This is a genomic window from Streptomyces sp. NPDC052109 (assembly GCF_040680195.1).
In the GTDB taxonomy this organism is placed as follows: Bacteria; Actinomycetota; Actinomycetes; order Streptomycetales; family Streptomycetaceae; genus Streptomyces.
Genome location: NZ_JBFAWF010000010.1, coordinates 1 through 56637 on the forward strand (window position 1 = coordinate 1; position 56637 = coordinate 56637).

The window sequence follows — 56637 nt, forward strand, 5'->3', positions numbered from 1 at the left end:
CCGCGGCCTCTTCGTCCGCACGGTCGTACCGATCGATGCCCTGTTCCGTCTTCCCACCCCCGCCAACCGCCGCTACCGGCACGCGCTCGCCCGCCAGCACGCGATCATCGACTCCGCGATCGCACAGCGCCGCCGGGGCAACGACCGCGAACCACTTGGTGAAGAAGGACCGCCCCACCCCCTTGAGGGCGAATTGCCGGTAGGCCTCGCTCAGGTCGCCGTCTCGGACCGCTTCGCGCGTGGTCCGGAGGACAGTGGGCATGCGCGCGTCGGACAGAGCCGATTCCGTGTACCGCGGCCCACGTCCGTTCGTGGTGCCCGAGCCCCAGATCATGACGGCCACGAACAGGTCACGCAGACTGTCGGGATCACGGTCACCCACGCGGTCACGGAGATGGGCCAGGTCGTCCCGGCTGATGAGCCGGTCACCGCTCGACCCGCTCGCACATCCAACGCCGATATCGAGTACGTGCGCCGCTCCGTGCGACTCCAACCGCGAGCGCCACGTTTCTGGACGGAAGCGCACGGGCCTCTGTTCGCAATCGCCGTAGCGGATAACGAGCTTGCGAAGCTGCTCCATCATGCTCCCCCTGGCCATGACGGCGGCGTGCCGTGAGCCACAGCGTATGGAAGTAGACGCCGAGAGGACACGCCTATCTGCGAGACGGACGGACCAGCCCCCAACTCGTAAACGAGCGGCGCATTGCCGAGCCGTTACCTGGTCAAGCCCAGCGACTGCATGCCACGACGCGCCCACGACATGGAATGACAGCGGCTGAGCGTGGCAACGAGCCCTCTGCCTGCCGGCGCCGCTGTGAGTGATCGCAAGATCTGCTCGCGCTCGTGATGGCACGGCGCGAGGAGGAGGGGATTCATGGGGCTCGTCAGATGGGGAGTCGCGGCAGTGGCGACAGGGATGAGCGTTCTGACCATGCTGCCTGGCACAGCCCAAGCCGCGCCCACGACGTCCGCCAGCGTCAAGCCGACCTGTTCCTTTGGTGAGATCACCGGTTCCGGGAACGGGTCCGGTGAACCGACCTCCACCAAGGCCGGGGCAGAACCTGGTCACCTACACCACCGTGCGTAACGCCAAGTCGGCGCCGCTGTCGGGAGTGTTCTTCGACTACGAGATGGTGGCGCCCAGCAACCACAAGGGCACGGCGCCAACCGTCTGGTGCAAGTTCAACGGCGGGTCGTGGCATCACTTGATCATGACCTGGTACCCGGCGACCAAGGCGTCTACCGCGCAATGGGTTGGCGGTGATGCTGTCCTCGGCAACCTTCCCGGCAACGCCATCCGCAAGATGGAGATGACCGTCGACTGCCCCTCCGGTGCCACGCGGGGTTTCTACCCCGGGACTCTCATGGCCGGAGCGAAGACGTGTGGCTCTCAGTTGCTGGGAGCGATCCAGGTAACAACCGCGTACGAACCACGGTAGCCACCGTCACGAGTACGTCGGCGGGCACGGCAGCCGTGACAGGGCGCATCGAGGGTGCCGGCCGTCAGCCGAGCGCGCCGAGGCTGGGCCGTTCCTGGGTCGTCCGAGGTCGCTCGACAGTGGCCAATGATGACCGACGTCGACTACCAGGCGCACGTGCCCATTGCTCCTGAACAGCGAAAACACAGTGCCCGCCGTTGGGTCCGGGGGAACGTGATCTCCACAGGTGGGAACCGCTCGCTGCGCTCGCGCGCGAAGGCGTTCGGGAGCTCCCGCCCGCCGCGTGCTTCGGGCCGACTCGGACCTGGCGTGCCCGACGGGTCGGCACGGTCCCTGCACTCTCCCGGCTACGTTCGCGCGGGAGCGCCCCGCGGCGCGTGACTGCGGGGCGCCTTGTGGGGTTCAGTCGATCTTCTCCCCGTTGTGCGTACCGCCCTTGCAGATGTTGTCCACCAGATCGGGCGTTCCGCCGCCCTGCCTGCACTGGGAAGGGGTGACGTAGGATGAGGCACCCTGTGCGGTGGCGGCGGTGGCGGTGGCGGCGCCTGTGAGGCCGAGTCCGGCGAGGGCTGCCGTGGCGATGACGCCGGCGAGGATTCGTCGAATGCGCATGTGGTTCCCCTTTCACGGATTGCCTCGACTGGGGCACTAGCCAGCCTGATCTTCACCCATGTGGGTGGCACGTCATGTTGCGCCATTCGGGTGACAGTGGTGTCGGGTGCGGGGTCGGGGACGCGACCCGTCGCACCGGCCCTGGAAGCATCGAGCGGTTCGGTATCTCGCCCTGCTCCCTCCGACCGTCGACCTCACCAAGGGGTGCATCACCGCGCAGTGGCGGCCGCCTCCGCCGGCTGACGCCGTTCACGTGATCGGTGGCTGGGTCGTCTCCGGGCCGTCCGAGTCGCTCGACGGCAGCCGAGGACGACCAACCGGCGGGCGGCCCGTGGGATCGGACTGGGCAGCGGCGTCGGCGATGTCGAGTGCCTCGGTCGGCATCGCTCGGACACCCGCATCACCGGCACTTCCTCCTTGAGCTCAGTCGGCCGCGCCCAGGTCCTCCGGCATGATCCGGCGCATGGCGCTGAGGGCGGGTTCTGCCGCCTTCAGGTCGAGGAGGGCCTGCTCGGCGCTTTCCCCCTCGCGGGCCAGGCCGCGATCAATGCGCTTGGCAGTGGCGTCGACCGCCGCCCGGACGACGTTCAGCTCGCGGGATGCCCGGAGCACCACTTCGGGGACGATCATCTGCGCCTCGGCGTAGCGATCCCGGTGGTCCCGCCGCGCCTCCTCGACCTGCGCGCGTTCGTCGTCGGTGTAGGCACCGTCTCGCAGGCGGTGAAGGGCGTCCTTCAGCACGGTGTGGAAATGCCGGGAGGCGCGGTTCACGCAGGTGTACGCGGCGCGCCGTTCGCCGAAGACCCGTCTTGTCTCCTCGGTCTTTCTCTCCTGTGCTCGCCGACGCTTCGTCGTCCAGGTCGTGACCACGGCGGCCAGCAGCGCACCGAGTACGCCGACGACGGCAGTGACCGTGGCGGCTGTCGTGGCGTGACCCTAGCGGCCGGCACACGCGAAGGCGTGAGAAGGGCCGGTGTGAACCGGGTCCACACCGGCCCTTCCCCGGGAACGGTCGCGCAGGAACGGTCGGACAAGAACGGTCGAACAGGAACTGTCAGAACGGCAGGAACTGCTGCAAGAGCTGCTCAGCCCCTCAGCCGCACTGGCAGGGGCCGCCGGACTGGCACCCGCAGCCGCAGCCCGAGCCGCAGCCGCACGCACCGATCAGCGGAAGGCTCCGGATCTCGGCGGGCTGGACGGTTTCGCGCTCCTGGGTGGGGTCGGGAGTGGTGCTGGGGGATTCGGCCATGGGTCCCTCCTTGACGCTGGGGCAGGGATGCCCTCGCCCATCTCATGCCCGTTTCCCTGGGCGCATCAACGGCGCACGGATGCGCCCACGCGCCCTCAAGAGCCGCCCCGGAAGCCCCCGAGACCACGGATGCCCTGGGTTGCGTCCGCAAGCCCTCGGTCCGCCGGTGTCGGGTCCGACCCGGAGGGGTCAGGCGCCCTCGACCCCCGTGACCGGCTGGATCTCGTCCGCGTGCTCGCCCGTGACCAGGTAGACGACGCGCTTGGCGACGGCCACGGCGTGGTCGGCGTACCGCTCGTAGTAGCGGCCGAGCAGGGTGACGTCCACCGCCGTCTCGATGCCGTGCTTCCAGCGCTCGTCGATCAGGTGCTGGAACAGCGTGCGGTGCAGCAGGTCCATCTCGTCGTCGTCCTGCTCCAGCTGCAGCGCGAGGTCGATGTCCTTGGTGATGATCACCTCGGCCGCCTTCGCCATCAGGCGCTGCGCGAGCTGGCCCATCTCCAGGATCGTGGCGTGCAGGTCCTGCGGGACCGCGCGCGAGGGGAAGCGCAGCCGGGCCAGCTTCGCCACGTGCTGGGCGAGGTCGCCGGAGCGCTCCAGGTCCGCGGACATGCGCAGGGAGGTGACGACGATACGGAGGTCGGTCGCCACCGGCTGCTGCCGCGCCAGCAGGGCTATCGCGCGCGCCTCCAGGTCGTGCTGGAGTTCGTCGACCTTCTGGTCCGCCTCGATCACGCTCTCCGCGAGCTTCAGGTCGGCGTCCAGGATGGCGGTCGTGGCGCGCCCGATCGCCGACCCGACCAGGCGGGTCATCTCCACCAGACCGTCACCGATCGAGTCAAGTTCCTCGTGGTACGCGTCCCGCATCAGGGTTACCTCTCCTACGTACGTGTTTTTGTGGGTTCCGGGGGCTGTGGCACCAAACGACACCAAACGACACCATCGCCCCGTGGCGAAACAGGCGGTGCGAACCCCACGCTCCCACGCTGTGGCTCGTACGCGTCCGTTTCTGCCACCCCAAATGAACCAATACTGGCTCCAAGGTGAACTCTGGGCGACGAGTGTTCGAGGTCCCACCTCGACGGCTGTAGTCATGTCGTACGCCCTGCTTAACCTGGAGGCATGGACGTGAACGCGGCGGTCGCCGCAGCGGCAGCGATCGCCGGAGTGCTCACCGGCGTCATCGCCATGCTGGCGTTCCGTTGGAGCGAACGCGACCAGAAGCGACCGACCAGGACTTCTTTGCACACCGATCCCGTACTCCCGCCCGGCGTGGACACCGTGTTGTCCGTGCTCCGCTCCTCGGCCGTCGTCCTCGACGAGGCCGATGCCGTCGTCAAGGCCAGCTCGGCGGCCTACGCCCTCGGGCTGGTCCGCGGCGGCAAGCTCGCCGTGGAGCCCATGCTCCAGATGGCCAGGGACACCAGACGAGACGGCGAGATACGCCAGGTCGAGCTGGACCTGCCCCGGCGCGGCACCGGACGCGGCGAGGCCCTCGCCGTCTCCGCGCGCGTGGCCCCGCTCGGCTCCCGCCTGGTCCTGCTGCTGGTCGAGGACCTGACCGAGGCGCGGAGAATCGAGGCCGTACGACGCGACTTCGTGGCCAATGTGAGCCATGAGCTGAAGACGCCCGTCGGCGCCCTCTCCCTGCTCTCCGAGGCGGTCATGGACGCCTCGGACGACCCCGAGGCCGTGCAGCGCTTCGCGGGCCGCATGCAGATCGAGGCGACCCGGCTGACCAACCTGGTCCAGGAACTGATCGACCTCTCCCGGGTGCAGAACGACGACCCGCTGGAGGACGCCGAGCCCGTCCGCGTGGACGAGCTGGTCGCGGAGGCCGTCGACCGCTGTCGTCACCAGGCCGGCACCAAGCAGATCACCATGGCTGCCGGTGGCACGGCCGACCTGCACGTCTGGGGCAACCGGGGCCAGCTGGCCGCCGCCCTCGGCAACCTGGTCGAGAACGCCGTCAACTACTCCCCGGCCCGCACCCGTGTCGGCATAGCCGCCCGCCGGGTCAACGCACCCGGCGGCGACATGATCGAGCTCGCCGTGACGGACCAGGGCATCGGCATCTCCGACAAGGACAAGGAGCGCATCTTCGAGCGCTTCTACCGCGTCGACCCGGCCCGCTCGCGGGCCACCGGAGGCACCGGTCTGGGTCTCGCGATCGTCAAGCACGTGGTCGCCTCGCACGGCGGGGAGGTCACGGTCTGGAGCGCCGAAGGCCAGGGCTCCACTTTCACCCTCAGGCTGCCGGAGGCGGGTGCGGCCCGCGACCGCGCATCGCAGCACCCCGACCCCGACCTCGACGACGAGGCCGGCGGCCGCACTGAGTCATCCCCGTACGAACCGCTTCCCGCCCCGGAGGTCCTTCCGTGACCCGAGTGCTCGTCGTCGAGGACGAGGAGTCCTTCTCCGACGCCCTGTCGTACATGCTCCGCAAGGAGGGCTTCGAGGTCGCCGTGGCGGCCACGGGCCCCGACGGACTCGACGAGTTCGAGCGCAACGGCGCCGACCTCGTCCTCCTCGACCTGATGCTGCCGGGCCTGCCCGGCACGGAGGTGTGCCGCCAGCTGCGCGGCCGCTCCAACGTCCCCGTGATCATGGTGACGGCCAAGGACAGCGAGATCGACAAGGTGGTCGGCCTCGAAATAGGAGCCGACGACTACGTCACCAAGCCGTTCTCCTCGCGCGAGCTGGTGGCCCGTATCCGTGCCGTCCTGCGCCGCCGCGGCGAGCCGGAGGAGATCGCCCCGGCCGCGCTGGAGGCGGGCCCGGTCCGCATGGACGTCGACCGCCACGTGGTGACGGTCGGCGGCTCCAAGGTGGACCTCCCGCTGAAGGAGTTCGACCTGCTGGAGATGCTCCTGCGCAACGCCGGCCGCGTCCTGACCCGCATGCAGCTGATCGACCGCGTCTGGGGTGCCGACTACGTCGGCGACACCAAGACCCTCGACGTCCACGTCAAGCGCCTGCGCGCCAAGATCGAGCCGGACCCGGGCGCGCCGCGCTACCTGGTGACGGTTCGTGGGCTGGGCTACAAGTTCGAGCCGTAAACCGGCCTCCTCCCGGCCGTCGGACGGAGTCCGGCGCGGCGCCCCGCAGCCCGCGTAGCGGTGTCAGGGGTGCGTCGAGGACGGTGCTCGAGCCGGACCCGGGCGCGCCGCGCCACCTGGCGACGGTCCGCCGGCCGGGCTGTACGTCTGGTCACACCGGCTACGACGAAGGGCGGCACCCCTGGCAGGGGTGCCGCCCTCGTGCGTGCGGCTGCTCAGTGGCCGGCGGCCGACTGCGACGCGGAGTCGCTCGGGGTGGCGCCGACGCCGGCGGTCGCCGTGTCGCTCGCGGTCGCCGACGGGGAGGCCTTGCCGTGCTTGGCCGGCTTGGCGCTGCCGGATGCGGTGGCGCCCGGGGCGCCGGAGACGGACGCCGAGGGGGAGGGGATCTCGCTCGGGCCCCACTTGTCGAAGTAGCTGGTGGCCGGCACCACGAAGGCGCCCAGGCTCACGTCACCGGTCTTGCTGAAGGTGAACGTGACCTTCTGGATGTTGCCGTCCTGGACCGACTCGCGGCCGTTGGGGATCTCGGCGGAGGCGTTGCCCCTGCCGCCGAGGATCAGGGAGCCGTGCGCCGGGACGGTGAGGCTGCCGCCCTTGACGGGGGTCAGGTTCACGGACCCGGTGCCGCCCGCGATGCTGATCGACTGCAGGGTCTCGTCCGAGTTGCCCAGGTTGAACAGAGTCGCGGACACCACGGCCGGGCCCGTCGACTTCAGGTCGGGCTGGGTGATCACCGTGGCGTTCTGGACCTTGATGTTGCCGACCTGGGTCGCCGCGTTGTCCGGCTTGATCTCCAGGGTCTGTGAGTCGTTGCCGGCGCCGCAGGCGGCGAGCGAGGCGATCGAGAAGACGATGGCGGAGGCGGCGAGGGCGCCGCGTCGAAGGCTGCTGCTCACGGCGGCGGCAACTCCTTGAACGCGCGGGCGGCTCCCCTTATAAAGCCACCCTAAGTGTCTGTCAGCGGCCTTAGGTTACCGAGCCGTTCCCGAGCCGCCGCACCCGACCCTCCCCAAGCCCCCGCCTTGCCTCCGGCTGGGGGTACCACGCGTCCTTCGTCACTCCAGCCACACCAGGCTCTCCAGTCACTTTGCCGAGCGCTCGTCCGCCATTCACATAACCGCGCGCAAAATTTCCGTGAAGGAATGCGCGACCACCCCGGATATCGATCACGCGCGACCCTCCCGGCAGCCGTTGATCAATTCCGGAATCGGCCCGGATCGACCCCGAGTCACCGAACGGAGTAGCGGAAGTCGTACGCTTGAAACCGGACAAATCGGGATGTTCGCCCACTTGGAGACGGGGCCGGGAGTGTGTAACGTACGCGTTTCACCCTGCCCGAAGAGCCCCTCCGACCTGCGGATTCCCGCCTCGCGCGGCCTCTCGCAGCACGTTCCTGTCGCAGTTGTCAAGCCCCGAGATATGCCCTGACCTGCGAAAACGCCATTCAGAAGACGCCGTATCCGTGTTACCCTGGATAGCCACGGAAGGGGTACCTGTCACATGACGTTCAAGGTTGGCGACACCGTGGTCTATCCCCATCACGGGGCCGCGCTGATCGAGGCCATCGAAACTCGCCAGATCAAAGGCGTGGACAAGACCTACTTGGTGCTGAAGGTCGCCCAGGGTGACCTGACGGTGCGTGTGCCAGCGGACAATGCTGAGTTCGTGGGCGTGCGTGATGTGGTCGGTCAGGACGGGCTGGACCGGGTCTTCGAGGTGCTGCGCGCGCCGTATGCCGAGGAGCCCACGAACTGGTCCCGTCGTTACAAGGCAAACCTGGAGAAGCTCGCCTCCGGCGATGTCATCAAGGTCGCGGAAGTCGTGCGTGACCTGTGGCGTCGTGAGCGCGAGCGTGGACTGTCCGCCGGTGAGAAGCGCATGCTCGCCAAGGCCCGCCAGATCCTGGTGAGCGAGCTGGCTCTCGCGGAGAACACGAACGAGGACAAGGCCGAGGCCCTGCTCGACGAGGTGCTCGCCTCCTGACGCGCCACGGTGGCGGCCCCTCGCATCCGCCACGCACAGCACGCTCAGCACAGTGAATGCCGCGGTGCCCGATGACACTGACCATGTCGCCGGGCGCTGCGGCATGTTCGTACCCGTGGCGCCGGATCTCCGGGAAAAGCCCTGCTCTTCGCCGTCCCCGGTGTTCTTCGGAAAGCCCCCGAGAAGCAAGCCCCCGATACTTGTCGTGCCGGGCCCGGGCAGATGGCTCGACCAGGGTCACGGAAAGGGTCCGGTCAAGGCGTCGCGCCCGGCACTCCTCCAGGCCATACCCACCTAGGTCGAGCACACAAACCTGACAGGAACCGATGTCTGACGAATCGCGCCCTTCGCCCGCGCAGACCCCCGTCGCCGCCGTGATTCCCGCCGCCGGCCGGGGCGTACGCCTCGGTCCGGGCGCCCCCAAGGCGCTGCGCGCGCTGAACGGCACGCCCATGCTCATCCACGCGGTCCGCGCCCTCGCCGCGTCCCGCCACGTCTCCCTGGTGATCGTCGTCGCCCCGCCCGACGGCGCCGCCGAGGTCAAGTCGCTGCTCGACGCCCACGCACTGCCCGACCGCACCGACTTCCTGGTCGTCCCCGGCGGGGACAGCCGCCAGGAATCGGTGAAGCTCGGCCTGGACGCCCTGCCCCCCGAGTACGGCATCGTCCTGGTCCACGACGCGGCCCGCCCCCTCGTCCCCGTCGACACCGTCGACGCGGTCATCGAGGCCGTCCGCGAGGGCGCCCCCGCCGTCGTCCCCGCGCTGCCGCTCGCCGACACGGTCAAGGAGGTCGAGCCGGCCACCGAGCCCGGCACCCCCGAGCCGGTCGTCGCCACCCCCGAGCGGGCCCGCCTCCGCGCCGTCCAGACGCCCCAGGGCTTCGACCGGGCGACCCTGATCCGCGCCCACGAGGCCGTCACCGCCAACGTCACCGACGACGCCGGCATGGTCGAGCAGCTCGGCCTGCGGGTCGTGACCGTCCCCGGTCACGAGGAGGCCTTCAAGGTCACCCGCCCCCTCGACCTGGTCCTCGCCGAGGCGGTCCTGGCCCGCAGGAGGCTCAACGATGGCTTCTGAGCAGCCCGTGCCGCTGCCCAGGGTGGGCATCGGCACCGACATCCACGCCTTCGAGGAGGGCCGCGAGCTGTGGTGCGCGGGCCTGAAGTGGGAGGGCGAGGGAACGGGCCTGGCGGGCCACTCCGACGCCGACGTCGTCGCCCACGCGGCCTGCAACGCCCTGTTCTCCGCCGCCGGGCTCGGTGACCTGGGCCGGCACTTCGGCACCGGCCGTCCCGAGTGGTCCGGCGCCTCCGGGGTGACCCTGCTCACCGAGGCCGCCCGTATCGTCCGCGAGGCGGGCTTCACCGTCGGCAACATCGCCGTCCAGGTGGTCGGGCCCCGCCCGAAGATCGGCAAGCGCCGGGACGAGGCCCAGAAGATCCTCTCCGAGGCGGCCGGCGCCCCCGTCTCCGTCTCCGGCGCCACGACGGACGGCCTCGGATTCCCGGGCCGGGAGGAGGGGCTGATGGCGATCGCGACGGCCCTGGTGGTCCGTACGGGCTGAGGCCGTCGCGCCTGTGCTCGTGGTGCGGGTGAGCCGAGGGCGTGCGAGGGTACCCACACGACCACCAGTGACCCCTGGACTCCGGAGGGTGCCCATGTCCCCCGTACTGTCCGACCGCCTGAAGTCCGTGCTCGACGGCAAGGTGTTCATCGTCGTCGGCACGCTCCAGCCCGACGGCAGCCCGCAGCTGTCCCCGGTCTGGGTGAAGCGTGACGGCGACGATCTCCTCTTCTCCACCACGATCGACCGCCGCAAGTTCAAGAACCTGGCCCGCGACCCCCGGGTGACGGTGGTCGTCATGAACCCCGAGCAGCCCTACGAGTACGCCGAGATCCGCGGCACCGCCGCGGCCACGACCGAGGGCGGACCGGAACTCATCGACGAACTGAGCGAGAAGTACACCGGCAAGAAATACGGGGACTTCAACCCGGCGGCCGCCCAGGACGCCCAGCGGGTGGTCGTACGGGTCACCCCCCGGAAGGTCGTCGGGGTGCTCTGAGCGCTCGGCATCGGGGAAAGGGGCGTGAGGCACTCCCCCGGGGCCACTACCCTGGAGTGGTGACCATTCGCCTGTACGACACCAGCGCCCGGCAGATCCGTGACTTCACCCCGCTCAAGCCGGGTTGCGTCTCGATCTACCTGTGTGGCGCCACCGTGCAGGCGGCACCGCACATCGGGCACATCCGGTCGGGGCTCAACTTCGACATCATGCGCCGGTGGTTCGAGTACCGCGGCTATGACGTGACGTTCATCAGGAACGTCACGGACATCGACGACAAGATCATCGCCAAGGCGGAGCAGCAGAGCCGCCCGTGGTGGTCCATCGGCTACGAGAACGAGCGTGCCTTCAACGACGGCTACACCGTGCTCGGCTGCCTGCCGCCCACGTACGAGCCGCGCGCCACGGGCCACGTCACCGAGATGGTGGAGATGATGCGCGCCCTCATCGAGCGCGGGCACGCCTACGAGGCCGACGGCAGCGTCTACTTCGACGTCCGCTCCTGGCCGTCCTACCTGGAGCTGTCCCGGCAGGACCTGGAGGAGATGCGGCAGCCCGCCGAGGAGGGCATCAGCGGCAAGCGGGATCCGCGGGACTTCGCGATGTGGAAGGCTGCCAAGCCCGGTGAGCCCGACTGGGAGACGCCGTGGGGCCGGGGGCGTCCGGGCTGGCACCTGGAGTGCTCGGCGATGGCGCACAAGTACCTGGGTTCCGCGTTCGACGTCCACGGCGGCGGCCTGGACCTGATCTTCCCGCACCACGAGAACGAGATCGCCCAGGCCAAGGCGTTCGGCGACGACTTCGCCCGGTACTGGGTGCACAACGCCTGGGTCACCATGAGCGGCGAGAAGATGTCCAAGTCGCTGGGCAACAGCGTCCTCGTGAGCGAGATGGTCAAGCACTGGCGGCCCATCGTGCTGCGCTACTACCTGGGCACCCCGCACTACCGCTCGACCATCGAGTACAGCGAGGACGCCCTGCGCGAGGCGGAGTCGGCGTTCGCGCGGATCGAGGGGTTCGTGCAGCGGGTCACCGAGCTGGCCGGCAAGACCGTCGAGCCGGCCGACCAGGTGCCGCCCGCCTTCGCCGAGGCGATGGACGACGACCTGGGTGTCCCGCAGGCCCTGGCCGTGGTGCACACCACGGTGCGGCAGGGCAACAGCGCGCTGGCCGCCGACGACAAGGACGCGGCCGTGGCCCGGCTCGCGGAGGTGCGGGCCATGCTCGGCGTCCTCGGCCTGGACCCGCTGGACGCGCACTGGGCCGGCGAGGCCGAGAAGGGCGAGGACCTGCACGGCGTGGTCGACAGTCTCGTACGCCTGGTCCTGGACCAGCGCGAGTCGGCCCGTGCCCGCAAGGACTGGGCCACCGCCGACGCCATCCGCGACCAGCTCAACCAGTCCGGACTGGTCATCGAGGACAGCCCGCAGGGCCCCCGCTGGACGCTCGGCCCGCGCTGACCCCTGGCTTGATCGACTGTGCCGCCCGGCCCCCGGGCGGCACACTGCATAAGACGCACAAGACGTACGTACGACGTTCAACGGAGACGAGTTACTCATGGCCGCGAACAACCGCCGCATGTCCGGCAAGAAGGGCGCGCAGGTCGGCAGCGGCGGCAAGCGGCGCCGGGGCCTGGAGGGCAAGGGCCCGACCCCGCCCGCCGAGATGCGCAAGGGCCACGCCAAGCAGCGCGCCGCCGCGGCCAAGTCCCGCCGCGCCCAGGGACGCCCGCAGCAGCGCCGGGGCGGCGGCAGGTCGTCCTCCGAGCTGGTCGTGGGCCGCAACCCGGTCGTCGAGGCCCTCCGCGAAGGAGTCCCCGCCTCGACCCTCTACGTCCAGCAGTTCATCGACAACGACGAGCGCGTCCGCGAGGCCCTCCAGCTCGCCGCCGAGCGCGGCGGCATCAACCTGATGGAGGCCCCGCGCCCCGAGCTGGACCGGATGACGAACGGCCTCAACCACCAGGGCCTCGTCCTCCAGGTCCCGCCGTACGAGTACGCGCACCCCGAGGACCTCACCGACGCCGCCTACGACGAGGGCGCCGACCCGCTGATCGTCGCGCTGGACGGCGTCACCGACCCGCGCAACCTCGGCGCCGTCGTCCGTTCCGTCTCCGCCTTCGGCGGCCATGGCGTGGTCGTGCCCGAGCGGCGCTCGGCCGGCATGACCGCCGGCGCCTGGAAGACCTCCGCCGGTACGGCCGCGCGTACCCCGGTCGCCCGCGCCACCAACCTCACCCGCACCCTGGAGGCCTACAAGAAGGCCGGCATCACGGTCGTGGGTCTGGCGGCGGACGGCGAGGTCGAACTCGGTGACCTTCAGGCCCTGGACGGGCCGGTCGTCATCGTCGTCGGCAGCGAGGGCAAGGGCCTGTCCCGCCTGGTCGGCGAGACCTGCGACTTCAGGGTCCGCATCCCGATGCCGGGCGGCGCGGAGTCCCTCAACGCCGGTGTGGCGGCGGGCATCGTGCTCTACGAGACCGCGCGCCGGCGCGGCTGACGCGCGGCCGCGCCGACGGGGCTGAACACACGTCCGGAACTTCACCCTTCCGGGGTAATTCCGGCGGCCATGTGGCGTTGGGGGCGGCTTTGACGGGGTCCGGACACATCCGCCCGGTCAAAGCAGTGTCCTAACTCCACGTCACTCGGTTAGATGAGTGTGGACACCAGAACACCCCGCACACCCACGGGGGACCGCTCGTCGGGATTCCAGTCCGGGCCCGACGACGCTCCCGCGCTGAGCATGGTGAAGGTGCCGAGCGATCCGGCCCAGGTCATCGTCAATCACGCCAGCTTCCGCGTGCAGCTGGGCGCGTCGGCGAAACGCACCCAATCCCCGCGGATCGCCCGGCATCTGAGTGCCGCCCAGGACACCGCCCGGATGCCCGTCGTGGGCACGGGCGGCCGGGCTGTCGCCGCTGCCGGCCGCCGCCGTCCCGTCGTGTGGAGCGGCAGGTCCGCCCCCGACGACACCGGCGCCCACCGGCTCCTCCAGGCGGTGCGGGGCAGCAGCGTCCGCCACGCCGAGGAGGCCGAGCCCGGCGCCACCCGGGTCATCCCGCGCGTGGGGGCCGGGTACGCCGACGGCTACGACGGCCTGGACCAGACGGTCGAGACCCCGGTCGTGGGCCACCAGCGCACCGCCCCCGACGCCGACGACGGCACCCGCCTCCTGCCGCACATGCGCACCGTGAGCGGCGCCTACGGCGAACCCCCTTACGCGGACCCCGACTTCGACTCGTACGACGGCTACGACGAGTACACCGACCCGGCCGACCCCGACGCCCCGCGCCCCTCCCGCCGCCACGGCGACGACCCGGCCCGGCACGCCTACTACCCCGGCCGCCGGATGAACCTGGGGGTGGTCCTCCTCCCCCTGCGCATCTTCCTGGGCTTCATCTCCATCTACGCCGGCATGGGCAAGCTGTGCGATCCCGTCTACTTCGACGGCGGCAAGCGCGGCTCGATGGTCAAGTGGCTCAACACCCTGCACCCCTGGGACGTGGCCGAGCCGCTGCGCCAGTTCGCCCTGCACCACCCGGTGGGCTCCGGCCTGGTCATCGCCTTCCTCCAGGTGGTCGTCGGCGTCCTGACCATCCTGGGCTGCTGGCAGCGCGTGGCCGCGGTCGTCGGAGCCCTGCTCTCCGCGGCGCTGATCGTCACCGTCAGCTGGAAGACGGTTCCCGCCTACGACGCCCCCGACATCATCTACCTCGCCGCGTGGTCGCCGCTGATCATCGCCGGCGCCCCCGTCTACTCCGTGGACGGCCGGCTCGCCGCCAGCGCGTGGCGCCGCCTCGGTCCCCGCGCCGACATCTGGGACCTGCGCCACTACGTCCTGCGCCGCGGCGCCCTGCTCACGGTGGTCACCGTCGGCCTCACCCTGCTCGTCGGCTCCCTGCTCGGCGGCGCCGTACGCGACTCCAGCCGGGTGGTCGTCCCCGGCCCGGGCGAGGCCCCCCGCAACAACCTCCCCGGCTCCCCGCTCCCGCAGGAGCCCGGCAAGCGGCACGGCACCGCCCCGTCGGCCTCCACCTCGCCCTCGGGCGGTGCCACGGCCGGCGCGAGCCCGTCCGGCGCGGCGACGACCCCGGGCGCGACCCGGTCCGCCGGCGGTACGGCCACGACCCCCAGCCAGAGCCAGGGCACCACGGGCCAGATCCCGCCCCGCCGGTCCTCGCCGTCGGGCGGCGTCCCGAGCACGTCAGCGGGCCCGACCAGCGCCGGCACCTCGACCGGCGGCCCCTCGTCCTCGGGCGGCACCGGCACCGCCGGCGGCTCATCGTCCTCGGGCCAGCCGGGCCTGGTGGGCGGCCTGCTGGGCTGACGTGGCGAGACAGGGAGAGGGCCCCGTACCGGTGGAGGTACGGGGCCCTCTCCGCTGGGGGGACCGAGCCGGGGCCGCGGGCTGTATCGACATGCGGCTCCGCCGGGCGGGGCCACCAGGCGCCACGACCCGCAGAGACGGCTAACGCCCCAACGCCGCGAGCTCCTTGGCCGCTTCCGTCAGGTCCTTGGCGGTGTCGATGGCCCGCCAATACGCCCCCTGCGGAATGGGGAACCCGAACAGCTTCCGTTCCCGGGCCAGCCCGGGAAACGTGGTCCGCTCATGATCCCCCCGCTCCGGCAGCAGCGAGGCGAACTCGGGCGAGAAGACGTACACACCGGCGTTGATCTCGAACGTCGACGGCGGAGCCTCGATGAAGTCGGTGATGTGCCCGAACCCGTCGCTCCGCACCGCGCCCCAGGGGATACGCGGCCGGGCCAGCGCCAGCGTCGCCGTGGCGTCCCGCTCGGTGTGGAAGTCGGCCATGTCCCGCAGGGAGAAGCGGGTCCAGATGTCGCCGTTGGTGGCGTACCAGGGCCGGTCGGGGTGGGGAAGGCGTGCGGCGGCGTACTTGAGGCCGCCGCCGCGGCCGAGGGGTTCGGTCTCCACCACGGTGGTGACGGAGACGGGCAGGTCGGCGGAGTCGAGCCACTTCTGCAGGACGTCGGCGAGGTGGCCGCAGGAGACCACCACGTCGGTCACGCCCTCTTCGGCGAGCCAGGTCAGCTGGTGGCCGATGATCGGGGTACCCGTGCCGGGGATCTCGACCATCGGCTTGGGCCGGTCGTCGGTGTACGGACGCAGCCGGGAGCCCTGGCCACCGGCCAGGACCACGGCCTGGGTGGGGCGCGACGCGGCGTTGGGATGGGTCATGACCGCACTGTACGTGGCGCCCCGTCCGGGCCGGCCGACAGCGGCGCGCTCCTCGACGAGCCGTTACCCGGCGCAGCGGTCACCGATTTCCGGCGCAGCCCCGGTCCCGGCCGTGCGGTGAGCACGCCGTGGCGGCCGTCAGCTGTGTGCGGCGAGCACGCCGGAGGCGAACGCCGTGTCGCACACCGGGCGGGCGTAGGACTGGGCGCGCGGGGCGCCGTAGATGCGCACGGCGGCCTGGCCCAGGGCACGGGCGATGGAGGAGCAGTGCCGGGCCAGCGAGGGGTGTCCGTTGACCGCCTGCTGGAGGTGGGTGAGGACCTCGCCCGGGTTCTTGTCCTGCAGCTCGCCGATCAGCTGGTCGCGGAGCACGTCCTGCGGGGCGTGGGCGACCGTCTTGGTGGAGACCTCCGCCGGGGATACGTCCGAGGCGGCCAGCGCCGAGCTGGAGGGGCTCCCCGTCCAGTTGACCCGGGTGACCGCGAGGGTTCCGGAGAGCACCAGGACGACGGGCAGGACAAGGGCGAGAGTGCGGCCGATCCGGCGGGCAGGGCCGCCCCGATGGCCGCGTCGCGTCTGAGGGTTGGTGGAGTGCTTCACGCGTGTGAGGGTAGCGCGGGGTAATGATTTGGCGACATTTAGTCACCCCTTCGGGGGATGAAGTGGCGCCTCTTTCTGGGTAGGGGGTTGACGCGCCCCGTCCGGAATGATCGCTGTGCCGGGGTATATCCGAAGGAAGGACTCGCACGAAAGGGGCCCCGCGGCACTCCGCGGCGCCCCTTTCGTCAACGTGGGCGCAACGCGCTGCTCAGTCGGAGAGACGCTCACCCGTGGACGTCGAGAACACGTGGGTCTCGCCCGGCCGCGGCACGACGTGCAGCGTGGAGCCCTTCTCCGGCACCTGGCGGCCGTTGACGCGCACGACCAGGTCCTTGACCTCGCCGCCGACCTCGGCGGCGCCGTACACGTAGCCGTCGGCGCCCAGCTCCTCCACGACGTTCACGGAGACGGCGAGACCGGCCGGGGCGTCCGCGCTGTCCTTGGCGAGGGAGGTGGCGGCGCCGCCGCCCAGCTCGACCACGTCGAAGTGCTCGGGCCGGACGCCGACCGTCACGGTGCGGTCACCCTTGTCGGTGGCGGCCTTCAGGGCCTCCCGGTTGACCGGGACGACGCTGTTGCCGAACTTCACGCCGCCGTCGGTGATCGGGACCTCGACCAGGTTCATGGCCGGGGAGCCGATGAAGCCGGCGACGAAGAGGTTCGCGGGCTTGTCGTACATGTTGCGCGGCGAGTCGACCTGCTGGAGCAGGCCGTCCTTGAGGACCGCCACGCGGTCGCCCATCGTCATGGCCTCGACCTGGTCGTGGGTGACGTAGACGGTGGTGATGCCGAGGCGGCGCTGCAGGGACGCGATCTGCGTACGGGTGGAGACGCGGAGCTTGGCGTCCAGGTTGGACAGCGGCTCGTCCATGAGGAAGACCTGCGGCTCACGGACGATCGCGCGGCCCATGGCGACACGCTGGCGCTGACCACCGGAGAGGGCCTTCGGCTTGCGGTCCAGGTACTCGGTGAGGTCGAGGATCTTCGCGGCCTCCTCGACCTTCTGCCGGATCTCCGCCTTGTTGACGCCGGCGATCTTGAGCGCGAAGCCCATGTTGTCGGCGACCGACATGTGCGGGTAGAGGGCGTAGTTCTGGAACACCATGGCGATGTCCCGGTCCTTGGGCGGCAGGTGCGTGACGTCGCGGTCACCGATGCGGATGGCGCCGGCGTTGACGTCCTCCAGGCCCGCGAGCATCCGCAGCGAGGTGGACTTTCCGCAACCCGACGGGCCGACCAGGACGAGGAACTCGCCGTCCTCGATCGCGATGTCGAGACCGTCGACGGCGGGCTTCGTGGAACCCGGGTAGATCCGGGTCGCCTTGTCGAACGTGACAGTGGCCATGGTGAATGGGCCCCCTTCTACCGGCAGGAACGTGCCGGACGATCCGTTGTAGGAAGGTGGTGGTGTAGTCCACACGAGTGAACTGGCTCATGACGGTACCTGCCGTTCACGTGCGCTGTCAGTACCTCAGGGACGGTGAACTTCGCGGAAATTTTCGACGGGAGGCGGCCCGGACCTGGGTACACTGCACGGGCGCGCATGCGCAGGCCTCCTTAGCTCAGCTGGTCAGAGCGCCGCTCTTGTAAAGCGAAGGTCGTCGGTTCGAATCCGACAGGGGGCTCTCTCGCTGAACAGCGAAAACGCCCCGGACGATGATCCGTCCGGGGCGTTTCGACATCCACGGGTGACATCAACCGGGGTGGTCCCTCGCGGTCTAGGCGGCGCCTGAGCAGGCGGTCCATGTGGTGACCCAGGATCTCCATCACGACACGGGGCGCGACGCCGGCCGCGGTGAGGAGCGTGGCGCAGCCGTGCCGGGCGTCGTGCAGACGGATGCGCCGAAGGCCGGCGGCGGCCGTGATGCGAAAGCGTTGCTGGCTCTGCGGCCAGCTCAGACTCCGGGACGGGGCCGGCCGGGGTGGCGGCGCGCGTCAGCGCTGTGCCGTGCGTTGGCGCACGACGCGGAGGGCCGCCAGCGCGAGCAGGGCGGCGAGCACCAGGACCAGCACGCTGGAGGCGACCTGGTAGCCCCAGTAGTCGCCAGGGTCGAGGGAGTTGACGAGGTAGGAGTCCTGCGGCAGGGCGTCGTAGAACTGGAGGCCGAGCAGGCCACCGGGGTGATAACCGTGGACCTTGGAGAACAGCGTGAAGTCGAGCAGCAGCACCGCGCGGGAGCGGACCAGCAGGGCGGCCAGTAGCCAGGTGAGCGCGGGGGCGGCCACGAGGGCCGTCCAGGCGCGCCGCAGGAGGGTGCCGGCCAGGGCTCCGGCCGCGACGCCGAGCAGGACGTAGGCGACGGTGACCGGGCCGATGGTGTAGTACGCGGTCTGCCGGTCGGCGCCATAGGTGAGCAGGTCGAGGCGGAAGGCGACCAGGTGCCACAGCGCGTACAGGCGGTCCTGTGCGACGGGGTCAAGGGAGAGGCCGGTGTGCTCCGGCGTCCAGACCATCACCGGTGAGGGCTTCTCGCCGGTGCGCTTCCAGAGGAGGATGCGCTCCTCGGTCCACACCAGCGCCTTGGGGCGCTTTTCCGCTTCCTAGCGGGACGTGGGCGGGCGAATGCAGGTCACCCGAAGCGGGAACGGCCCGACGCCGAGGGCCACGGGCTTCGAGAGGGAAGACCTGGGGCCACCTGCCAAGGCAGGGCGGTCACCGGACCACGACCTGTGCGGTCCCCGGTCCCAGGCCGGCGAGAGCCAGGGGACCGCACAGCACTCCGATGTACGCGTGTCACCCCGACCGACGCGCATGAACCCACGTGGTCACGGCCTCGCCAACTTCCCCCGTCGGTAGGGCGGTTCTGCGTTCCCCCTGTCCGTCCTGCCGACCCGCCCATTCCTCCGCGTCGTCTCCTTGCCTCGTCGCCGAAGGTCGCAGCGCGCCGACGGCGACTGCGATCGGGCGCCGATCAGGTCTGTCAGCGCAGATCTGCGAGGAGGGTGGTGAGTTCGGATTCCTGCTGCGCCGGTGACATCGGCGGGTTCGGGTGGTCGATGCCGAAGGTCTTCAGGACCTTGTCCATCTGTGCGTCGATGAACGTCCAGCCGGTGTTGTCCAGTGGCTGCAACGAGGACTGGTCGGCATCCCAGAGATCACGCAGCGACTGGGCAGCTGCGTGGGCCCCCGTCGCGTTCCCCGACCGTGCGTCCTTGAGCGAGGTCGACGCGAGTGCCGTCAGTGCGTCGACCTTCGCGGGCGGGAACTTCTTCACGGCCTGGCCAGGGGCGAGTTGAACGGTGGAGGTGGCGTCGGTCTCCGGCGCCGGGCCGACGTGCGGCTGGCTGTGGGCCCAGACCAGCAGGCCCCCGGTGGCGACGGCGAGGAGGCCGAAGCCCGCCAGGCCGATGCGCTCCCTGTGCGGGTTGGCGGTGACCTGCGGGTTGTGCGTGGCCTCGTAGGTCTCGGTCACGTCGGAGCGCGTCACCGTCAGGTAGATGACAGTCGCCAGGATCAGGCCGAGGAAGATCAGGCTGGTGGTGAAGGTGCCCAGCGCAAGGCCGGTCGGGTCGCCCGGGTTCTGAGCGACCTTCGGCGAGGCGAGCCAGTCGCCGATGTTGGCGCCCAGCGGGCGGGTCAGGATGTAGGCGAGCCAGAAGGACAGCACCGGGTTCGCGCCGAACTTCCACAGCAGCGTGATCGCCGCGATGAGGCCGAGCGGCAGCAGGACCGAGACTCCCGGGCTCCAGCCGGTGAGCTCGAGGGTCCAGTCGCCGGTCGCGGTGCCGAGCGCGAAGGTGACGAGAACGGCGAGCCAGTAGAACGACTCACGCGGCAGCGTCGTGACCGAGTGGATCGAGAGGGTGCGCTCGCGCAGCCACCACACGCCGAAGACCACTGCGAGCAGGACCGAGAACACGGCGGAGCTGATCCACAGCGGCACGTTGAGCTGGTCGGTCAGGATGTCGGTGTACAGCGTGCCCGTGACGCTGACAACGACCACGGTGAGCCAGTACGGGAACGGGACGTACCGCTTCAGCCGCAGCTGGACGCCCAGAACCACGACGAACACCGCGGTGAAGATCCAGGCCGTGTTCACCAGGCCGACGCCCAGCTTCATGTTGATCCAGTCGGCGAAACTCTCACCGACGGTCGTGCACAGGATCTTGATCACCCAGAACCAGATGGTGACCTCGGGAACCTTGTTCAGCATCAGCCGCCCACTGCGGCGCGTGCGGTCTTCGCTTGTCGTCGTCATGCGACGAGGTTGGCTCGACCAACCTGTACACATCCTGACTACGTGGTCGCCTGGGGCGTGGGGAATGTCACCTCGACGTGACCGCGGCCATCCGCACATCCGTCTGGTTCACGGCGGCTCAGGCCACAGGTACCGCTGCCCGCTCCGGTTCGGTGACGTCCTTGCGGGTGACGGAGAGATAGACGACCAGGGTGAGGATGACGGCGAGGAACAGGGCGCTGGTCACTACGATGCCGAGGCCCAGGCCGCCGTCGCCGGTGGGCTGGGAGAGGTAGTCGCCGGCGGAGGCGCCGAGGGGGCGGGTGAGGATGTAGGCGATCCAGAAGCTCCACACAGCGTTCAGGTCGAGGGAGAACCGGGAGAGCGCGATCGCGGCGAGGGCGGCGGCGAAGAGCACGGTGCTCACCCAGTAGCCGAGGTCTATCTTCTCGGCGACCAGGTCGCCGGCGGAGGTGCCGAGGGCGAAGGTGAACAGCACGGCCAGCCAGTAGAAGGCTTCGCGGCGGGTGGTGTCGATGTGGCGGATCGACAGGGTGCGTTCGGTGCGGTACCAGAGGGCGAAGACGATCACCAGGGCGATCGCGAAGACCGCGGTGGTGGTATCCAGCGCCGCACCCATGTTGCCGGTGAGGTTGTCGCCGACCAGGGTGCCGACGACGCTGATCAGGGCGACGGCGAGCCAGTACACACCCGGCCGGTAGCCCTTGGTGCGGAACTGCACAACCAGCACGGCGGCCAGCAGCGCGGTCATCAGCAGCGAGACACCGGTCAGCCCGAGACCGGCCTTCTCGTTCAGCAGATGGGCGGCGGTCTCGCCGACGGTGGTGCACAGCACCTTGATCACCCAGAAGTGGACGGTGACTTCGGGCACCTTGTTCCAGTGCGGCCGATGCCGGCAAGCGGCCGCCTGGCCGGCCTCAGGAACCACCGGACTCTCAGAGGTCTCGTACGTCACGCTGCCCGACCGTGCCACCAGCCACCTGAACACATCCTGACCACCGCCGTGGATCACCCGTCACGCCCGGTCCGTACACGCCCCATGGCTGCATGCACACGTACACGCATCGTCTCCGCATAAAGGTCCTCCGTCCCGCCCCTGCCCCCGCGACGGAAGAAGACCGCCATGCACACCCCGACAACCGGCCCAGCGATCACTGACCGCGCGACCGCTTGGCTGCGTCGCCGTCTGGGCCGGGCCGTCGTCCTGTCCTACGTCGCCACCCTGATCTTTCCGGGCCCCGGCCTGTGGCTGCGCCACACCCACGATCTGCAGCTCGGGCCGCTGATCCGACTGCCGGTGTCCACCGCACCGTGTCTGCTGTGGCTGGTGCTGCTCTCTGCCGGGCTCCAGGGACCACCGGCAGCGACGCGGTGGGCGCCTTCCTCCTCGACACCGGCGGCACCCATCAGCGGCAGATCGCCGCACAGTTGCGGGCGAAGCTCGGCACCGGCGCCACGATCACCGACCTCACCCAGACCCGCGGCACCGTCGGCACCAGCCTGACCTCCGTCGACCTGGCCGGCCTGACCCGCATCGAGCTGGCCTTCGCCGTCCTGCTGGCCGCCGGCGCCGGCGGACTCGTCCTCGCCCTCGGGCTCGCCGAACGCCGCCGCACCTTCGCCATCGTCACCGTCCTCGGCGCCAGGACGCGCCAGCTGCGCGGCATGGTCCTCACCGAGGCCCTGCTCCTGGCCGTGGTCGGCCTCGCCGGAGGCGCCCTCATCGGCTGGGCCCTGTCGCAGATGCTGGTCAAGGTCCTCACCGGCGTCTTCGACCCGCCGCCCGCCGCCCTGGCCGTGCCCGGCGGCTACCTGACCCTGACCGCGCTGGCCGCCCTGATCGCCGTACTGGCCGCGGCTCTGAACGGGATCCGCCGCGCCCGCCGCCCGGCCGTCGAGGAACTGCGCGACCTGTGAGCCAGCGCACAGGGACGGACGTGTCTACCCTGTCGGCCATGGGCACGCCCGCCGCACCCGACAGCAGCCGCCCGAAGGTCCTCGTGGTCGAGGACGACGAGGTCATCGGCCACCACCTTCACACGGGCCTGCAAAGCAACGGCTACACCGCCACTTGGAGTCGCACCGGCGTCGCCGCCCTCGCCGAGGCGAGCAGGGCATCGTACGACGCCCTGCTCCTGGACCTCGGCCTGCCCGACATGGACGGCCTCGACGTCGCCCGCACTCTGCGCAGCCGCTTCCGGGACCTGCTGATCGTCATCCTCACCGCCCGCACCGACGACATCGACATCATCGCCGGCCTGGACGCCGGCGCCGACGACTACCTGATCAAGCCCTTCAGCCTCACCGTCCTGCTGGCCCGCCTGCGCGCCCACCTGCGCCGTCAGACCCTCAACGCACCCGCCCAGCAGCAGCCGATCCACCTCGGCGACCTCACCATCGACCCCACGGCACGCCGCTGCACCCTGCACGACGCGGAAGTCGCTCTGCGTCCGAAAGAGTTCGAGCTGCTCTCCCTTCTCGCACGGCACGCGGGTGAAGCCGTCTCCCGCGAGACCCTGATGGCCGAGGTCTGGGACGTGAACTGGTTCGGTTCCACCAAGACCCTCGACGTCACCATGGCTGTCCTGCGCCGCCGTCTCACGGAGGCCACCGAAACAGACCCGCGCGTCAGCCATCTGCCCCGCATCGCCACTCTGAGAGGGCATGGCTATCGTCTGGAGATCTGACGCACTGGGCCGGACGGAGCCTGCCAGGCTTCCTCCTGGGAATGGCGAGGCGTTCCCCGCGGACGCGATGCGTGAGCGGACTGTCCGGCACTGGGCGTCACGAGCAGGGTCGAGCACGAAGCCGCGCGGCGCTGATCAGGAAAAACAGCACCACGCGGCAGTCCCCGGCACCACCCGACAGGGATTCGATCCCACTTGTATTCGACCGGGGCGGTCACTCACGGTCGAGGCGGCGCCTGGGCAGGCGATCCATGTACGTCACGTGCCCTGGCCCGGACTCGGCCGTGGGCCGCTACAGCAGGTCGACGGCGTTGACGGAGAGGGCGTTGTCGACCGTGTAGTACGGCCGTACCCGGGCGCGTCCGCGCGGGGTGTCCTCGAACACCGTGACGGGGTACACGTACACCTTCTTGCGGTCCTTGACGTCGCCGAACCAGCCGCCGACGGACACAGGTTCGGCCCGTCCGGAGACGCGGACCGACAGATCCCAAAGGTCCTGCTCGTCGTGGTGGTGCCGAGCGACGTCCGCGCAGATGACGCGGGCGTGCAGCAGCCCGTCCGCGTCGCGGTGCCAGGACGGCTCCAGGAGCGGGGCGTCGGCGCGGCGGCGGTGTCGCAACTCGAACCCCTCGGCGTCGGCGTCGGTCCCGAACAGGCGCACCGCCACGCCGATCTCGCCGCCGTCGACGTCGATGCCCTGCACCTCCGCGTGTACGTCGGCCTCACGGGTGCTCAATGCGATGAACCCGTCCACGGTCGTGTACGGCAGCAGCGCCCGCACGGGAGAGAGCCAAGGCTCCGGCCGGAACTCCATCAGGCTTCGCAGGTCGAGCAGGTCGCTGCGCAGCCGCTTGCGCGGCCCCTTCACCGGGGCGATCCACAGGTCCCACACCGCGTTCCCCAGGGGCAGCGTGCACTCGACGGCAGCCGAGATCCGGCCGCCGTCGCCGTGGACGAGCGGCACGCGCAGCGTCGTACGGTTCTCGCCGCCGCGTCTGATCAGCAGCAGGTCGCCCTCGTCGACCGGTGCGGTGGGCGCCGGCACCACGTGCAGCAAGCCGTCGGCGTCGGTACGGACGGACCCGCTCATCACAGCCGGCCGCTCCGGCGCTGCCGCCTGAGGCTCGGCCACCCGTCCGGCGCGGGTGCGCCGCAGACGGCTCCACAGCGAGGTGCGCCCGGGCGTCGTGGTGGAGCGGCCGGCGCCGAGTTCACGGAACAGCTCCTCGTAGCGCCCTGCGATGGCGGCGGGGTCGAACCGCGCGGCGTTGCGGCGAGCCGCGGCACCCATCGCGGCCCGCGCGCTGTGGTCGTCGATCAACCGCAGGAGGCCCTCGGCGATGGAGTCGACGTCTCCTGGCCGGACCAGCAGGCCGTCCTCGCCGTCGCGGATGATCTCACGCGGGCCGAGTGGGCAGTCGGTGCTCACGACCGGGACACCGCAGCGCATCGCTTCCACGATGGTCATGCCGAAGGACTCGCTGTCCGAGGTGACCGCGGCGATCGAACCCTTGACCCACTCGGCCTCGATCGGCGAGGCGAGTCCCATCAGATGGACCTGGTTGTACAGGCCGAGGTCGTTGATCAGGGCGCGCAGCCTGCCGTGCTGTCCGCCGTCGCCGTAGATCCGAAGCTGCCAGTCGGGGTGCTTGGCGGCGACCTTCGCGAAGGCCTGCACGAGCAGGTCGTACCGCTTGATGGCCGCGAGCCGCCCTGCGGCGACGACCGTCTTGGCGGCAGGGTCGGCGGGGGACACCGACGGCGCCGGGACGCTGTTGGGTATGGAGACGATCGGGAGCCCCGGAACGGCCATGTCGTTGCGGTAGTTGACCGCATCGGCCTCGGAAACGGTGACGAATGCGTTCAGGCGCGCATAGGCCTTCTTCAGGTCTGGAAGCAGGGCATCCGGATGCGAGGCGAGCGTGATGTGTTCCTGGCCGATGCGCAGTGTCCGGTCGCCGCCGAAGCGCGCGGCGTACACATTGAGTCCGGGGCGCGTCCCGATGAGCACGTCCGGGCTGTTCCGGTCGAAGTAGGCGGCGGCCCGCTCGTCCGTCACCGTGCTGTACTCGTGGTAGCGCGTCTCGGCCACGGGGAAGACCCTGGCCGGCACGCGCCGGTCCTTCTCGGGAACCTCACGTGTGTCGATCAGGCCGGTCAGCCTGATCCGCGGGTCCACGGCGAACAGCGGTGCGTCCGTCGTCTGGAAAACCGACACGATCTCCACCTCGTGGCGTTCGGCCAGGGCGGAGGCGAGATTGATCGTTGTCCGATTTGTGCCACCCAAGCCGTACACGTTGTGGATGAGGAACGCGATCTTCACACGGTTCTCCTGCTTGTATGGCACGGGTAGAGCTGCCGCACCGGTCGGACACATGCCGACCGTAAGACAGTCATAGAGTATTCACTCATTTTTCTCACCGTTCACACAGGGTTGGGTCGCCAGTGCACCTCCGCCCCTCCGGAGGCCGTGTCTTGAAAGATCGCCGCTCGGGTGACCTGCAGAAGCCGACACGGGTCTCTGAAACGCCGCCGGCCCGGGGCTTGCCCCGGGCCGGCGGTTTTGTCAGCCGATGGTGGCGATGCCGTCGGTGGTGATGGTCGGGCGGCCCGAGGTGCCCACCACGACGATCTTCAGGGTGTGCTTGGCGGAGCTGGACCAGGTCTTGGTCCAGATCGCCTGGCGGTAGAGGGTGGTTGAGGACTTCAGATCCACCGTGGTGACCTTGGTGCCGTCGACGTAGACGTACGCCTGGCCCGACGTGGAGGCCCGCGAGACGATCCAGGCCACCGAGCGTCCGGTGAAGGTCCAGCTGATCGAGGCCTTGGCGGACGAGGAACTGTACGAGTAGCCGCCCAGGTAGCTGGTGCTGCCCCGGCGTGTCCAGGTGCCGGTCCGGGTGGTGGAGGTCTCCTGGACGATGTTCGGCGTCCGGTGGACGGAGGCGCCGCCGGTGTTGCCGGCCACGTCGTACGCCGTCAGGGCGAACAGGTCCGACGTGCCGGGCTTGGCGCTGGTCGCCCAGGACGTCACCGTCGGGCCGAAGGTGGCCGAGGACGGCGAGGTCCCCACGACCTTGGCGAGCGCCGCGTTGTCGGCGGCCTTCCAGGTCACCGTGACCGGGACCGCGCCGGAGCTCACCGTGCCGGTGCGCAGCTGCGCGCCGGGGGCGGTCGGGAAGGTGGGCGCGGTCGTGTCGCCGACCAGGGTCACCGAGCCGGACAGGGTGGTCGACCCGCGGACGTGGGTGGCGCGCACCTGGACGGTGTGGCTGCCGGCGGCGACCGAGATGGAGGCCGAGCGGGCGGAGCCGGAGGTGTGCGCCACGGCCTTGCCGTCGACCAGGACGTCGAAGCCGGAGATCACCGCGGACGGTGTGGCGGTCGTCCAGCTCACCGTGGCCGCACCCTTGGTGTAGTAGCTCGTCCCGGACCTGGTCGCCCCGCCGGACATCCCGGTGACGGAGACCGCGCCGACCGGGCCGGCCGCGTAGGAGCGGATCGTGCTCAGGGCGTTGTAGAGCTGGTTGCCGGGGCAGTCGGTGGCGAAGCCGTTGCGGTGCCCGGAGATCACGTTGAAGTTGTAGCTGTTGCCCAGGGTGAAGCCGTAACTGTCGGAGGCGCCCTCGGGCAGCGACGCGGTACCGGTGCCCGGGTTCACACCGGTCATGCCGAACTTCCAGGCCGCGATGCGGGCGATGGAGGCCAGCATCGCCTGGCTCGGCGTGGCCCCAGGGAAGGTGCTGGCCGTGGAGTCGCCGCCGCTGAGGTCGGTGTACGTGCCGATGGCGGCCACGCCCATGCTGTTGGTGTTGAACCCGTAGGTCTGGGCGCCCACGACCGGCAGCGCCATCCCGCCGAAGCGGCCCTCGAAGATGGTGCCGCACTTGTCGACGAGGAAGTTGTAACCGAGGTCGCGCCACCCCTGGTTGAGGTGCTCGGCGTAGATGCCGCGCACGATCGCCGGGGAGTCGGCGCAGGAGTAGTTGTTGGTGGTGTCCGTGTGGTGGACGAACATCACCTTCACCGCGGAGCCGTACGTCGGGTAACCCGATTCCCGTGCGCACTCGTCCGCGCCCCAGCCGGCCCGGGTGACCACGGTGGGCGGTGCCACCGTCGAGGTGGTCGCGGCGGGCATCGGGTCCGGCGGGGCCGGCGACGCCGACGCGGAGGGGCTGCCGGAGGCGGTCGTGCAGGACGGGTACGCCACGGACAGCGACGGAAGCTGGCTGGGCCAGGACGTCGGGGACGCGCTCGGCGAGGTGGAGGCGGAGGTCCCGGTGGACGGTGTGCCGGATGCCGTGGCCGTGGCCGTCGGGGTGCCGGAGGACGTCGGGGTGTCCGTGGGCGAGGCGGGGTCCGTCGCGGTCGGGGTGCCCGAGGCGTCGCCGCCTGCCGTGGCCGTCGCGGTGTCGGTGGGGGCGACGCTGTCCGTCGGCGTCGCGGTGTCGGTGGCCGTCGGCGTCGCGGTGTCGGTGGCCGTCGCGTCCATGGCGTATGCCGCGGGACCCATGCCGGAGGCCTGCGTCCCGCCGGCGGCGGGCTTGCCCGGGTCGACCAGGTCCACCCGCAGCCCGGCGGGCAGCGCGGTCTTCCTGCCCGCTCCGGTCGCGCGGACCTGGATTCCGTTCGACGGTCCCGACCACATGGGCGACATCCCGCCGCGCACACCGGGACGGTTCAGCTCGGCGGAGTCGGGGATGTCGTCCGGTTGCTGCATCTTCAGCCACGGTGTCCAGTGGCCGTCGGCGGCGGAACGGGTTCGCACCTCCACCGTGCCGCGCAGCTTGGCGTGCGCGCCGTTCCAGGTGACACCCACCATGCTGAACGGGGCCGTGGACCGGGCCCCCAGCGTCTTGAGCGACGCGGCGGTCCCGGCCAGGGACAGGGAGCGGACATGCGTCCTGATCGGTCCCGGCGCGGCCGACGCTCCGGCGTGCCCTCCCGAACCCGCCATCGCGACGGTCGCCACAGCCACGCCGCCCCCGGCGACGACCGCCCCCAGCGCCAGCCACGTGTGTTTCCTCAGACCGGCTCGACGACGCACGCGTCGAGCCCCGTGTTCAGTTCTCATGCCCCACCCGGAAGCCCCGTCGTAGTTGTCATCACAGCCACTGCAGGGCACAGCCGTCACAGGAGTGCCCTGGAATATCAGCGCACCCGAACGTTCAAGCGTCACCTATGTCGCCGGCCTGGGCTTTCCCCAGGAGATCCGGACAGCGCGACGACGAGGCCCGCCCCGCCGCGGTTGTACGTTTCCTGTGCTTCCGCGAGATCACCGGGAATGTCGATCACGCCTCGGACGATACTGACGTGCGTGAATCGGCTCATGCGAAACATCCGGGGCCTCGGCGGCGTGTGGGCGTACGTCCGCAGTGCTCCCGGCACGTATGTGTGGCTGGCGGTCCTGTTCGTCACCACTGTCGCGTTGCACCAGATGTCGCCGGATTTCGAGCAGCACTTCCTGCGGCAGCGCTCGACCAACATCCACGAGTTGTCGCGCAATCCGGTGCGGGTGCTGGTGGCGAGCGCGATGTGGATCGACAGCGGCCACTGGCTTCCGTACATCCTGCTGTACACGGTGTTCCACGCGCCGGTCGAGCGCTGGCTGGGCACCGCCCGCTGGCTCGCGGTGTGCGCGCTGGCGCATGTGCTGGCCACGCTGATCAGTGAGGGCGCCCTGCTGAAGGCGATCCGGGACGGCATAGCCCCCCACTCGGCGGTCAACACCCTGGACGTGGGGGTGAGTTACGCGCTGGCCGGGGTCATCGCGGTGCTCGCCTACCGGATGGCGCCGCCCTGGCGGTACGCGTACCTGGTGGTGGTGCTCGTGGTGTTCGGGCTGCCGTTGACCGAGGGGCCGACCTTCACGGACCTGGGTCATTTCGTGTCCGTACTGATCGGTCTGGCCTGTTATCCGCTGACCCGGGGCCGCGGAAAAGCATGGAATCCGAAGGAGACACTGGCCGCTCTGAGGGGTTAACGTCCCGGCCATGAGCAGCTCGGCAAGCAGTGTCGTCAACGGCGGGATCTCCTTCTGGTACGCGGACGACGGCCTTCCGGTGGTGCGGGAGCCGCTGTCCGGGGACGCCACGGCCGACGTCGTGATCGTCGGCGGCGGCTACACGGGCCTGTGGACGGCGTACTACCTGAAGAAGGCCGCCCCCTTCCTGCGGATCACCGTGCTGGAGCAGAAGTTCTGCGGGTACGGCGCCTCCGGCCGCAACGGCGGCTGGCTGTACAACGGCATCGCCGGCCGCGACCGGTACGCGAAGCTGCACGGCCACGAGGCCGCCGTACGGCTGCAGAAGGCGATGAACGACACCGTCGCCGAGGTGATCGCGGTCGCCGAGGCCGAGGGCATCGAGGCGGACGTGCACCGGGGCGGCGTCCTCGAAGTGGCCACGACGCCCGCCCAGTTGGCCCGCCTCAAGGCCTTCCACGAGCACGAGCTGGCGTACGGCGAGAAGGACCGGGAGCTGTACGGCGCCCGGGAGACCGCCGAGCGCATCCGGGTCGCGGACGCGGTCGGCTCCGCCTGGACCCCGCACGGCGCCCGGCTGCACCCGGTGAAGCTGGTCAAGGGACTGGCGGACACGGTGGAGGCCCTGGGCGTCACCCTCCACGAGTCGACCCCGGTGACCGAGATCCGCCCCAAGCACGCGGTCACCCCTTACGGCACGGTTCGCGCGCCGTACATCCTGCGCTGCACCGAGGGCTTCACGGCCTCCCTCAAGGGCCAGAAGCGCACCTGGCTCCCCATGAACTCCTCGATGATCGCGACCGAGCCGCTGACCGAGGAGCAGTGGCAGTCGATCGGCTGGGCGGGCCGCGAGACCCTCGGCGACATGGCGCACGCCTACATGTACGCCCAGCGCACCGCCGACGGCCGGATCGCGCTCGGCGGCCGCGGGGTGCCGTACCGCTTCGGCTCGCGCACCGACAACGACGGCCGTACGCAGGCGGCGACCGTGGAGGCCCTGCGCGAGATCCTGACCCGCTTCTTCCCGTCCCTGGCCGGGCTCCGAGTGGAGCACGCCTGGTCGGGCGTCCTGGGCGTGCCGCGCGACTGGTGCGCGACCGTCACCCTGGACCGCTCGACGGGCCTCGGCTGGGCCGGCGGCTACGTCGGCTCCGGTGTCGCCACCACCAACCTGGCCGCCCGCACCCTTCGCGACCTGGTCCGGCAGGACTCCGGCCAGGGCGGCCGCACCGAGCTCACCGACCTGCCCTGGGTGAACCACAAGGTCCGCAAATGGGAGCCGGAACCCTTCCGCTGGCTCGGCGTCCACGGCATGTACGCCACGTACCGCACCGCCGACCAGCGCGAACGCCTCCGCCCCGGCATCGAGTCCTCCCGCCTTGCGAAGGTCGCCGACCGAGTGGCGGGACGGCACTGACGGGCGGCGCCCCGTCCGGTTAGCCTCCCCGCATGATTCGTACCGCGAACCCCGACGACATCCCCGTCATCCATGCCCTGATCCGTGAGCTGGCCGAGTACGAGAAGGCGCCCCAGGAGGCGAAGGCGACCGAGGAGCAGCTCAAGGAGGCGTTGTTCGGGGAGCGGCCCGCGGCGTTCGCGCACATGGCCGTGGACGACGCGACCGGCGAGGCCGTGGGGTTCGCGCTGTGGTTCCTGAACTTCTCGACCTGGCGCGGGGTGCACGGGATCTACCTGGAGGACCTGTACGTCCGGCCGGCCGCGCGCGGCGGTGGGCACGGCCGGGCGCTGCTGACCGAGCTGGCGCGGATCTGCGGGGAGCGCGGGTACGAGCGCCTGGAGTGGTCGGTGCTGAACTGGAACCGCCCCGCGATCGGTTTCTACGAGGCGCTGGGCGCCCGCCCGCAGGACGAGTGGACGGTGTACCGGCTCACCGACGGGGCGCTGGCGGCGCTGGGCTCAGCCCACTGACTCCGCTACCGGTGTCCGCGCCGGTGCCCCGTGGCCGGGCGCCTTGGCGGTGACCATCAGGCCGGCCGTCAGGCCCGCCAGGAGCATCACGCCGGCCGCCCACCAGATGGCGACGGTGTAGCCGTGGACCACCCCGGCCGGGACCACGAGGGCCTTCGGGGCGCCGGTGCGCAGACGGGCGGTGACGTAGGCGGCGGCGCTCGTGGTGGCGATGGTGTTGAGCAGCGCCGTACCGATCGAACCGCCCACCTGCTGCGCGGTGTTCACGGTCGCGGAGGTGACACCGGAGTCGCGCGGGGCGACCCCGGAGGTCGCGGTGGCGAACACCGGCATGAAGGTCAGGCCCATGCCGAGGCCCATCAGCAGCAGCGCGGGCAGGATCTCGCCGGCGTAGGAGGAGCGGGCCGTCATCCGGGTCAGCAGGAGCAGGCCGCCCGCCGCCAGGGCCATGCCCGGCACCATCAGCAGGCGCGGCGGCACGCGGGGCAGCAGGCGTGCGGAGATCTGCGTGGAGCCGGTGGTGATCGCGGCGGTCAGCGGCAGGAAGGCCAGGCCCGCCCTGACCGGCGAGTAGCCGAGGATGACCTGCAGGTAGTAGGTCATGAACAGGAACAGGCCGAACATGCCGATCACCGCGAGCATCATCGTCAGGAAGCAGCCCGCCCGGTCGCGGTCCTTGACGATGTGCAGCGGGAGCAGTGGGCTCGGTGCCCTGGTCTGCCACCGTACGAACCCGCCGAGCAGGAGCGCGCCGCCCGCGAACAGGGCGAGGACCAGCGGATCGGTCCAGCCGCGCGGCTCGGCCTCGCTGAAGCCGTAGACGATCGCCACCAGGCCGCCGCAGCCCAGCAGGACGCCGGGCACGTCGAGGCGGGCCTCGGGGTGGCCCGGGCGGTCGTGCAGGAGGGCGAAGGCCCCGACGACCGCGAGGACGGCGATGGGCACGTTGACGTACAGGCACCAGCGCCAGCTCAGGTACTCGGTGAGCAGGCCGCCGACGACGAACCCGATCGCGGAGCCGCTGCCGGCGAGCGCGCTGTAGATCCCGAAGGCCTTGCCGCGTTCGCGCGGGTCGGTGAAGGTCGTGGTGAGCAGGGAGAGCGCGGACGGCGCGAGGACGGCGGCGAAGACGCCCTGGAGCGCGCGGGCGCCGAAGAGCATCCCGGAACTGGTGGCGGCGCCGCCGATCGCGGAGGCGACGGCGAAGCCGACCAGCCCGACGACGAAGGTGCGCTTGCGTCCGACGAGGTCGGCGATCCGGCCGCCGAGCAGCAGCAGTCCGCCGAAGGCGAGGGTGTAGGCGGTGATCACCCACTGCCGGTTTCCGTCGGACATGTGCAGGGCGTGCTGGGCGGAGGGGAGCGCGATGTTCACGATCGTCGCGTCCAGGACGACCATCAGCTGGGCGAGGGCGATGACGACCAGCCCCCACCAGCGGTGCGGATCCGTCCCCTCCAGGGCCTGTCCGGGGGGCCCGGCTTCACCCGTTCGGCCGGTACTCATCTGGCCAGAACACCATGAATCGGGACGTAGTGCATCCATGTGTGCGTTCCGGCTGTTCCGCGCCGTCCCCAGGGTTGTCGGCAAGCTTTCCGGCGGCCCTGTTCACGGCTCCAGCACCACCTTTCCGATCGTGCCGCGGTTCTCCAGCGCACGGTGCGCCGCGGCGGCCTCCGCGAGCGGGAAGCGGGTGACGGCCGGGCGCAGCCGACCCTGGGCGGCCTCGGCGAGCGCGCGCAGTTCGAGCGCGCGCAGGCCGCCGGCCTTCCGGAGCATCGCCGGGCCGAGCACCGACTCGGAGACACCCTCGACGACGTACCCCTCGCCCTGCCCGATCCCCTCCGCCGACCAGCCGAAGACCAGATGCCTCCCGCCGGGCCCGAGGAGGGCGACGGACTGCCGGGCCGGCTCGCCGCCGACGCCGTCGTAGACGATCGTGGCGGGTCCCTGCCCGGGGGCGCCGAAGTGGGCGCGGACCTTCGCAGGCCAGGCGGTGTCGGTGTAGTCGACGGCGAGATCGGCGCCGTCGGCGCGGACCCGGGCGGTCTTCTCGGCGCCGCCCGCGAGCCCGACCACGGTGGCGCCGGCGTTCTTCGCGTACTGCACGAGCAGTGTGCCGATGCCGCCGGCGGCGGCCGGTACGACGACCACGTCGTCCGGTCCCGGCTCGGCGAACTGCACGATCCCCAGCGCCGTACGCCCCGTGCCGATCATGGCGACGGCCTCGGCGGAGTCCAGGTTCCGCGGGATCTCGTGGATCCGGTCGACCTCGGTGACGGCGAGTTCGGCGTAGCCACCGGGCGCGTTGCCGAGATGGGCCACGACCCGCCTGCCGAGCCACAGTCCGGCCACGCCGTCGCCGAGCGCGTCCACGACCCCCGCGACCTCCCGGCCGGGCACGGTCGGCAGGGCGGCCCGCTCGGGCAGCGGGCCCCGGTGCCCGGCGCGCAGAGCGGCGTCGAGCAGGTGCACCCCGGCCGCGGCGACCGCGATCCGCACCTGCCCGGGACGGGGCACCGGGTCATCGATCCGCTCGTAGGTCAGGTTCTCGGCGGGACCGAAGGCGTACAGACGGACGGCGTGCATGGCGACCCCCTGGAACGACGGTGTGGTGCGCGCCCAGCCTCCGACCTCAAGCACGCTCGAGGTCAAGGGCGGACCTTCCTCGGGTCGGTTCACCTGGCCCGTGACGACGACGGCGGGGCGGGGACGGAACGGGGCATCGCCGGAGTCTTCCCAGGTCAGGACGATTGTCAGTGGCGGGGTGCAGCATGGGGGGCATGGCGAGGAGAGCGACGGGTGGCCGTGCGGCGGCCCGGGCAGGGGCGAAGGGCGCGCGACGGCCGGAGCTGCGGCTGCCGCCCCTGGTGCCGTGGACCGGCGGGGAGTTGGCGCCGGACGGGGACTATGACGGGCTGGACTTCCGGGACGCCGACCTGACCGGGCAGGACGGCGTGGGCGCCCGCTTCATGGACTGCGCGCTGACCGGCTGCGCGGTGGACGGCACGGCGCTGGGGCGGGCCAGAGTGCTGGACTCGGTCCTGACCGGCCTGCGCGGGGTGGGCACGCATCTCGCCGAGTCCACGTTCCGGGACGTCGAGCTGATCGACGCCCGCCTCGGCGGCACCCAGTTGCACGGCGCCGTCCTCGAGCGGGTCGTCGTGCGGGGCGGCAAGATCGACTACCTGAACCTCCGGGAGGCCCGCCTCAAGGACGTCGTCTTCGAGTCCTGCGTCCTGGTCGAGCCGGACTTCGCGGGCGCGGTCCTGGAGCGGGTGGAGTTCGTCGACTGCGCGCTGAGGAAGGCCGACTTCGGCAGCGCGACCCTGCAGGACGTGGACCTGCGCGGGGCCGCCCCGCTGGAGATCGTGCGGGGCCTCGACCGGTTGTCGGGCGCGGTGATCAGCACGGGGCAACTGCTGGACCTGGCACCGGCGTTGGCGGCGGAGCTGGGGATCCGGGTCGAGTAGGCCCTACGGCACGCGCGGAAAGCGGGCCTGGAGCGTCCAGATCGCCGGGTTCTCCGCCAGGTCCTCATGGAGGTCGGTCAGGTCCGCGACCAGGTCGTGCAGGAAGTCGCGGGCCTCCCGGCGCAGTTCGGCGTGGGAGAAGGACAGCGGGGACTCCTCGGCCGGCGTCCAGTCGGCGGTGATGTCCACCCAGCCGAAGCGGCGCTCGAAGAGCATCCGGTCGGTGGACTCGGTGAAGTCAAGCTCCGCCCGCTGCGGCCGGGCGGCGCGGGAGCCCATCGGGTCCCGGTCCAGCCGCTCCACGATGTCGCACAGCGCCCACGCGAAGTCCAGCACCGGTACCCATCCCCAGGCTGTGGACAGCTCCCGGTCCGTCTTCGTGTCCGCGAGATACACGTCACCGCAGAACAGGTCGTGCCGCAGCGCGTGGACGTCCGCGCGGCGGTAGTCGGTCTGCGGGGGGTCCGGGAACCGGTTGGAGAGGGCGTAGCCGATGTCGAGCACGTCAGAGATGGTGTCACGCCTCGGCAGGACCCCCGGCACCGCGGATCACGCGGACCCCGGGCACCTAAGATCACTGGCATGTCCAGATCCGTACGCCGTGTGCCGGCCGTCGCGGCCCTGCTCACCCTCGCCCTCACCGCGTGCGACGGCGGGGTCCACGGCACCCCGGGCGGCTCCGGCGTGCGCGACCCGTACTTCCCGAAGGCCGGCAACGGCGGCTACGACGTCGGGCACTACGACCTCACCCTCGACTACACCCCCGCCACCCGCCACCTCACCGGCACGGCCGTCATCACCGCCCGCGCCACCCAGGACCTGTCCGCCTTCGACCTCGACCTCGCCGGGCTGCACGTCGACTCGGTCACCGTCGAGGGCAGGGCCGCCCTCTTCGAACGGGCCGGCCAGGAACTCACCGTCCGCCCGCACGACGACCTGAGCAAGGGCGAGACCTTCCGCACCACCGTCCGCTACTCGGGCACCCCGAGCACCCTCACCGACCCCGACGGCTCGAAGGAGGGCTGGCTGCCCACCGCCGACGGCGCCCTCGGTCTCGGCGAACCGGTCGGCTCCATGGCCTGGTTCCCCGGCAACCACCACCCCTCCGACAAGGCCTCCTACGACCTCACCGTCACCGTCCCCGAGGGCCTCCAGGCCGTCTCCAACGGCGAGTTGGCGGACCAGTCCACCAAGGGCGGCCGTACGACCTACCACTGGCACACCGCCCAGCCCATGGCGAGCTACCTCGCCACGGTCGCCGTCGGCCACTTCGACATCGCCCGCGGCACCGGCCCGCACGGACTGCCGATCCTCACCGCCGTCGACCCCACCCAGGCGAAGGCGAGCGCGAAGGTGCTCGCGCAGCTCCCCGGGATCATCAAGTGGGAGGAGTACAACTTCGGCCCGTACCCCTTCTCCTCCACCGGGGTGATCGTCGACCGCCCGGGCGACGCCGGCTACGCGCTGGAGACCCAGAACCGGCCCGTCTTCCCCGCCGACCAGTTCGACACCGGCACCCTCGTGCACGAGCTCGCCCACCAGTGGTACGGCGACTCGGTCACCCCGGAGTCCTGGCAGGACATGTGGCTCAACGAGGGCTTCGCCACCTACGCGGAGTGGCTGTGGCGGGAGGACCACGGCGGGAACAGCGCCCAGAAGACCTTCATGGACCTCTACAACGGCGACAACGAGGCCATCTGGGCCTACCCGCCGGCGAAACCCTCCAGCGCCGCCCACATCTCCGACAGCCCCGTCTACCAGCGCGGCGCGATGGTGCTGCAGAAGATCCGGCAGAAGGTCGGCGACGACACCTTCTACGACATCATCCAGGGCTGGGCCGCCACCCGCCGTCACGGCAGCGCGAGCACCGCCGACTTCACCGCGTACGTGGAGAAGAAGGCCCCGCACAAGGACTTCACCGAGATCTGGAAGGACTGGCTGTACGGCGACGGCAAACCGGCCCGTCCGTGACGACGGCCGCCGTCCTGCGGCCACCGCACCGGCCGCTCAGCCCTCCCACGCGTCCAGCAGCCCCGCGAGTCCCGGCGGCCACACCGGCTCGGGCTCCTCGGCCAGCTCGGGCCTGGTCCACCATCGCGAGCCGAGGATGCCGTCGGCGGTGTGCGCGGCGGCGAGATGGGCTCCGCTCGGGGCGCGGTGCGGGCCGCGGGTGACGTAGACGTGCTCGTGCTGGCGGACCGGAACGCCCGTGTGGGTGAAGTCGTGTTCCCAGGTGCACAGCACCGGGCCCGGCTCCAGGTCCGTCCAGCCGGTCTCCTCGGCCAGTTCCCGCAGGGCCCCCTCCCGCGGGGACTCGCCCTCCTCCAGGCCACCGCCGGGCAGCGCCCAGTGGACGCCGACCTCGACGTTGTCGTACCGGAACAGGAGCACCGCCCCCTCCGGGTCCACGACGGCGATCCGGGCCGCCTTCCGTGCGGCGCGCGCCCCGTCGCCCAGCGCCTTGCGCAACACCGCGCAGGGGCGGCCGAGGGCCCGGTCGGGGCGGTGGTCGATCACCTCGTAGCCGAGGGCCGTCCAGAAGGCGAGGGCCTTGGGGTTGTTGGCGAGGACGGCCAGCCGTACGGCGCTGCGGCGGCCCTGAGCGCGGAAACGGTTCTCGACGAGATCGGCCAGGGCACGGCCGTGCCCCTTGCCGTCTTCTTCCCCGTCCACCATCAGCAGCCCGATCCACGGGTCAGGGTCGGCGGGGTCGGGGTGATGGGCGAGCGTGCCGGCGAGTCCGACGAGACGACCGTCCTCCGCGCGGGCGAGCAGCACCTCGGCGCCCGGCACGGCCAGGTCCCCGGCCAGCGCGGCCGCGACCTGCTCGGGACGTACGTCGTCCGGGTCGGGGAAGTCGCCGCTGAGCCGGTGGAACTCGCGGTTGGACGCGTACAGCGCGGTGAGTTCGGCCAGCAGCGGGGCAGGGATGTCCTGGCCGGGGCGGAGGGGCTCGATCATCACAGGGGCAAGCTATCCCGAAGGGCTGTCGGCCACCTCCGGTTTTCCGCGGGGGCTTCCGGCCGCCGGTCCGAACCGGACGGCGGCCGGAGCCCGGCGCGGTGTCCGTCAGACGTTCACCCCGAAGTCCTGGGCGATGCCGACCAGGCCCGAGGCGTAACCCTGGCCCACCGCGCGGAACTTCCACTCCGCGCCGTTGCGGTACAGCTCGCCGAAGACCATGGCCGTCTCGGTGGCGGCGTCCTCGGAGAGGTCGTAGCGGGCGATCTCGGTGCCGCCGGCCTGGTTGACGATGCGGATGTAGGCGTTGCGGACCTGGCCGAAGTTCTGGCCGCGGTTCTCGGCGTCGTAGATGGAGACCGGGAAGACGATCTTGTCGATGTCGGCCGGGAGCGCGGCCAGGTTGACGTTGATCGCCTCGTCGTCGCCCGCGCCCTCGCCGGTGCGGTTGTCACCGGTGTGGACGATGGAGTTGTCCGGGGTCTGCTTGTTGTTGAAGAAGACGAAGTGCGCGTCCGAGTAGACCTTGCCCTGTCCGTTCACCGCGATGGCGGAGGCGTCCAGGTCGAAGTCCGTGCCGGTGGTGGTGCGGACGTCCCAGCCGAGGCCCACGGTGACGGCGGTCAGGCCCGGAGCCTCCTTGGTGAGCGAGACGTTGCCACCCTTGGACAGGCTTACAGCCATGTTGGGAGTCCCTTCCTTGGATATCCCTTGGACATCTGTGTATCTGTGCCGACGAAGCTACCGTCACCGGGAAGAACGTCGAGGGGGGTCCCGACGGTTCCGGATCCCTTTACCTTTTTTACCGACGCGTCTCCCGCCGGGCGGCCCGCCCGGGTCCGGAAATCGAGGTGACGCGGACCGGCCGGGAGCGGGAACATGGAGCACATGTCCGGTCCTTACGTCATCCGTGGCTCCGTCTCGCTTCCCGAGGCCGAGCTGATGTGGCGTTTCTCCAGATCGTCCGGGCCCGGCGGACAGCACGTCAACACGAGTGACTCACAGGTGGAGCTGCGCTTCGACCTCGCCCGCACCGAGGCGCTCCCGCCGGTGTGGAAGGAGCGGGCGCTGCAGCGGCTCGCGGGCCGGCTCGTCGACGGCGTGGTGTCCGTACGGGCCTCCGAGCACCGCTCCCAGTGGCGCAACCGGGAGGCCGCCGCCGTACGCCTCGCCGCGCTCCTCGCGGAGGCCAGCGCGCCCCCGCCCAAACCGCGCAGGCCGTCGCGGATCCCGCGCGGCATCAACGAACGCCGACTGCGGGAGAAGAAACAGCGCGCGGAGACCAAGCGGGGCCGATCGGGCCGGGACTGGTCCTGAGACGTCACATCCGGGGCCCGTTGTTCGTCAGTGAGGCGGAGGACCACCGATGACGACGGAGAGGCCGGGCCCACGATGAGCGACAACGAGCGGCACCACGACGACGACCTTCTCGCCGAGCGGTTCGAGGCGTACCGGGGACATCTGCGGGCCGTCGCCTACCGGATGCTGGGCTCGGTGGCAGAGGCCGAGGACGCGGTGCAGGAGGCCTGGTTCCGGCTGAGCCGGTCCGACACCCAGGACGTGAGCAACCTCGGGGGGTGGCTGACGACCGTCGTCGGCCGGGTCTGCCTCGACATGCTCCGCTCCCGCCGCTCCCGGGGCGAGCAGCCCCTGGACAGCTGGAGCCCGGGCCCCTCCGCCGCACCCGACCCGGCCCAGGACGCCGTCCTCGCCGACTCGGTCGGGGTGGCTCTGCTGGTCGTCCTCGACACGCTCTCGCCGGCCGAGCGGCTGGCGTTCGTGCTGCACGATTTGTTCGGGGTGCCGTTCGAGGAGATCGGCGGTGTCCTCGGGCGCACCCCGGCCTCGGCGCGGCAGCTGGCCAGCCGGGCGCGACGCCGGGTGCGGGGGGCGCAGGCGCCGGAGACCGATCTGGCACGGCAGCGGGAGGTGGTCGACGCCTTCCTGGCGGCCGCGCGGGACGGTGACTTCGACGGGCTGCTGGAGGTGCTCGACCCGGACGTGGTGGCGCGCAGCGAGGCCGGTGTGACCGCCGGCGCGGTGCGGGTCGCCTCCGGTGCGAAGAGCTTCGCGCATCTCGCCCGCGTGGCGCATGCCGCGCTGGTCGACGGGGCGACGGGACTGGTGGTGTACGCCGAGGGCCGCGTCGAGCGCGCCCTGACGTTCACGTTCGTCACCGACCGCATCACGTCCATCGACATCGTGACGGACCCGGCCCGGCTGTCGGAGCTGACCGTCGAGCCCGCGTGACCCGCACCGCGGGCCGGGCTCGGGCGGGGTCAACGGACTCGCTTCACCGGGACGGTCACCACTCCAGCACCCCGACGGTCTGATCCCCGCTCGTCTCCCCGTTCTTCCGGAAGCCCAGGCGGAGATAGAACTCCTCCGGGCCGTCCGGGCCGGGATGCCAGGTGACGTACATGTCCTTGCCGTCCCGGCGGCGGATGAGGTCGGCGACGGAGTCGACGGCATACCGGCCGTAGCCCCGTCCCTGTGCGTCCGCAGCGATGTTGAGGCGCCACAGGCCCGAGCGGCGCACGCTGCCGTCGCCGTACCAGTCGATGTCGAGGAAGGCCATCAGGAAGCCGACCGGGCGGCCGCCGTCGACGATCAGCCGGGGCCAGGCGACGCCGGTGGGGTGGACGTACGCCTCCGCCAGGGACTTCACGACCGGCTCGACCGCGTGTTCCTGGTCGGGGCGGATCCGGATGCCGATCGCGGCGTCGAAGTTCGCGGGGTGACTTCTTCCAGATGAGGACTCATCCGCGCAGAGTAGGAGCGGGCGTTCCCCCCGGGCCACGCGTTTTCCCGGGGCAGGCGGGTTCGGGGCTCAGCCCAACTGCCGGTACCGGCCGCGGAAGTACAGCAGCGGCCCGCCCTCCGCGCTCGGGACCCGCGCGGTCAGGACGCGGCCGATGACGAGCGTGTGGTCGCCGGCACTCACGCGCTGCTCGGTGCGGCACTCCAGCGTGGCCAGCGCGCCGCCCACCAGCGGGGCGCCGGTGGCCTCGCCGCGGACGTAGGGGATGTCGTCGAAGAGCAGCCGGTCGCTGATGCGGCCCTTCATGGCGAAGCGTCCCGCGATGTGCCGCTGGCTCTCGGTGAGCACCGACACCGCCCACAGCGGCTGTTCGTCGAGCAGGTCGTCCATGCGGGAGCCCTCGCGCAGGCTGACGAGGACCAGCGGCGGGTCGAGGGAGACCGACATGAAGGCGGTGGCGGTCATGCCGACGTCCTCCACGCCCGGCGCGTCCGGGTCGTCGGGGTCCAGCGGCGGCTCCTGCGCGGTCACCAGGACCACCCCGGCGGCCAGTCGGGACATCGCGGCCCGGAACTCGTCGTTGCTCACCCCCTCAGCATGCCCGGAAGCTGGGGTGGCGGTGGGGGAGGGAGTCTTCAGCACGCCCGAAACGCTAATCCCCGCCCCGCGCGAGCCGCATCGGGCCTCCGCCCGAGTCGGGTCCTAGGACCAGCGAACGAGCCGGGTGCGGTCCCGGCGCGGCATTTGCGTGCATCATGTGCGCACATCCGTGAAGCAGACGCACAGACGAAACGCAGAAACTCCACTCAATTGTTCATGTTCCCCTGTGACTTGAGTCACAAGGGACAGGAATTGTTGACCCTGTGTACCGAGTGGGCAGCGCGCTGTGATTCAGTGGCGGAGAACCCTTGATTCGCTGCGAGGTCTCGGGGGGAGGGTGAGCATGGAGACCGAGTCGGAGCCGTATGTCCGCCTTGCGGCCTTGCGGCAGTTGCACCAGGTCATGGCCGACATGAACACGGCACGCAGCCTGGCTGACACGCTGCAGACGGTCGCCGACGGCGCCGTGCACGCCCTCGGGTACGAGATGGCGTGCGTGAACCTGGTACGCCCCGACGGCGATCTCGTCGTCGCCGCGTTCTCCGGGAACTCCGCCGCCGAGGCCCTGATCACCGGCCGGGTCGGCTCCCGCGAGTCCTGGGAGCGGCGGCTGAACATGGGCGAGCGCTGGGGCGACCTGGTGTTCATACCGCACACCGAGGGCTGGGTGCTCGACGACGACGACGTCCCCCAGTGGTACACGGACGGACCCGCGCCCCGCTTCGAGGACGAGTGGCACCCCTCGGACCGCCTCTTCGCCCCCATGTACACGCCGGGCCTGCAGGGCGGCTCCTCCGGCGAGCTGCTCGGGGTCGTCTCCGTCGACCGCCCGCGCAACGGCCGCCGCCCGGGCGCCTGGGGCCGCGAGGCCCTGCAGATGTACGCCTTCCAGGCCGCCATCGCGATCAGCAACGCGCGTCTGCGTGCGAACATGCAGCGCGCCCTGGTCCGCCTGGAGCGCGAGCAGCAGGCGCTGCGGGCCAGTGAGGAAAGCTTCAGGCAGGCCTTCGAGTACGCCCCCTCCGGCATGGCCATCGCCGAGATGGGCGGCGACCAGCACGGCCGCATCCTGCGCACCAACGACGCCCTGTGCCGTCTGCTGGGCCGTCCCGCCTCCGCGATGCGCCGCTACTCCTTCTCCGACCTCGTCCACCCCGAGGACATCGGCACGCTGCTGCGGACCTCGGCGGAGGGCGGCCGCGCGGAACTCCGGCTGGGCCGCCGCGACGGCACGTACGTCTGGGTCTCCCTGCGCAACTCCGTGGTGGCGGACGCCGCCGACGGCCCCCGCTTCCTCCTCACCCACGTCGAGGACATAGAGGAGCGCAAGCGGCGCGAGCTGCAGCTCGCCCACCGTGCCTCCCACGACTCCCTCACCGGCCTGCCGAACTCCGCCGAGCTGCGTTCGCGCCTCGCGGCCCGGCTGTGCCGGCGCCCGGCCCACGCCGACGAGCTGGAGTCCCTGGACGCGGCCTACGGCCACCCCGCGTTCGACGCTCCCGCCGGCCACGGCTTCGACTTCCGGCCGGGCGCGGAGACGTACGACGGCTTCGACCACCACGTCCACACGGTCGCTCCCGAGGACGGCCGCGACGACGGCACCAAGGGCCTCGCGGTGCTCTTCTGCGACCTCGACGGCTTCAAGTCGATCAACGACCGCTTCGGGCACAACGCGGGCGACGCGGTCCTGATCGAGGTGGCCCGGCGCCTGACCCGCGGGGTCCGCGACGGCGACACGGTCGCCCGCCTCGGCGGCGACGAGTTCGTGATCCTTGCCGACGGCCTCGGCCGGGCCGACGCCCAGGACCTCGCGGTACGGCTGCGCAACGAGATCATCCAGCCGATCCGCGCCGAGGGCCGGGCCGTCCGGGTGGGCGCGAGCTTCGGCATCGGATGGGCACACTGCGGCATGACGGCGGACGAAGTGTTGAAGTCAGCCGACGAGCGTATGTACGTAGAGAAACGATCTCGTCCCAAACAGCACCGACGCGCCGGATGATTCGCAGGTCAAGGACATGATGCGATCCGAGTCACCCGTTTGGCTCAGTCAGACCGGGTAGGCTCGCCTTTCCAGACCTGTATCGCATCCACCCGCACCCGCTGAGGAGACCAAGGGATGACGCCCGGCGAAAACGGCCCGAGCACGCCCGAGGACGACGACCCGTTCGGCTATCTGTATGCCGACGGCCAGGCCAGAGGGGCTCAGCCGCCGTCCGGCGGTTACGGCTACCCGAACTCGGTCAGCAGGGTGCGTACGGTGGGCGAGCGCCAGTACGGCCAGCAGCCGCCGCAGTACGGCCAGCCGACCGTGGCGCAGCAGCAGGGCGGCTACGGCCAGCCCAACGCCCACTACCAGGCCCCCGAGACCCACCCCGGGGGCGCCCCGCCGAGCAGCCCCCGTTCCGCACCGCCCGCGCCGGGCCGCCGCGGCCCGAACACCAAGGGCCTGCTGATCGGCGCGATCGCGGTGGTCGCCGCGGTGGTCATCGGCATCGGCGTGGCGATGCTCAACGGCAACGACAACAAGAAGACCGACAACCAGGCGGGCAGCACCCCGACCCAGTCCCAGAGCCAGTCCCCGAGCCCGTCGAGCAGCAGCTCGGCGGCCAGTGGCTCGATGCGGTCCGACGCCTCGGCGCTCACGCCGGCCGGCGGTGCGGCGAAGGCCTCGGACGTCAAGGGCGCGAGCTCCTCCGACGGCAGCTACATGACGGGACTGAACGCGCCCGGCGCGTCGCTCACCTGGAACGTCAACGCCCCGGCGGACGGCACGTACACCGTGTTCGTGTACTACAGCGTGGCCGGCCCCGACCAGTCGATGACGGTCACCGTCAACGGCACCCCGTTCGGCAGCAAGCTGGACCTGCAGAACTACCGGCACGCCAAGGACGGCGACTTCGCCAACGGCTGGACCAGGACCTATGTGTGGCCGACCCTGAAGCAGGGCTCCAACACCATCTCCATCTCCTGCGGCTCCGGAGACCAGTGCAACGCCCTGATCAGCAACGTCACGCTGAAGCCGGGGCAGGTCAAGAAGGACAGCTAGGCCGCGCCGACCACCCCGGTCACCGCCACCCGCCCCCGCAGTTCCTCGTACACCGCGGGGTCGAACTCGCCGGCGGCCGGGGCCCGTACGGTCGCCGCCGACAACGCGACGGCGCGCGCCAGGCGGTGCGGCCAGGGGAGTTGCTCGACGAGGCCCGACAACAGGCCAGCCACCGCCGCGTCGCCCGCGCCGGTCGGGTTGCCGTGGATGCGGGCCGGTGGGGTGGCGCGCCAGCGGCCTTCCGGGGTGACGGCGAGCAGGCCCTCGGCGCCGAGGGAGGCGACCACCGTGTGGGCGCCTCGTCTGCGGGCGTCCTGGGTGGCGCGCAGCGGCTCGTGGGAGCCGGTCAGTTCGGCCAGTTCGTCGGCGTTGGGCTTGATGAGGTCGGGGCGGGCGGCCACCCCGCGGCGCAGGGGCTCGCCGCTGGTGTCCAGGAGGACGGGGACGCCGGCCGTGCGCGCCGCGCGAACGAGGTTCGCGTACGCCCCCACCGGCACGCCCGGTGGCAGACTGCCGCACAGGGCCACCGCCGAGGCGGACGGCAGGAGTTCCTCGTAGCGGTCGAGGAAGGCTCCCCACTCGGTCGGCGCTATCTGCGGGCCCGGCTCGTTCAACTGGGTCGTGTCGCCGGAGAGTTCGTCCACCACGGCTATCGTGCGCCGGGTCGCCCCGGCGACCGGGACCAGTGCGTCCGTGAGGCCGGGGGTGCCGGCCAGCCGGTCGCGTACCGCTCGCCCGGTCCCGCCGCCCGCGAACCCCGTGACCGTCACGTCGTGCCCGAGCGCGGCCAGTACCCGGGCGACGTTGACGCCCTTGCCGCCGGGGCGCTCGACGACCTCCGACACCCGGTGCGAGGCGTGCGGCCGCAGCGACCGCACGCGATAGGTGAGGTCGAGAGCGGTGTTCAGTGTGACCGTGAGGATCACCCGGGCCGACCTCCCTCGAAGTCCTGTCGCCTGTCATCGGTTTCCGGGGCCTTGATCATGCCAAAGAGACGGCGGCCGGCCCAGTCACGAGTCGGCCGCCGTCGCGGGAAAAGACGGGCAGATCAGGCCAGTTGGGGCGGTACGACCACCCACTCGCCCTGCCGCATCACACCCTGGAGGCCGAAGTCCGCGTCCAGCAGGACCAGGTCGGCGTCCTTGCCGGGCTCCAGCGAGCCGATGCGGTCGAAGAGGCCGAGGAGACGGGCGGGGTTCACCGACAGCGCCGTCACCGCGTCCTCCACCGACAGCCTGTCGACCGTCACCGCCCGCTTGAACGCACGGTCCAGGGTGAGCGTGGAGCCCGCGATGGAGCCGCCCTCCACCAGCCGCGCCACCCCCTCGCTGACCTCGACCTCCAGCGGGCCGAGCATGTAACGGCCGTCGCCGATGCCGGCCGCGTCCATCGCGTCCGTGATGAACGCGACCCGGTCCGCCCCCGCCCGGTGGAAGGCCAGCTCCAGCGCGGCCGGGTGGAGGTGCGTGCCGTCGTTGATCAGCTCGACCGTGACCCGCTCGTCCTCCAGCAGGGCGGCGATCGGGCCGGGGGAGCGGTGGCCCAGCGGGGGCATCGCGTTGAAGAGGTGGGTGGCGACCGTCGCGCCCGCGTCGATGGCCTCGACCGTCTGCTCGTACGTGGCGTCCGTGTGCCCGATCGCCGCGATCACGCCGTGCTCGGCGAGCAGCCGTACGGAGTCGACACCGCCCGGCAGCTCGGCCGCGAGCGTGACCATCTTCGCCCTGCCGCGCGCCGCGTCGATCAGCTTGCGGACCTCGCCCGGTGCCGGGTCGCGCAGCAGCTTCTCCGAGTGCGCGCCCTTGCGGCACGGCGAGATGAACGGCCCCTCGAAGTGGATGCCGGCGATCTCCCCCTGCTCGGCCAGCTCGCTCAGCAGTCCGGCCTGCCGCGCGAGCAGGTCCATCTCGTCGGTGACCGTGGAGGCGACGAGGGTGGTGGTGCCGTGCGCGCGGTGCGTGCGGACGGCCTTCATGATCTCGTCCGCGGTGCCGGAGAAGGAGGCTCCGCCGCCGCCGTGGTTGTGGATGTCGACGAACCCCGGGACCAGCCAGTGGCCGGTCACGTCGATCACCTGGGCGTTCTCGGCGGCCGTGGCCGCGATCCTCGTACCCTCGACGGACACGCGCCCGTCGTCCACCACACCGCCGGGCAGCACCACCCGCGCACCTGCGAGAACCAAGCTGGGAGCCATCAGGCGGTTACCTCCGAGGGGTCGGTGGGGTCGAGGTCGGGGGAGTCGAGCAGGTCGCGGGCGAGCAGCCCCGCGCCCAGGCAGCCGGCGGTGTCGCCCAGGGCCGCGGGCACGATGGCCGGCAGTTTCTGGAAGGTGACCCGTCGCCGGACGGCGTCCCGCAGGGGCTGGAACAACACTTCCCCCGCCTCGGCGAGACCGCCACCGATGATGAGGGTGCGTGGGTCCAGCAGGGTGAGCGCGGTGACCAGGCCGTCGGCGAGCGCGTCGACCGCCTCCTGCCAGACCCGGACGGCGTTCGGGTCACCGGACGCGACGGCCTTGGCGCAGTCGGCGGCGTCCGCGTCCGGGTCCCCGCAGACGGCCGCCCAGGCCTCGCTGACGGCGGACGCGGAGGCGTACCGCTCCAGGCAGCCGAGCTGCCCGCAGGGGCACGGGGTCCCGCCGGGCCGTACGACGACATGGCCGATCTCGCCCGCGAAGCCGTGCGCGCCCGCCTCCACCCGGCCGTCGATGCCGATGGCGCCCGCGATGCCGGTGCCGAGCGGCACGAACAGGAACCGGTCGGCGCCCTTGCCCGCGCCGATCCGCCCCTCGGCGAGACCGCCGGTGCGCACGTCGTGGCCGAGGGCGACGGGGATGCCGAGCCGCTCGGTGAGCAGCGCGCGCAGCGGTACGTCCCGCCAGCCGAGGTTGGCCGCGTAGGAGGCGATGCCCCGCCGTTCGTCGACGATGCCGGGGACCGCGATGCCGGCGGCGTCGGCGGCCTCGCCGTAGCGCTCCGCGCCGTGCGCCTGCAGCTCGGCGGCGAAGTCGAGGATCGTCCCGACCACCGCGTCCGGCCCGCGCTCGCGTCCGGTGGCGCGGCGGGCGCGGTGGAGCAGTCCGCCGTCGTCGCCGACGAGGGCGGCCTTCATCCCGGTACCGCCCACGTCCAGGGCGATGACATGTCTCACCACGGACCCTAGTGTGACCCGCCCACCCGGGAGAGGTCTAGTCCACTCGCGTGGTGTAGACCTTATCTGTCCATATATTGAACGGTCAGACAGCAGGGTTGGGGCTTTGACGGTGCGTCGGCGTACGGCAGGAACGATCGCGGTGGTGTCCGCACTGGGCATGACGGCGGTTCTCGGCGGCTGCGGGAGCACGGGCTCCTCCGACGTGACGCTCAGACTCGTCGCCGCCGACTACGGCGACTCCTCCGCCAACAGCTCCCAGAAGTACTGGGACAGCCTGGTCAAGGAGTACGAGTCCAAGCATCCCGGCGTGAAGATCGACGTCAGCGTGTACTCCTGGAACGACGTCGACCGCAAGGTCAAGGAGATGGTCGACGCCGGTAAGGCCCCGGACCTGGCGCAGATCGGCGCCTACGCCGACTACGCGGCCGCCGGGAAGCTCTACCCGGCCTCGGACCTGCTCTCCATCCGCACCCAGGCGGACTTCCTCTCCCAGCTCTCCGACGCCGGCCAGTGGAACCACACGCAGTACGGCATCCCCTTCGCCGCCTCCACGCGCGTGCTCTTCTACAACAAGACGCTGTTCGCCCAGGCCGGCATCACTCCGCCCACCACCTGGGACGAGCTGGCCGCCGACGCCAAGGCGCTCAAGGACAAGGGCGTGAAATACCCCTACGCGCTGCCGCTCGGCCCCGAGGAGGCGCAGGCCGAGACCATGCAGTGGCTGCTCAGCGGGACCACCGGCGGCAACGGCGGCAACGGCTACACCGACGACGTCGGCACCTACACCATCGACTCCGCGCAGAACGTGGAGACCTTCACCTGGCTCAAGGACGACCTGGTCGACAAGGGCCTGACCGGTCCCGTCGCGCCGGGCAGGCTCAACCGAGCGACCGCCTTCGCCGCCTTCGCCGACGGCCAGGTCGGCATGCTCAACGGGCACCCCACGCTGATCCAGCAGGCCCAGAAGAAGGGTGTGAAGTTCGGCATGGTGCCGATGCCGGGCCGCACCGGCACGGCCAGGGCCTCCATGGGCGTCACCGACTGGATGATGGCCTTCAAGCAGAACGGGCACCGCGACCAGATCGGTGACTTCCTCGATTTCGTCTACAGCGAGAAGAACGTCCTCGACTTCTCCCGCGAGTACGGCCTGCTGCCGGTCACCGGCTCCGCCTCCAACACCATGAGCGACTCGGACTCCCCTTCCGACGCGGCCCTGCACCCCTTCCTCGACCAGCTGCCCACCTCCGAGCTGTACCCCGTCGGCAAGACCTCCTGGGCGACGGTCAGTGCGGCCGTGAAGCAGGACATCGGCCAGGCCGTCGCGCCCGGCGGCGACCCCGCCGGCGTCCTGACCCGCCTGCAGGCGACGGCGACCGCCGCCGACAGCGGCAACGGGAGCTGAGCCGCCTGTCCGTGCCCGGCGCTACGGTGACTGCCATGGAACTAGCCCCCCGCGAACAGGCCGTCCTCGCCCTGGAGCGCCGCGCCTTCCCCGGCCCCGGCGCCAAGGAGCGGGCGATACGCGAGGAGCTGGGCCTGTCCCCGGTCCGCTACTACCAGCTGCTCAACGCGTTGCTGGACGACGAGCGGGCACTGGCACACGATCCGGTGACGGTGAACAGACTGCGGAGGGTGCGGGAGACGAGGCGCGGAGAACGCTGAGCCGGGTGCCCTTCCAGCCGGCCGGGCCGGGTGGTGGGCGGCCGAGGAGGGGTCCCGGGGCGGAGCCCCAGGAGTGAGTCCGGCCGAGCCTGGATAGTGTCGGTGTATGGACCCTCTGCCGACCCCGCAGACCCAGCCAGGCCGGGACGGACTCGCGGCCCTCCTCGCGAAACCGAGCGCAGCGACCGTCGGCCTCGACTTCGACGGCACGCTGGCCCCCATCGTCGCCGACCCCGAGCGGGCCCGCGCCCACCCCGAGGCGGTACCCGCCCTCGCCGCCCTCGCGCCCAAGGTGGCCTCCGTCGCCGTGGTCACCGGCCGCCCGGCCGGCGTCGCGGTCCGCTACGGCGGCTTCGCCGGCGTCCCCGGTCTGGAGCACCTGACGGTCCTCGGCCACTACGGCGCCGAACGCTGGGACGCGGTCACCGGAGCCGTCACCGCCCCGCCCCCGCACCCCGGCGTGGCGGCGGCCCGAGCCGAGCTGCCGGGCGTCCTGGAGCGCGCCGGCGCCTGGCACGGCACGTGGATCGAGGAGAAGGGCCGGGCGGTGGCGGTGCACACCCGCCGCGCCGACGACCCGCACGCCGCGTTCGAGGCGCTGCGCGGCCCCCTCACCGATCTCGCCACCCGCCACGGCCTGATCGTGGAACCCGGCCGCATGGTCCTGGAACTGCGCCCGCCGGGCATGGACAAGGGCGTGGCCCTCGCCGACCACGTCCGCCGGACCGGCGCCGAGTCGGTCGTCTACGCCGGTGACGACCTCGGCGACCTTCCCGCCTTCGCCGCCGTCGACAAGCTCCGTTCCGACGGCGTCCCCGGCCTCCTGGTCTGCAGCGGCAGCACGGAGGTCACCGAGCTGGCGGAACGGGCCGACCTGGTGGTCGACGGCCCCGAGGGCGTCGTGCAGCTGCTGCGGGCGCTGGCGGCTCAGCTGGGCTGAAGCTCCCTGAGCGCCCGCAGCTGCTCCAGGAACCACTGGGCCGGGGGCAGCGCGGTGGCCGCCGCCGCGAGCCTCTTGGCGCGGTCCGCCCGCTCCTCCGGCCGCAGGGAGAGAGCCTCGTTCAGGGCCCGCGCGGTCTCCAGGACGTCGTAGGGGTTGACCACGAACGCGTCGGAGCCCAGCTCCTCGTACGCCCCGGCCTCCCGGGACAGCACCAGCGCACAGCCCTGGTCGGAGACGACGGGGATCTCCTTGGCGACCAGGTTCATGCCGTCCCGGATCGGATTGACCAGGGCCACGTCGGCGAGCCGGTAGGCGGCCAGGGAGCGGGCGAAGTCGTCCTTGACGTGCAACACCACCGGGGTCCAGCCGGGCGTGCCGTAGTCCGCGTTGATCTCCTGGGCCACCCGCTGCACCGCGGCCGTGTAGTCCCGGTACACGGCGAGGTCCTGCCGCGACGGATACGCGAACGCGACATGCACCACCCGCTCACGCCACTCGGGGTGGTCCTCCAGCAGCTGCCGGTAGGCCAGCAGCCCGCGCACGATGTTCTTGGACAGCTCGGTGCGGTCGACGCGGACGACGGTCTTGCGTTCCGCGCCGATCTCCTCCTTCAGGGCCGCCATCCGCTCCTCGACGTCCGGTTCGTGCGAGCGGGCCCGCAGGAAGGCGCCGTCGGCGCCGAGGGAGTGCACACCGACGTACGTACGGCGCCGCTGTCCGTCCAGATGCCCGACGTGCCGCGGAGCCCCCGACGGCCAGGCCACCTCATAGCGGTCCGCGTGGCCCTCGGCGCACTTCATGAACGCCGTGGCCCACCGCCAGGTCAGGAACCCCACCCGGTCCGCCCCGAGCATGCCCGCCAGCAGCCGCTCGCGGATGTCCTGCGGAAGCAGTTCGAAGTACTCGCGGGGCGCCCACGGGGTGTGCGAGAAGTGCCCGATGCGCAGGTCGGGGCGGAGCTCGCGGAGCATTCCGGGCACGAGGCACAGGTGGTAGTCCTGGATCAGCACGGCCGCGCGCTCGGCCGCCTCCTGGGCCAGCGCCTCGGCGAACGCCCGGTTGTAGGCCTCGTACGACGCCCACTGCCGCCGGAACTCCGCGTCGAAGACCGGCTCCAGCGGGGTCTGGTACAGCATGTGGTGGACGAACCAGAGGACCGAGTTGGCGATCCCGTTGTAGGCGTCCGTGTGCACCGAGGCGTCGATGTCGAGCATCCGCACCCGCTGTCCGCCGGTGTCCACGGCCGGCAGCAGCCCGCCGCCCGCACGCCGTACGGCCTCCCGGTCGCCGTCGCCGAGCGCCGCGCACACCCACACCGAGTCCGCGTCCGCCCCGATGGCCGACAGCCCCGAGACCAGCCCGCCGCCGCCCCGCTTGGCGCGCAGCGCGCCGCTCTCGTCCACCGTGTACGAAACCGGGCCGCGATTGGACGCGACCAGCACCTCAGCACCGTCCGTGGAAGCCATGGTCCTCAACCTAGCCCGGCCCGGAAACGCTCAAACGTACGGCCGAGCACGGCGCGCCGACGTATACGACCGCTGCGGCCGGTTCACGCCACCCTGCGCCCGGCGTACTCCGCGATCTCCACCATCGGCGGCCGCTCCTCGGTGTCCACCGAGTACGTGCGCGGCTCGAAGCCGTCCTCGCCCCGCTCGAACTGGGTGAGGGACGGCCGGACCAGATGGCCGCGGGCCAGCCGGAGCTGGGCCGTGCGGTAGATCGCCGCGGCCATCCGGCCGAGCGCCTGGCCGTCCTGGTGCCGGTGCTTGCGGACCCCCACATCGACCTGGGCCAGCGCGTCCAGGCCCACCAGGTGCAGCGCGTCCACCAGCATGCCCAGCTCGACGCCGTAGCCGACGGGGAACGGCAACTGCTCCAGCAGTGAGCGCCGGGCGGCGTACTCGCCGCCGAGCGGCTGCACGAATCCGGCGAGCTGCGGCCAGTGCATGTTCAGCAGCGGGCGGGCCATCAGCTCGGTGACCCGGCCGCCCTGCCCGGCCGTACCGGCGAGCGGGCGGTCGTACATGGCCTTGACCAGGTCGACGTCCGGCTCGGTGAGCAGCGGGCCGACGATCCCGGAGACGAAGTCGGAGGAGAACTCCCTCAGGTCGGCGTCGACGAAACAGACGAGGTCGCCGGTGGTGACGAGGAGCGAGCGCCACAGCACCTCGCCCTTTCCGGGGACGGCCGGAACGCGGGGCAGGATCTCGTCCCGGTGAACGACCCGGGCGCCCGCGGCGGCGGCCACCTCGAAGGTGCGGTCGGTGGAGCCGGAGTCGACGACGACGATCTCGTCGACGAGCGGGGCCTGCTCGACGAGGTCGTGACGGATCACCGCGACGATGTCGCCGACCGTCTCCTCCTCGTTGAGGGCGGGCAGCACGACGCTGACCGTCTGCCCCGTGCGCTGTTTGGCGGACAGGATCCGGTGGAGCGGTCGATCGGCCACGGACCAGGAGCGGGTGGCCAGCCAGCGCTCGACTTCTTCCAGCACGGTCTGCGGCTCCTCACTGTTCGTGATCACACGGGGGTGATCGTGTGATCCATCTCGCGGTTCGGACGACTATCTCAACTGTCCTGGCCTTCGGTTACAGTCTTGAACAACGCCGATGACCATCGCATGTCGGGGGTCGCGCGCGTCCACAACCGAATACCGCTCATCCAGAGGGGCAGAGGGACACGGCCCGATGAAGCCCCGGCAACCCTCCAGTCGGTACTCGTAGATCCGCAGTGATCGCTCCGCGAGGCTCCCGGCTAGGGAAGGTGCCAAATCCGTCTCACGGCGAGATGCGTCGTGAGGAAGATGAGGAGAAAGGGCCTCGCCTCCATGGCTGTGCAGACAGTTGCAAGCTCCAGCACCCCCACCGTCGACCTCGGTCCCGCCGCGGCCCTGAGCTGTCGCGAGTGCGGTCACCGCGTCCCGCTCGGCCCGGTGTTCGCCTGCGAGGAGTGTTTCGGCCCGCTGGAGATCGCCTACGACTTCTCCGCCTACGACACCGAAGAGCTGCGCCGCCGCATCGAGGCCGGCCCCGCGAACATCTGGCGGTACGCCCCGCTGCTGCCGGTCCCGGCGGACGTGGCCGACAAGCCGAACCTGAACCCGGGCTGGACCAAGCTCGTCAAGGCCGACAACCTCGCCGCCGAACTCGGCGTCACCGGCGGCCTGTTCGTGAAGGACGACTCCGGCAACCCGACCCACTCCTTCAAGGACCGCGTGGTCGCCCAGGCCCTGGAGGCCGCGCGCGCCTTCGGCTTCACCACCCTGTCCTGCTCCTCCACCGGCAACCTCGCCGGTGCCGTCGGCGCCGCCGCGGCCCGGGCCGGCTTCCGCTCCTGCGTGTTCATCCCGCACGACCTGGAGCAGGGCAAGGTCGTGATGGCCGCCGTCTACGGCGGCGAACTCGTCGGCATCGAGGGCAACTACGACGACGTGAACCGTTTCTGCTCCGAGCTGATCGGCGACCCGGCCGGCGAGGGCTGGGGCTTCGTCAACGTCAATCTGCGGCCGTACTACGCGGAGGGCTCCAAGACCCTCGCGTACGAGATCTGTGAGCAGCTCGGCTGGCGGCTGCCCGACCAGATCGTGGTCCCGATCGCCTCCGGCTCCCAGCTCACGAAGATCGACAAGGGGCTGCAGGAGCTGATCAAGCTGGGTCTGGTCGAGGACAGGCCGTACAAGATCTTCGGCGCCCAGGCCGAGGGCTGCTCGCCGGTGTCGACCGCCTTCAAGGCCGGGCACGACGTCGTGCGGCCCCAGAAGCCGAACACGATCGCCAAGTCCCTGGCCATCGGCAACCCGGCCGACGGGCCGTACGTCCTGGACATCGCGCGCCGCACCGGCGGTGCGGTGGAGGACGTCACGGACGAGGAAGTCGTCGACGCCATCAAGCTGCTGGCCCGCACCGAGGGCATCTTCGCGGAGACGGCGGGCGGGGTGACCGTCGGCGTCACCCGCAAGCTGCTCAAGGACGGCGCCCTGGACCCGACGAAGACCACGGTGGTCCTCAACACCGGTGACGGCCTGAAGACCCTCGACGCGGTGGCCGGGACCGGCCTCACCGCCACCATCCGCCCGACCCTGGACTCCTTCCGAGAGGCTGGCCTCGCATGAGCGTGACCGTTCGCATCCCCACCATCCTGCGCACCTACACCGGGGGCCGGGCCGAGGTGACGGCCGAGGGCGCGACCCTCGCCGAGGTCATCGAGGACCTGGAGAAGAACCACACCGGGATCGCCGCGCGCGTCCTGGACGACCAGGGCAAGCTGCGCCGGTTCGTCAATGTCTACGTGAATGACGACGACGTCCGCTTCGAGCAGGGGCTGGAGACCACGACCCCGGACGGCGCCGGTGTCTCCATCATTCCGGCGGTCGCCGGCGGTTGATCGTTACCTTGGGTAACTTCAGTTACTCATTGTTCATCGAATTGCCCCCTCCGCGAGAGAAGCGGAGGGGGCAATTCTGTGTGATTGAGCGCGGTAGAGTTGGGGAACGCGCTCTCGGCCGGACGGGTCGGGGGCCCTGTATTCATGCCGCGTGCCCGACAAGAAGTAGCCAAAGTGTGCGGGTTTTATGCGGCTTTTGTGCCCTTTATGGGGCCCGACTTGCCCGGAATTCGGGCGAATTCTCACTACATTCCGGACCGTTCCCGTCCAGAATTCTCGTCCGATTGACCTGTTGCAGACGGCAGTTGGACAGATACATTCAGCCGCGGTCGACGCGTTCCGGCGCACGCCCCCGTCCCATGGGGGGTGAGGTCTGACCCGGGTCCGCGAAGTGTGGATCTGTGCAAGGGCCAGTAATAGGGGAGTTAGGCATGGCTCAGGGCACCGTCAAGTGGTTCAACGCGGAGAAGGGGTACGGCTTCATCGCGGTCGACGGTGGTGCGGATGTTTTCGTCCACTACAGCGCGATCCAGATGGACGGTTACCGCACCCTGGAAGAGGGACAGCGGGTCGACTTCGAGATCTCGCAGGGTCAGAAGGGCCCGCAGGCGGACATGGTCCGGCTGGCGACCAGCTGAAGCACGCGTCGGCTGACAGCGACGTTCTTCTGTTCATCTTCGAAGGGCCCGCACCTCGCACAGGGTGCGGGCCCTTCGGCGTGCCCGGACGGCGGGCGGTGATCGTCGCCGGTGTTCGCGGGCGGCTTACGACGGATCCGTACCCCTGTAGGCGCTTGCACTCGACCATGCCGAGTGCTAATCATTGGCGTTAGCACTCTGAAGGTGAGAGTGACAGTGAAGGACCGGGTCGGTGAGGCCCGCGGGCCAAGTGGGGCAAGGAACCACGCGGCCGGCGAGCCGTCCGTCGCGGGCGCGGGCGCGGTCCGAAGGAATCACCCCCAGTCCTGGAGGGACCACTTCACATGGCCAAGATCATCGCGTTCGACGAGGAGGCGCGGCGCGGCCTCGAGCGCGGCATGAACCAGCTCGCGGACGCCGTCAAGGTGACGCTCGGCCCCAAGGGCCGCAACGTCGTCCTCGAGAAGAAGTGGGGCGCCCCCACGATCACCAACGATGGTGTCTCCATCGCCAAGGAGATCGAGCTCGAGGACCCGTACGAGAAGATCGGCGCCGAGCTGGTCAAGGAAGTCGCCAAGAAGACGGACGACGTCGCCGGTGACGGTACGACCACCGCGACCGTGCTCGCCCAGGCCCTCGTCAAGGAAGGTCTGCGCAACGTCGCCGCCGGTGCCAACCCGATGGCTCTGAAGCGCGGTATCGAGAAGGCCGTCGAGGCCGTCTCCGCCGCCCTGCTGGAGCAGGCGAAGGACGTCGAGACCAAGGAGCAGATCGCCTCCACCGCGTCCATCTCCGCCGCCGACACCCAGATCGGCGAGCTGATCGCCGAGGCCATGGACAAGGTCGGCAAGGAAGGCGTCATCACCGTCGAGGAGAGCAACACCTTCGGCCTGGAGCTCGAGCTCACCGAGGGCATGCGCTTCGACAAGGGCTACATCTCCGCCTACTTCGCGACCGACATGGAGCGCATGGAGGCGGTGCTCGAGGACCCGTACATCCTCATCGCCAACTCCAAGATCTCCTCGGTCAAGGACCTGCTCCCGCTCCTGGAGAAGGTCATGCAGTCGGGCAAGCCGCTGCTGATCATCGCCGAGGACGTCGAGGGCGAGGCCCTGTCGACCCTGGTCGTCAACAAGATCCGCGGCACCTTCAAGTCCGTCGCCGTCAAGGCCCCGGGCTTCGGTGACCGCCGCAAGGCCATGCTCGGCGACATCGCCATCCTCACGGGCGGCGAGGTCATCTCCGAGGAGGTCGGCCTCAAGCTGGAGAACGCGACCCTGGACCTCCTGGGCCGCGCCCGCAAGGTCGTCATCACCAAGGACGAGACCACCATCGTCGACGGTGCCGGCTCCTCGGAGCAGGTCAACGGCCGCGTGAACCAGATCCGCGCCGAGATCGAGAACAGCGACTCGGACTACGACCGCGAGAAGCTGCAGGAGCGCCTGGCGAAGCTCGCCGGCGGTGTCGCGGTCATCAAGGCCGGTGCCGCCACCGAGGTGGAGCTCAAGGAGCGCAAGCACCGCATCGAGGACGCCGTCCGCAACGCGAAGGCCGCCGTCGAGGAGGGCATCGTCGCCGGTGGTGGCGTGGCCCTGCTGCAGGCTTCCCAGGTCTTCGAGAAGCTGGAGCTCGAGGGTGACGAGGCGACCGGCGCCAACGCCGTGCGCATCGCGCTCGAGGCCCCGCTGAAGCAGATCGCCGTCAACGCCGGCCTCGAGGGCGGTGTCGTGGTGGAGAAGGTGCGCAACCTGACCCCGGGCCACGGCCTGAACGCCGCGACCGGCGAGTACGTCGACCTGGTCGCCGAGGGCATCATCGACCCGGCGAAGGTGACCCGCTCTGCCCTGCAGAACGCCGCCTCCATCGCCGCGCTGTTCCTCACCACCGAGGCCGTCATCGCCGACAAGCCGGAGAAGGCCGCCGCGCCGGCCGGCGGCGGCATGCCGGGCGGTGACATGGACTTCTGATCGACCTGACGGTTGATCGCCTGTCCTTCGGACCGAGGGCGGCACG

At 70.9% G+C, this 56637-nt stretch carries 52 protein-coding genes, 1 tRNA gene, 3 pseudogenes and 1 riboswitch; of the genes and pseudogenes, 29 read left to right on the plus strand and 27 right to left on the minus strand.

Annotated features, from left to right (window positions below):
• Positions 1–583, minus strand: a 583-nt coding sequence (locus tag AB0L59_RS21010) for a hypothetical protein (protein ID WP_365585717.1), incomplete at its 3' end; no start/stop codon positions are given.
• Between the two features lie 445 nt (positions 584–1028).
• On the opposite strand from AB0L59_RS21010, the gene AB0L59_RS21015 reads away from it, so the two are divergent.
• Positions 1029–1439, plus strand: coding sequence for a hypothetical protein (locus tag AB0L59_RS21015; RefSeq protein WP_365585720.1), 411 nt, complete (start codon positions 1029–1031; stop codon positions 1437–1439).
• Between the two features lie 402 nt (positions 1440–1841).
• Here the strand turns inward: AB0L59_RS21015 and AB0L59_RS21020 are convergent, their stop codons facing one another.
• From AB0L59_RS21020 to phoU, 4 genes are all read right to left on the minus strand, one after another.
• Entirely contained in the window at positions 1842–2051 is a 210-nt protein-coding gene (locus AB0L59_RS21020; protein ID WP_365585723.1) for a hypothetical protein, read from the minus strand.
• Between the two features lie 423 nt (positions 2052–2474).
• Positions 2475–2921, minus strand: a complete 447-nt coding sequence (locus AB0L59_RS21025) for a hypothetical protein (RefSeq protein ID WP_365585725.1) — start codon at positions 2919–2921, stop codon at positions 2475–2477.
• A 223-nt stretch (positions 2922–3144) separates the two neighbouring features.
• Entirely contained in the window at positions 3145–3300 is a 156-nt protein-coding gene (locus AB0L59_RS21030; RefSeq protein ID WP_365585728.1) for a hypothetical protein, read from the minus strand.
• 189 nt (positions 3301–3489) lie between these two features.
• Positions 3490–4167 (minus strand): phosphate signaling complex protein PhoU, encoded by a 678-nt coding sequence (gene phoU / locus AB0L59_RS21035; RefSeq protein ID WP_365585731.1) that lies wholly within the window; start codon positions 4165–4167, stop codon positions 3490–3492.
• 255 nt (positions 4168–4422) lie between these two features.
• Here phoU and AB0L59_RS21040 point away from each other — a divergent pair, with 255 nt between their 5' ends.
• A complete protein-coding gene (locus AB0L59_RS21040) occupies positions 4423–5682 on the plus strand; it encodes an ATP-binding protein (protein ID WP_365585733.1) in 1260 nt (419 codons plus the stop codon).
• Complete coding sequence (locus AB0L59_RS21045) at positions 5679–6359, plus strand: response regulator transcription factor (protein WP_365585736.1); 681 nt, start codon at positions 5679–5681, stop codon at positions 6357–6359. Before AB0L59_RS21040 ends, AB0L59_RS21045 begins: the two co-directional genes overlap by 4 nt.
• Before the next feature lie 215 nt (positions 6360–6574).
• Here the strand turns inward: AB0L59_RS21045 and AB0L59_RS21050 are convergent, their stop codons facing one another.
• On the minus strand, positions 6575–7258 hold the full coding sequence (locus AB0L59_RS21050) for a DUF461 domain-containing protein (RefSeq protein WP_365585738.1): 684 nt from the start codon (positions 7256–7258) through the stop codon (positions 6575–6577).
• Between the two features lie 604 nt (positions 7259–7862).
• Here AB0L59_RS21050 and AB0L59_RS21055 point away from each other — a divergent pair.
• From AB0L59_RS21055 to AB0L59_RS21085, 7 genes are all read left to right on the plus strand, one after another.
• On the plus strand, positions 7863–8345 hold the full coding sequence (locus AB0L59_RS21055; protein ID WP_003953493.1) for a CarD family transcriptional regulator: 483 nt from the start codon (positions 7863–7865) through the stop codon (positions 8343–8345).
• Positions 8346–8671: 326 nt separating this feature from the next.
• Positions 8672–9424: a 2-C-methyl-D-erythritol 4-phosphate cytidylyltransferase gene (gene ispD / locus AB0L59_RS21060; protein ID WP_365585740.1), complete on the plus strand. Its 753-nt coding sequence runs from the start codon at positions 8672–8674 to the stop codon at positions 9422–9424.
• Positions 9414–9911, plus strand: coding sequence for a 2-C-methyl-D-erythritol 2,4-cyclodiphosphate synthase (ispF, locus tag AB0L59_RS21065; RefSeq protein ID WP_365585743.1), 498 nt, complete (start codon positions 9414–9416; stop codon positions 9909–9911). The genes ispD and ispF overlap by 11 nt, the downstream gene beginning before the upstream one ends.
• A gap of 94 nt (positions 9912–10005) precedes the next feature.
• Positions 10006–10410 (plus strand): PPOX class F420-dependent oxidoreductase, encoded by a 405-nt coding sequence (locus tag AB0L59_RS21070; RefSeq protein WP_365585746.1) that lies wholly within the window; start codon positions 10006–10008, stop codon positions 10408–10410.
• Positions 10411–10469: 59 nt separating this feature from the next.
• Positions 10470–11870, plus strand: coding sequence for a cysteine--tRNA ligase (cysS, locus tag AB0L59_RS21075; protein ID WP_365585748.1), 1401 nt, complete (start codon positions 10470–10472; stop codon positions 11868–11870).
• A 97-nt stretch (positions 11871–11967) separates the two neighbouring features.
• On the plus strand, positions 11968–12909 hold the full coding sequence (gene rlmB / locus AB0L59_RS21080; protein WP_365585751.1) for a 23S rRNA (guanosine(2251)-2'-O)-methyltransferase RlmB: 942 nt from the start codon (positions 11968–11970) through the stop codon (positions 12907–12909).
• 153 nt (positions 12910–13062) lie between these two features.
• A complete protein-coding gene (locus tag AB0L59_RS21085) occupies positions 13063–14736 on the plus strand; it encodes a DoxX family membrane protein (RefSeq protein ID WP_365585753.1) in 1674 nt (557 codons plus the stop codon).
• 141 nt (positions 14737–14877) lie between these two features.
• On the opposite strand, the gene AB0L59_RS21090 is transcribed toward AB0L59_RS21085, so the two are convergent.
• From AB0L59_RS21090 to ugpC, 3 genes are all read right to left on the minus strand, one after another.
• Positions 14878–15609 carry a nucleotidyltransferase family protein gene (locus AB0L59_RS21090; protein ID WP_365585756.1) on the minus strand — a complete coding sequence of 244 codons (732 nt, stop codon included), beginning with the start codon at positions 15607–15609 and terminating at the stop codon, positions 14878–14880.
• A 138-nt stretch (positions 15610–15747) separates the two neighbouring features.
• A complete protein-coding gene (locus AB0L59_RS21095; protein ID WP_365585759.1) occupies positions 15748–16209 on the minus strand; it encodes a hypothetical protein in 462 nt (153 codons plus the stop codon).
• A 208-nt stretch (positions 16210–16417) separates the two neighbouring features.
• Entirely contained in the window at positions 16418–17554 is a 1137-nt protein-coding gene (gene ugpC / locus AB0L59_RS21100) for a sn-glycerol-3-phosphate ABC transporter ATP-binding protein UgpC (protein WP_365585762.1), read from the minus strand.
• A 206-nt stretch (positions 17555–17760) separates the two neighbouring features.
• On the opposite strand from ugpC, the gene AB0L59_RS21105 reads away from it, so the two are divergent.
• Positions 17761–17834: transfer RNA gene (locus AB0L59_RS21105), tRNA-Thr, on the plus strand.
• 124 nt (positions 17835–17958) lie between these two features.
• On the opposite strand, the pseudogene AB0L59_RS21110 reads toward AB0L59_RS21105, so the two are convergent.
• From AB0L59_RS21110 to AB0L59_RS21125, 4 genes and pseudogenes are all read right to left on the minus strand, one after another.
• Positions 17959–18078 (minus strand): annotated as a pseudogene (locus AB0L59_RS21110) (tyrosine-type recombinase/integrase); the annotation flags it as partial.
• Between the two features lie 495 nt (positions 18079–18573).
• Positions 18574–18741: pseudogene (locus tag AB0L59_RS21115) on the minus strand (site-specific integrase); the annotation flags it as partial.
• 389 nt (positions 18742–19130) lie between these two features.
• Complete coding sequence (locus tag AB0L59_RS21120) at positions 19131–20408, minus strand: hypothetical protein (protein ID WP_365585764.1); 1278 nt, start codon at positions 20406–20408, stop codon at positions 19131–19133.
• Positions 20409–20526: 118 nt separating this feature from the next.
• Entirely contained in the window at positions 20527–21363 is an 837-nt protein-coding gene (locus tag AB0L59_RS21125; protein WP_365585767.1) for a hypothetical protein, read from the minus strand.
• Positions 21364–21728: 365 nt separating this feature from the next.
• On the opposite strand from AB0L59_RS21125, the gene AB0L59_RS21130 reads away from it, so the two are divergent.
• Positions 21729–22325 (plus strand): FtsX-like permease family protein, encoded by a 597-nt coding sequence (locus AB0L59_RS21130; protein ID WP_365585770.1) that lies wholly within the window; start codon positions 21729–21731, stop codon positions 22323–22325.
• Between the two features lie 38 nt (positions 22326–22363).
• Complete coding sequence (locus tag AB0L59_RS21135; RefSeq protein WP_365585773.1) at positions 22364–23095, plus strand: response regulator transcription factor; 732 nt, start codon at positions 22364–22366, stop codon at positions 23093–23095.
• Between the two features lie 292 nt (positions 23096–23387).
• Here the strand turns inward: AB0L59_RS21135 and AB0L59_RS21140 are convergent, their stop codons facing one another.
• Positions 23388–25418, minus strand: coding sequence for a glycosyltransferase family 4 protein (locus AB0L59_RS21140; protein WP_365585776.1), 2031 nt, complete (start codon positions 25416–25418; stop codon positions 23388–23390).
• Between the two features lie 243 nt (positions 25419–25661).
• On the minus strand, positions 25662–28073 hold the full coding sequence (locus AB0L59_RS21145; protein ID WP_365585779.1) for an N-acetylmuramoyl-L-alanine amidase: 2412 nt from the start codon (positions 28071–28073) through the stop codon (positions 25662–25664).
• Between the two features lie 351 nt (positions 28074–28424).
• Between AB0L59_RS21145 and AB0L59_RS21150 the strand changes: the two genes are divergently transcribed.
• Genes AB0L59_RS21150 through AB0L59_RS21160 form a run of 3 tightly spaced genes read left to right on the plus strand, consistent with a single transcriptional unit; the run spans position 28425 to position 31007 of the window.
• Positions 28425–29078, plus strand: coding sequence for a rhomboid-like protein (locus tag AB0L59_RS21150; protein WP_365585781.1), 654 nt, complete (start codon positions 28425–28427; stop codon positions 29076–29078).
• A 10-nt stretch (positions 29079–29088) separates the two neighbouring features.
• Complete coding sequence (locus AB0L59_RS21155; RefSeq protein WP_365585784.1) at positions 29089–30495, plus strand: FAD-dependent oxidoreductase; 1407 nt, start codon at positions 29089–29091, stop codon at positions 30493–30495.
• Between the two features lie 32 nt (positions 30496–30527).
• Entirely contained in the window at positions 30528–31007 is a 480-nt protein-coding gene (locus tag AB0L59_RS21160) for a GNAT family N-acetyltransferase (protein WP_365585787.1), read from the plus strand.
• Here the strand turns inward: AB0L59_RS21160 and AB0L59_RS21165 are convergent.
• Entirely contained in the window at positions 30996–32510 is a 1515-nt protein-coding gene (locus tag AB0L59_RS21165; RefSeq protein WP_365585790.1) for an MFS transporter, read from the minus strand. The genes AB0L59_RS21160 and AB0L59_RS21165 overlap by 12 nt on opposite strands.
• A gap of 102 nt (positions 32511–32612) precedes the next feature.
• A complete protein-coding gene (locus tag AB0L59_RS21170; RefSeq protein WP_365586283.1) occupies positions 32613–33593 on the minus strand; it encodes a zinc-binding dehydrogenase in 981 nt (326 codons plus the stop codon).
• Positions 33594–33787: 194 nt separating this feature from the next.
• On the opposite strand from AB0L59_RS21170, the gene AB0L59_RS21175 reads away from it, so the two are divergent.
• A complete protein-coding gene (locus AB0L59_RS21175; protein ID WP_365585793.1) occupies positions 33788–34477 on the plus strand; it encodes a pentapeptide repeat-containing protein in 690 nt (229 codons plus the stop codon).
• 3 nt (positions 34478–34480) lie between these two features.
• Here the strand turns inward: AB0L59_RS21175 and AB0L59_RS21180 are convergent, their stop codons facing one another.
• The gene (locus tag AB0L59_RS21180) at positions 34481–34981 is read right to left on the minus strand and encodes a hypothetical protein (RefSeq protein WP_365585796.1); all 501 of its coding nucleotides are present in this window, start codon (positions 34979–34981) and stop codon (positions 34481–34483) included.
• Between the two features lie 78 nt (positions 34982–35059).
• On the opposite strand from AB0L59_RS21180, the gene AB0L59_RS21185 reads away from it, so the two are divergent.
• Positions 35060–36448 (plus strand): M1 family metallopeptidase, encoded by a 1389-nt coding sequence (locus AB0L59_RS21185; RefSeq protein ID WP_365585799.1) that lies wholly within the window; start codon positions 35060–35062, stop codon positions 36446–36448.
• A 36-nt stretch (positions 36449–36484) separates the two neighbouring features.
• Here AB0L59_RS21185 and AB0L59_RS21190 read toward each other — a convergent pair whose 3' ends face one another.
• Positions 36485–37441: a GNAT family N-acetyltransferase gene (locus tag AB0L59_RS21190; RefSeq protein WP_365585802.1), complete on the minus strand. Its 957-nt coding sequence runs from the start codon at positions 37439–37441 to the stop codon at positions 36485–36487.
• Between the two features lie 105 nt (positions 37442–37546).
• Positions 37547–38122, minus strand: a complete 576-nt coding sequence (locus AB0L59_RS21195) for a TerD family protein (RefSeq protein ID WP_365585805.1) — start codon at positions 38120–38122, stop codon at positions 37547–37549.
• A gap of 195 nt (positions 38123–38317) precedes the next feature.
• Between AB0L59_RS21195 and arfB the strand changes: the two genes are divergently transcribed.
• Positions 38318–38755, plus strand: a complete 438-nt coding sequence (gene arfB, locus AB0L59_RS21200) for an alternative ribosome rescue aminoacyl-tRNA hydrolase ArfB (protein WP_365585808.1) — start codon at positions 38318–38320, stop codon at positions 38753–38755.
• 75 nt (positions 38756–38830) lie between these two features.
• On the plus strand, positions 38831–39688 hold the full coding sequence (locus tag AB0L59_RS21205) for a sigma-70 family RNA polymerase sigma factor (protein WP_365585811.1): 858 nt from the start codon (positions 38831–38833) through the stop codon (positions 39686–39688).
• A 55-nt stretch (positions 39689–39743) separates the two neighbouring features.
• On the opposite strand, the pseudogene AB0L59_RS21210 reads toward AB0L59_RS21205, so the two are convergent.
• Together AB0L59_RS21210 and AB0L59_RS21215 are read right to left on the minus strand one after the other, a co-directional pair.
• A pseudogene (locus AB0L59_RS21210) lies at positions 39744–40201 on the minus strand (GNAT family N-acetyltransferase).
• Between the two features lie 67 nt (positions 40202–40268).
• A complete protein-coding gene (locus AB0L59_RS21215; RefSeq protein WP_365585814.1) occupies positions 40269–40841 on the minus strand; it encodes a flavin reductase family protein in 573 nt (190 codons plus the stop codon).
• 301 nt (positions 40842–41142) lie between these two features.
• Between AB0L59_RS21215 and cdgB the strand changes: the two genes are divergently transcribed.
• On the plus strand, positions 41143–42798 hold the full coding sequence (cdgB, locus tag AB0L59_RS21220; RefSeq protein ID WP_365585817.1) for a diguanylate cyclase CdgB: 1656 nt from the start codon (positions 41143–41145) through the stop codon (positions 42796–42798).
• A 117-nt stretch (positions 42799–42915) separates the two neighbouring features.
• Positions 42916–43845 (plus strand): carbohydrate-binding protein, encoded by a 930-nt coding sequence (locus AB0L59_RS21225; RefSeq protein WP_365585820.1) that lies wholly within the window; start codon positions 42916–42918, stop codon positions 43843–43845.
• On the opposite strand, the gene AB0L59_RS21230 is transcribed toward AB0L59_RS21225, so the two are convergent.
• From AB0L59_RS21230 to AB0L59_RS21240, 3 genes are all read right to left on the minus strand, one after another.
• Entirely contained in the window at positions 43842–44771 is a 930-nt protein-coding gene (locus AB0L59_RS21230; RefSeq protein ID WP_365585823.1) for a 1-phosphofructokinase family hexose kinase, read from the minus strand. The genes AB0L59_RS21225 and AB0L59_RS21230 overlap by 4 nt on opposite strands.
• 122 nt (positions 44772–44893) lie before the next feature.
• Entirely contained in the window at positions 44894–46039 is a 1146-nt protein-coding gene (gene nagA, locus AB0L59_RS21235; protein ID WP_365585825.1) for an N-acetylglucosamine-6-phosphate deacetylase, read from the minus strand.
• Entirely contained in the window at positions 46039–46995 is a 957-nt protein-coding gene (locus AB0L59_RS21240; protein WP_365586285.1) for an ROK family protein, read from the minus strand. The genes nagA and AB0L59_RS21240 overlap by 1 nt, the downstream gene beginning before the upstream one ends.
• A gap of 142 nt (positions 46996–47137) precedes the next feature.
• On the opposite strand from AB0L59_RS21240, the gene AB0L59_RS21245 reads away from it, so the two are divergent.
• From AB0L59_RS21245 to otsB, 3 genes are all read left to right on the plus strand, one after another.
• Positions 47138–48400, plus strand: coding sequence for an extracellular solute-binding protein (locus AB0L59_RS21245; protein ID WP_365585828.1), 1263 nt, complete (start codon positions 47138–47140; stop codon positions 48398–48400).
• 35 nt (positions 48401–48435) lie between these two features.
• Positions 48436–48660 (plus strand): DUF3263 domain-containing protein, encoded by a 225-nt coding sequence (locus tag AB0L59_RS21250; protein ID WP_365585831.1) that lies wholly within the window; start codon positions 48436–48438, stop codon positions 48658–48660.
• A gap of 106 nt (positions 48661–48766) precedes the next feature.
• On the plus strand, positions 48767–49600 hold the full coding sequence (gene otsB / locus AB0L59_RS21255; RefSeq protein ID WP_365585834.1) for a trehalose-phosphatase: 834 nt from the start codon (positions 48767–48769) through the stop codon (positions 49598–49600).
• On the opposite strand, the gene AB0L59_RS21260 is transcribed toward otsB, so the two are convergent.
• Positions 49588–51069 (minus strand): trehalose-6-phosphate synthase, encoded by a 1482-nt coding sequence (locus AB0L59_RS21260; protein ID WP_365585836.1) that lies wholly within the window; start codon positions 51067–51069, stop codon positions 49588–49590. The two genes, otsB and AB0L59_RS21260, sit on opposite strands and share 13 nt — an antisense overlap.
• A gap of 83 nt (positions 51070–51152) precedes the next feature.
• Positions 51153–52097: a glucosyl-3-phosphoglycerate synthase gene (locus AB0L59_RS21265; protein WP_365586288.1), complete on the minus strand. Its 945-nt coding sequence runs from the start codon at positions 52095–52097 to the stop codon at positions 51153–51155.
• 160 nt (positions 52098–52257) lie between these two features.
• A riboswitch (SAM riboswitch) is annotated at positions 52258–52413 on the plus strand.
• 17 nt (positions 52414–52430) lie between these two features.
• Here AB0L59_RS21265 and thrC point away from each other — a divergent pair.
• The 4 genes from thrC (at position 52431) to groL (ending at position 56591) form a co-directional block, all read left to right on the plus strand.
• On the plus strand, positions 52431–53714 hold the full coding sequence (gene thrC, locus AB0L59_RS21270; RefSeq protein ID WP_365585839.1) for a threonine synthase: 1284 nt from the start codon (positions 52431–52433) through the stop codon (positions 53712–53714).
• A complete protein-coding gene (locus AB0L59_RS21275) occupies positions 53711–53986 on the plus strand; it encodes a ubiquitin-like small modifier protein 1 (RefSeq protein WP_365585843.1) in 276 nt (91 codons plus the stop codon). Before thrC ends, AB0L59_RS21275 begins: the two co-directional genes overlap by 4 nt.
• 431 nt (positions 53987–54417) lie before the next feature.
• Positions 54418–54624 carry a cold-shock protein gene (locus AB0L59_RS21280; RefSeq protein ID WP_019057200.1) on the plus strand — a complete coding sequence of 69 codons (207 nt, stop codon included), beginning with the start codon at positions 54418–54420 and terminating at the stop codon, positions 54622–54624.
• A gap of 344 nt (positions 54625–54968) precedes the next feature.
• Positions 54969–56591, plus strand: coding sequence for a chaperonin GroEL (groL, locus tag AB0L59_RS21285; protein ID WP_014673417.1), 1623 nt, complete (start codon positions 54969–54971; stop codon positions 56589–56591).
• Positions 56592–56637: the final 46 nt, after the last annotated feature.

Coding starts and splice junctions, on each gene's coding strand:
- AB0L59_RS21040 (WP_365585733.1), top strand. CDS start 4,423: ATGGACGTGAACGCGGCGGTCGCCGCAGCGGCAGCGATCGCCGGAGTG.
- AB0L59_RS21085 (WP_365585753.1), top strand. CDS start 13,063: ATGAGTGTGGACACCAGAACACCCCGCACACCCACGGGGGACCGCTCG.
- AB0L59_RS21205 (WP_365585811.1), top strand. CDS start 38,831: ATGAGCGACAACGAGCGGCACCACGACGACGACCTTCTCGCCGAGCGG.
- AB0L59_RS21055 (WP_003953493.1), top strand. CDS start 7,863: ATGACGTTCAAGGTTGGCGACACCGTGGTCTATCCCCATCACGGGGCC.
- AB0L59_RS21280 (WP_019057200.1), top strand. CDS start 54,418: ATGGCTCAGGGCACCGTCAAGTGGTTCAACGCGGAGAAGGGGTACGGC.
- AB0L59_RS21070 (WP_365585746.1), top strand. CDS start 10,006: ATGTCCCCCGTACTGTCCGACCGCCTGAAGTCCGTGCTCGACGGCAAG.
- AB0L59_RS21275 (WP_365585843.1), top strand. CDS start 53,711: ATGAGCGTGACCGTTCGCATCCCCACCATCCTGCGCACCTACACCGGG.
- AB0L59_RS21150 (WP_365585781.1), top strand. CDS start 28,425: ATGCGAAACATCCGGGGCCTCGGCGGCGTGTGGGCGTACGTCCGCAGT.
- nagA (WP_365585825.1), bottom strand. CDS start 46,039: ATGGCTCCCAGCTTGGTTCTCGCAGGTGCGCGGGTGGTGCTGCCCGGC.
- AB0L59_RS21090 (WP_365585756.1), bottom strand. CDS start 15,609: ATGACCCATCCCAACGCCGCGTCGCGCCCCACCCAGGCCGTGGTCCTG.
- thrC (WP_365585839.1), top strand. CDS start 52,431: ATGGCTGTGCAGACAGTTGCAAGCTCCAGCACCCCCACCGTCGACCTC.
- AB0L59_RS21120 (WP_365585764.1), bottom strand. CDS start 20,408: ATGACGACGACAAGCGAAGACCGCACGCGCCGCAGTGGGCGGCTGATG.
- ispD (WP_365585740.1), top strand. CDS start 8,672: ATGTCTGACGAATCGCGCCCTTCGCCCGCGCAGACCCCCGTCGCCGCC.
- ugpC (WP_365585762.1), bottom strand. CDS start 17,554: ATGGCCACTGTCACGTTCGACAAGGCGACCCGGATCTACCCGGGTTCC.
- groL (WP_014673417.1), top strand. CDS start 54,969: ATGGCCAAGATCATCGCGTTCGACGAGGAGGCGCGGCGCGGCCTCGAG.
- AB0L59_RS21155 (WP_365585784.1), top strand. CDS start 29,089: ATGAGCAGCTCGGCAAGCAGTGTCGTCAACGGCGGGATCTCCTTCTGG.
- AB0L59_RS21135 (WP_365585773.1), top strand. CDS start 22,364: ATGGGCACGCCCGCCGCACCCGACAGCAGCCGCCCGAAGGTCCTCGTG.
- AB0L59_RS21170 (WP_365586283.1), bottom strand. CDS start 33,593: ATGCACGCCGTCCGTCTGTACGCCTTCGGTCCCGCCGAGAACCTGACC.
- AB0L59_RS21030 (WP_365585728.1), bottom strand. CDS start 3,300: ATGGCCGAATCCCCCAGCACCACTCCCGACCCCACCCAGGAGCGCGAA.
- AB0L59_RS21195 (WP_365585805.1), bottom strand. CDS start 38,122: ATGGCTGTAAGCCTGTCCAAGGGTGGCAACGTCTCGCTCACCAAGGAG.
- AB0L59_RS21225 (WP_365585820.1), top strand. CDS start 42,916: ATGACGCCCGGCGAAAACGGCCCGAGCACGCCCGAGGACGACGACCCG.
- ispF (WP_365585743.1), top strand. CDS start 9,414: ATGGCTTCTGAGCAGCCCGTGCCGCTGCCCAGGGTGGGCATCGGCACC.
- AB0L59_RS21250 (WP_365585831.1), top strand. CDS start 48,436: ATGGAACTAGCCCCCCGCGAACAGGCCGTCCTCGCCCTGGAGCGCCGC.
- rlmB (WP_365585751.1), top strand. CDS start 11,968: ATGGCCGCGAACAACCGCCGCATGTCCGGCAAGAAGGGCGCGCAGGTC.
- phoU (WP_365585731.1), bottom strand. CDS start 4,167: ATGCGGGACGCGTACCACGAGGAACTTGACTCGATCGGTGACGGTCTG.
- AB0L59_RS21020 (WP_365585723.1), bottom strand. CDS start 2,051: ATGCGCATTCGACGAATCCTCGCCGGCGTCATCGCCACGGCAGCCCTC.
- AB0L59_RS21260 (WP_365585836.1), bottom strand. CDS start 51,069: ATGGCTTCCACGGACGGTGCTGAGGTGCTGGTCGCGTCCAATCGCGGC.
- cdgB (WP_365585817.1), top strand. CDS start 41,143: ATGGAGACCGAGTCGGAGCCGTATGTCCGCCTTGCGGCCTTGCGGCAG.
- otsB (WP_365585834.1), top strand. CDS start 48,767: ATGGACCCTCTGCCGACCCCGCAGACCCAGCCAGGCCGGGACGGACTC.
- AB0L59_RS21160 (WP_365585787.1), top strand. CDS start 30,528: ATGATTCGTACCGCGAACCCCGACGACATCCCCGTCATCCATGCCCTG.
- AB0L59_RS21165 (WP_365585790.1), bottom strand. CDS start 32,510: ATGAGTACCGGCCGAACGGGTGAAGCCGGGCCCCCCGGACAGGCCCTG.
- AB0L59_RS21185 (WP_365585799.1), top strand. CDS start 35,060: ATGTCCAGATCCGTACGCCGTGTGCCGGCCGTCGCGGCCCTGCTCACC.
- arfB (WP_365585808.1), top strand. CDS start 38,318: ATGGAGCACATGTCCGGTCCTTACGTCATCCGTGGCTCCGTCTCGCTT.
- AB0L59_RS21175 (WP_365585793.1), top strand. CDS start 33,788: ATGGCGAGGAGAGCGACGGGTGGCCGTGCGGCGGCCCGGGCAGGGGCG.